Below are 54627 nucleotides of genomic sequence, written 5' to 3' on the forward strand. Positions count from 1 at the left end.
TCCCCTACTCCCCTACTTCCGCGAGCGAAGCGAGCACCTTATGCCTTACGACCAGAAGAAGATCGTCGAAGCCCTGCGCGCCTTCGAGCGCGGCGAGATTGTCGTCGTCATGGACGATGACGGGCGCGAGAACGAGGGCGACCTGATCGTCGCCGCCGTCCATTGCACGCCGGAAAAGATGGCGTTCATCGTCCGCAATACCTCTGGTATCGTCTGCACGCCGATGCCGCGCGAGGAGGCCAAGCGCCTCAACCTGTCGCCGATGGTCGCCGACAATGACTCGGCCCACACCACCGCCTTCACCGTCAGCGTCGATTTCAAGCACGGCACCACGACGGGCATTTCGGCCGACGACCGCACATTGACCGTGCGCAACCTTGCCAACGGCAATGTCGGCGCCTCCGATTTCGTCCGCCCCGGCCACATCTTTCCGCTGATTGCGCGCGAAGGCGGTGTGCTGATGCGTTCGGGCCATACCGAAGCCGCGGTCGATTTGTGCAAGCTTGCCGGCCTGCCGCCGGTCGGTGTCATTTCCGAGCTGGTCAATGATGACGGCACCGTGATGCGCGGCCCGCAGGTGCAGGCCTTCGCCGAAAAGAACGGTTTGAAGCAGATTTCGGTCGCCGACCTCATCGCCTATCGCCAGCGTAAGGAAACGCTGGTCGAGCGTGTCGCCTGTTCGGAGATCGATACACCCGGCGGCAAGGCGCAGGTCTTCACCTACACGCTGCCCTGGGACTCGATGCACCATGTGGCGATCGTCTTCGGCGACATCCGCGACGGCGAGGAGGTGCCCGTGCGACTGCATTCCGAGGATGTTGTGACTGACGTCTTCGGCACCGGCCACAGGCTGGACGGCATCATGAAATCGATGGGCGAGCGCCGGCGCGGCGTCATCGTCTATCTGCGCGAAGGTTCCGTCGGCGTCGCCCATCAGGAGCGCAACCGGCCGGCCGCCGGCGACCGCGAGGACCATGAAGAGGCGCGCCGCCGCGAAAGCGAATGGCGCGAGATCGGCCTCGGCGCGCAAATCTTGAAGGATCTGGGCATTTCCTCGATCAACCTGATCGCCTCGCGCGAGCGCCACTATGTCGGCCTCGAAGGTTTCGGCATCCACATCGCCAAGACCGAGATTCTCTAGGACTGGTTTAGCGGATCGCCGGCATGCGTCCGGTCCCGCTTGGCACCGGACGCATGGAGACTATTCGGCAGCAACCGCGGCTGTTTCGCGCGCGGAGATGTCACTATCGCCCGTGGCAAGGCTGCGCTGGCCGGCGAGCACGGTGACCAGCGCGACAGTGCCCGCCGCCACCGACACCAGGAAGCCGCTCTGGGCACCGAAGGCGTCCACCACCCATCCGGCGGCAAAGGAGCCGAGCGCCATGCCGATGCCAATGCCGGTCATGACCCAAGTCACGCCCTCGGTCAGCATCGCCTCCGGCACGCGCCGCTCGATCAGGCCGAATGCCGTGATGAAGGTCGGCGAGATCGCCACACCGCTAACGAAGACAGCCAGCGCCAGAAGCGGCACCGTGTCTGCGACAAGCAACGGCAGCGTGGTGAGCGCGATGATGGCGATCGCGATGGCAAGCTGAATTTGCAGCGGTGTTTTCAGGTTCAGAGCGCCGAGGGCGATGCCGACGACGAACGATCCGAGGGCATAGACGCCGATGACGAGGCTGGCGGCGCCCGGCTGGCCGAGCTCCTTGGTGATTGCCACGGTGCTCACCTCCGTGGTTGCGAAGGTCGCGCCGATGAAGATCAGGGCCAAGGTGATGATTTGGACCGGCCGCAGGCGGATTGCCGATCCGCGCGAACCCTGGTCGACCGGTCGCACGCGCGGCTCGGTCGAGCGCTGCAGGATGAGGGCTGTCGAGCCGAAGGCGAGGAACAATGTGCTCGCCAGCATTCCCGCTTCCGGGAAAAGCGCGACGCTCAGGCCAACCGACAGCGAAGCCCCGGCGATGTAGACCAGCTCGTCCGCCGCCGATTCGAAGGCGAACGCCGTGTTCATCTCGGGGCGATCCCGGAAGAGCTCTGTCCAGCGCGCGCGCACCATCGCTGGGATGCTGGGCATAGCGGCGGCCAGCAGCGCTGACACGAACAGTGTCCATATCGGCAAGTCCTGATTGGCCGCCGCAATCAGCACCACGAAGGCGAGCACGGAAATGACAGTGGTGGGCGCCACAATCCGCGCCTGGCCGAGGCGGTCCACCAGTCGCGATATCTGCGGCGCGACAAAAGCATTGGCCAGCGCATATGTCGCAGAGACGGCGCCGGCCAGCCAGTACTCGCCGTGCGTCTGCGACAGCATCGCGACGATTCCGATCGGAGCCATGGCCATCGGCATCCGGGCGACGAAGCCGGCTGCAGCGAAGCCCTTGGCTCCCCTTGCCTTGAATATTTCGCGATAAGGATTGGGCATGGGAACACTCCTGGATTTTTGAGGCCGAGCCACTTATATACGTGGCGTATGCAAATCAGATAATGACATACGACGCGTATGTCAAATAATATACGAGACGTATGTGAAGGAATAAGCGAATGGGGCACAAACCACGCAAGGAGATGATCGCCGAAACCCGCGCCAAACTGGTCGCGGCGGCGCGCCATGCCTTTGGCACTGTCGGCTATGCCGAGGCCTCGATGGACGACTTCACCGCATCGGCCGGGCTGACGCGCGGCGCGCTTTATCATCACTTCGGCGACAAGAAGGGCCTTCTCCAGGCGGTCATCGCCGAGATCGACGCGGAGATGTTGGCCCGGTTGAAGATCGTCTCAGTCAGGGCGGACACTCTCTGGCAGGGCTTTGTCGACGAATGCACCGCCTATATCGAGATGGCGCTGGAGCCGGAGATCCAGCGTATTGTCCTTCGCGACGGACCGGCGGTGCTCGGCGATCCTTCGCAATGGCCGAGCCAGAACGAATGCATCCGCTCGATGAGCGAGAACCTTCAAAAGCTGAAGGACGAGGGAACCATCGTTGCCGTTGATCCCGAAGCCGCAGCAAGGCTGGTCAGCGGCGCCTCGCTACATGCCGCGCAGTGGATCGCAAATTCGGAAAATCCAGAAGCGACGTCGCAAAAGGCGGTGAAGGCGTTCAACGTGCTTTTGGAGGGACTGCTCAGGCAAGGCCGCAGCACTGGCCGTCCACAAGCACCGGCTGAGGTGGACAAATCGCCGGCCTGAGCCTGTATCAAGACCACCAAAGGCAAGGCGCGACCTCGAATGGGACGGCCGAAGTGCGCCTCTAGATTCGGGCAGCTCGCGCCGGACCCAACCAGCACCCAACGCCTAAACCCTGTTGAACGTCTGCCTTTGGCGGTTGCAAAACATGGTCAAAGCCGCCGGGCGCGCCTATATCGGGGGCATGGTCACAAGGCTTTATACCCACCCGATCTTTCTCGAGCATATAACGCCGCCCGGTCATCCGGAGCGGCCGGACCGCCTGCGCGCCATCGAGCGCGTGCTCGACGACGAGGTCTTTGCGGCCCTCGATCGTGCCGAGGCGCCGGAAGGCGACGAGGCCACCATCCTCTACGCACACCCGCAGGAATTCGTCGAACGGGTCCGCGCTATGATACCGGACATCGGTATCGCTCGTGTTGACGCCGACACCACCGCCAGTCCGAAAAGCTGGCAGGCGGCCGTGACGGCGATCGGCGCTGCCAACGCCGCCGTCGACGATGTCTTTCGGGGCGACGTGGCCAATGTCTTTGTCGCCGCCCGGCCGCCCGGCCACCACGCCGAAAAGGCCACGTCCATGGGCTTTTGCCTGTTCAATACCGCGGCGATCGCGGCGCGTTACGCGCAAAGGCAACACCAGGCCGAGCGTGTTGCCATCGTCGACTGGGACGTCCACCACGGCAATGGCACGCAGGATATTTTCTGGGACGATCCGTCGGTGCTCTATTGCTCGACGCACCAGATGCCACTTTACCCGGGGACCGGGGCGGTGAGCGAAACCGGCGCCGGCAACATCGTCAACGCGCCGCTGGCGCCGCAGACCGGCAGCGAGGTTTTCCGCGACGCTTTCCTGTCGCGGATCTTGCCGGCGCTCGACAATTTCGCGCCCGACCTCATCATCATTTCCGCCGGCTTCGACGCGCACCACCGCGATCCGCTGGCCGAGATCAATCTGACCGAGGACGATTTCGACTGGGCAACCGGCCAGTTGATGCAGCGCGCCGGTCGCCACAGCGACAACCGGCTCGTCAGCCTGCTCGAGGGCGGCTACGATCTGCAGGGATTGGCATTTTCGGTCGCCGCCCATGTCGGGCGACTGATGAAAGGATAGACGATGGCTGGTGAGAGCAACGAAGACGTCAAGGCGATGAGCTTCGAGCAGGCGCTCGACGCGCTGGAGAAAATCGTCGATGATCTGGAGCGCGGCGACGTGCCGCTCGACCAGTCGATCCGCATCTATGAGCGCGGCGAGGCGCTAAAACTCCATTGCGACCGGCTGCTCAAGGCGGCCGAGGACAAGGTCGAGAAGATCAGGCTTTCGCGCGACGGCAAGCCGGTGGGGACCGAGCCGCTGGATGCGGAGTAAGCCACGGTCTTGAAAGACAATTTCGCCGTTCGGCTTTTCGACATGATCATGATTGAGAATAATACTCATCCCGCTTGAAACGGCTCCAGGACGAGAGGAGATTGCGAACGATGTGCAGAAACATCAAGACACTGTTCAATTTCGATCCGCCGGCAACCGATGACGAGGTCCGCGATGCCGCACTTCAGTTTGTGCGCAAGCTGAGCGGAACGACACGGCCGTCGAAACAGAACCAGCATGCGTTCGACCACGCCGTCGAGGCCATAGCCGCGTCTGCGCGCGAATTGCTGGACAGCCTCGAGACGACACAGCATCCGCGCAATCGCGACGAGGTGGCGGCCAAGGCGAAAGCCAGGTCTGCACTCCGCTTCGCCTGAGGAAGACCGCATGAGCTTTTTTCCCGGAAACGACCCTCTGCCCGGTGACGCCTTCGCCAGCGACCAGATCGAACTGATGGTTATTCCGAACGCCAAGGACATTGGCGGCTTTCAGGTTCGCCGTGCCTTGCCGACCGCCAGGCGTCGGCTGGTCGGTCCCTTCATCTTCTTCGATCGCATGGGACCGGCGATTTTGCGGGCCGGCCAGGCGCTCGATGTCCGCCCGCATCCCCATATCGGCCTGTCGACGGTCACTTACCTGTTCGACGGCAAGATCAGGCATCGCGATTCGCTCGGCACCGAAATGGTCATCCAGCCCGGCGACATAAATTTGATGACCGCCGGTCGCGGCATCGTCCATTCCGAGCGTACGCCGCAGGAACTGCGCGGTGCGCCGATGTCGGTTTCCGGCCTGCAGACATGGCTGGCGCTGCCGGACGATAAGGAGGAGGTCGACCCGATCTTCGAGAATACCGCGGCCATGCGTCTGCCCGAGATCGACGCTGAAGGCGTCAGCGGACGCGTTGTCATTGGCGCGTTTTCCGGGTTGCGGTCACCGGTCGTGACCGCTTCGGACACGCTCTATGCAGACCTCAGCCTGGCGCCCGGCGCCAGCGTGAAAATCCCAGCCGATGCCGAGGAGCGCGCCATCTATACGTTGGAAGGCGAGGTATCGATCTCCGGTGACCGCTTTCCAGCAGAGCGGCTGCTGGTGTTCCGGCCCGGCGACGAGATCGTCGTGTCGTCGGAGGGGGGAGCGCATTTCATGCTGTTCGGCGGCGCCTCGCTCGGCTCCAAGCGCTACATCTGGTGGAATTTCGTATCTTCGTCGAAGGAACGCATCGAACAGGCGAAAGAAGAATGGAAGACAGGCCGTTTCGATATCGTTCCGGGGGATGAAGAAGAGTTCATTCCGCTGCCGGACAATTAATGCATGTCGCGCAAACGTGTGCAGCGGTTTTGCGATAACGACATGCATAAAACAACAACCTAAAGCGCGTCGCGTGAGGTCGGTCGAACGCGACGCGCTTTAGAGCGCCGCGCGTCCTTTTTGACGCGTAAACGAAACCCTAACAGTTTGAAGCTATGCCGCGTCACTCGCACGCATTTACATTCGCCGGCCAGCAGCCTATTTCGCAGATGAATAAAAAGCAGGCCCCAGCACCAGTGAACGCAAAGCTCCATACGCCACTTCTCGACAAGGTCCGCATCCCGGCCGACCTCAGGGCGCTTGACGAACGTGCTCTGCCGCAATTGGCATCGGAGCTTCGCACCGAGTTGATCGACGCCGTGTCCCACACCGGCGGACATCTCGGTGCTGGCCTTGGCGTGGTCGAACTGACGGTGGCGTTGCACTATGTCTTCAACACGCCAGACGACCGGTTGATCTGGGACGTCGGCCACCAGGCCTATCCGCACAAGATCCTGACCGGCCGCCGCGACCGTATCCGCACGCTGCGGCAAGAGGGCGGCCTGTCCGGTTTCACCCAGCGCGCCGAGAGCGAATACGATCCGTTCGGCGCCGCCCACTCCTCGACCTCGATTTCCGCCGGCCTCGGCATGGCAATGGCACGCGATCTCTCCGGGGGCCGCAACAATGTCATTGCCGTTATCGGCGACGGCGCCATGTCGGCCGGCATGGCCTATGAGGCGATGAACAATGCCGGCGCGCTCGATGCCCGGCTGATCGTCATCCTCAACGACAACGACATGTCGATCGCTCCGCCGACCGGGGCGATGAGCGCCTATCTGGCCCGCCTGGCGTCGGGCAAGGCCTATCTGGGCTTGCGCGATTTCGGAAAGAAGCTGACCTCCTATCTCGGCGAGCGCGCCGATCGCGCCATCAAGCGGGCGGTCGAGCATGCGCGCGGTTACGTCACCGGCGGCACGCTGTTCGAGGAAATGGGTTTTTATCACATCGGCCCGATCGACGGTCACAATCTCGAGCACCTGATCCCGGTGCTGAAGAACGTCCGCGACAATGCCGACGGTCCGGTGCTGATCCACGTCGTGACCCAGAAGGGCAAGGGCTATGGACCGGCCGAGGCGGCCGCCGACAAATATCATGGCGTCAACAAATTCGACGTCATCACCGGCGCGCAGGCCAAGGCGCCGGCCAACGCGCCGAGCTACACGAAAGTCTTTGCCGACAGCCTGATCCAGGAAGGCCGCGAAGATGATCGCATCGTCGCCATCACCGCCGCCATGCCGAACGGCACCGGCCTCGACCTCTTCGGCGAGGCGTTCCCGGCGAGGACTTTTGATGTCGGTATCGCCGAGCAACATGCGGTGACTTTTGCCGCAGGCCTTGCCACCGAAGGCTTCAAGCCTTTCGCGGCGATCTATTCGACCTTCCTGCAGCGTGCCTATGACCAGGTCGTCCACGACGTGGCGATCCAGAAACTGCCGGTGCGCTTCCCGATCGATCGCGCCGGCTTCGTCGGGGCCGACGGGGCGACCCATTGCGGCGCCTTCGACACGACTTTTTTGGCGACGCTGCCCGGTTTCGTCGTCATGGCCGCGGCAGATGAGGCGGAACTGCGACACATGGTGCGCACGGCGGCAAGCTACGATGACGGCCCCATCGCCTTCCGCTACCCGCGCGGCAACGGCGTCGGCGTCGACCTGCCGGAGCGTGGCTCGGTTCTCGAAATCGGCAAGGGCCGTATCGTCAGGGAGGGCACCAAGGTTGCGCTGCTTTCCTTCGGCACGCGGCTGCAGGATTGCCTGGCTGCGGCCGAGGAACTCGGCGCGGCAGGGCTTTCCACCACGGTCGCCGATGCTCGTTTCGCCAAGCCGCTCGACGAGGACCTGATCCGGCGCCTGGCCCGTTCGCACGAAGTGTTGGTGACAGTGGAAGAGGGCGCGGTCGGCGGCTTCGCCAGCCACGTGCTGCAATTCCTGGCCCATGAAGGGCTGCTGGAAAACGGCCTGAAGGTACGCCCGCTTGTGTTGCCTGACAGCTTCGTCGATCACGCCAAGCCCGAAAAGATGTATGCCGACGCCGGGCTAGATGCCGCCGGCATCGTGCGCACCGTCTTTGTGGCGCTGGGACGCACCGCCAGCGCGCAAAGCGCCTGAATCAAAATCTCAACGGCTTGCATCAGTTTGCCGACCGGCGGTCGTAACTGACTGTTTGCGTTGTCATTTGGCATTCGCCTACGCAAGCGTTTGTGCGAGTTCAGGATCCGCCAGCGTGCCTTCGGGGAACGGCGTTCATGATGGCCTCCGCCAGTTCTTCGAGGACGGAAGTATCGCCTTTCGATGCGGCAAATAGCCTGAACTGCGCTTCTGGCAACTCCGGCAGGCCGTAGCTTTCGGGTACCCTGACCAAGCCGTTTCTCAGCTGACTGACTGTCATCGGCGCTACAGCGAAGCCTGAGATGGCAGCCGCCCTCAGGCTGGCGTTGCTGGCGCAGATCATCACCGTGCGCTGGCTGATCCCGGCCTTGGCAAGCCGTTCAAGGGCAACTTCCCTGTAGGGGCAAGGTTCCGGCAACACAGCCAATGGCAGCGGGTCGGGAAGATCCACGCCGGTATGATCCGCCCACGCCCAGACAAGAGGCTCGCGCCACAGGAGGCGCCCCATCTCCTCACCCTCACACTGTGATCCGAGCACCAGTTCGATATTGCCCTCCTTCATCTTCGCGAGCAGCGCACCCGGAATCCCGACCTGCACCTCGACCTGCAATCCGCGGCGATCGGCGCCGAATGCCTGCAAGGCGCGAAGAATTGGGACCTGTGCGAAGTCTTCCGAGAGGCCGACGCGAACTCTGCCGTGAAAGGGTGCCTGCGTCAGATCGGCCAAAGCATCCCGGTTAAGGGCGAGCATCGCCCTTGCATAGGCGAGCAGGCGCTCGCCATCGTGTGTCATCTCCAGCGAGCGCGTCGTCCTTCTGAGTAATGGCTTTCCGACCTGCTCTTCGAGACGGCGCAGGTGCCCACTGACGGCCGACTGCGTAAGGTTCAGTCGCGCTGCTGCCCGACTGAAGCCGCCTTCGTCGAACACGGCGACGAACGTCCTGAGCAGGACCAATTCCAACATATATTCTGATCCATGATGAATATTGTCGATAATCTCAATTTTTATATCGAATTAAAATATGACGCAATGCGGTTCGTCACAATGAGCAAGGATGATCCATGACCAAGCTGCTGCATATCGTTTCCTCGCCTCGCAAAGAGCGTTCCGCCTCGCGTGAGGTCGCCGAGGCCTTTGTCCAAAGCTGTCGTGCTCGGCGACCCGACCTGGCGGTTTCAACGCTCGACCTATGGGATGTCGACCTCCCCGAATTCGGTGAAGACGCGATGTTGGCCAAATATGCGGGGCTAAGCGGCACGCCGCTTACCCTCTCTCAACAGCAGGCATGGGACACTTTGCAGGAATTGGCGCAACAACTGCACTGGGCGGATATTGTCCTGCTGTCGACGCCGCTGTGGAATTTCAGCATTCCCTACAAGCTCAAGCACTTCATCGACCTGGTATCGCAGAAGGACATTCTTTTCTCGTTCGACCCTGAACACGGGTTCGCAGGACTGCTCCGGGATAAGACCGCCGTGGTCGTCCATGCGCGAGGTCTCGACTATGCGGCGCAATCCATCACGCCGGCACAGCGCTTCGACTTTCAGAAACCCTATGTAGAAGCGTGGTTGCGCTTCATCGGTATCGAAGATGTCCGCAGTCTAATCATCCAGAAAACCCTCTTTGGACCCGATATTGACCATGCGGCTCGCCAGGATGCACGGGAGGCCGCGTTACAGCTGGCGGAAGACCTGCTGTCGCAGACAACAGAGGCGATTGCATGATTACGAAGCGCTTGCTGCGGACAAGAAGGGCGGCTCTGGAGACTCGCCGGGAAGGTCGCCTTATGGTGCGACGGAGCACCCTCGGTTCAAGCCCGAGGGCATTTTTTCGCGCGACATGCACTAAAACCACATATCGCGCACGCAGCGACCATCGCGCGGCAGGTCCTCGAATGTGTGGAGACCATCGAAATGGTCGATTGGCAAGTCGGCGACGGTGTCAGGCGGCGCAAGCCTCACATTGACGGCGATCCGAGTGCGACCGGCGGCACTGGCGCGCAAACCACGCCAGGCCAGCACACAGGCGCATGTCGGACAGAACAGGATCTCGAGCGACGGGGCATCCTTTCCGGAGCGCGTATAAGCACTTGTCGGTCCCGCAAGACGGATGCGTTCGTCGACATAATCGTAAGCCCACAGCGCGCCATAGCGGCGGCAAAGCGTGCAGTTGCAGGCTGTGATCGAGCCGGGATCGCCTTCCAAAATCCAGTGGGCCGCGCCACAATGGCAGGTTCCGGTCAGCATTCGTCCTCCTCACCTTCTGGCAGCAACACGAGCATTGTTCCCAACATTGTGCCGGACCCAGTGCGATATTCAACAGTTTGTGGCGCGGCCTGATGCGCTCGCCGCTTTGGCAAGATGTTCGTTGTCTTCCCCAATATCCTTGCCTTCGTGACAGGCTTTCGCCATGAAGGCCGATGAACTCCCGTTTGCCAGCCAGCACACGCCAGCGGCTCGACGAACTCCTCGTCGCGCGCGGCCTGTTTCCCAGCCGCTCTCGCGCCCGCGACGCGGTCGAGCGCGGCACCGTGATGGTTGACGGCGTCATCGCCCGCAAGCCCGGCCAGACCGTCCGGGCTGATTGCCTCATAGAAGTCGATGATCCGGCGCAGGGCTATGTGTCCCGTGCTGCGCTGAAGCTGATCGCCGGGCTCGACTATTTCGACCTCGATCCAGCCGGCAGCGAAGCGCTCGACGTCGGCGCCTCGACCGGAGGCTTCACTCAAGTGCTGCTCGGACGCGGCGCGGCGCATGTCACGGCGATCGATGTTGGGCATGGCCAGATACATCCGGATATCGCCGGCGATCCGCGTGTAACTGTTATCGAGGGATTGAACGCCCGTGATCTTTCGACCGCCGATCTTGCCGATCGAATTCCAGATTTTATCGTCTCCGACGTCAGCTTCATCTCGTTGAAACTGGCGCTGCCGCCGGCGCTCGCCATTGCCAGGAGCGGCGCCAAAGCAATATTTCTGGTCAAGCCGCAATTCGAGGCGGGCCGCGAGGCGATCGGCAAGGGCGGCTTGCTGAAAGACCCATACGATGCCGCGCGGGTCGCCGGCCTGCTGCAGGATTGGCTGGACGGCGTCCCCGGCTGGCGCTCGCTCGGACTGCATCTGTCGCCGATCGAAGGCGGCGACGGCAACCGCGAGTTCCTGCTCGCCGGGATCAAGGACGCCGGTATCGAGAACAGGGGGATCGGAGGCCGATGACCGCGCGCTTCACGATCACACGGCTGGGCTCCCAGGGCGACGGCATCGCCGAAACCGAAACCGGCGAGCTTTTCATTCCGTTCACGCTGCCCGGTGAAACCGTCACCGCCGCGCGCGAAAAGGACCGCGCCATGCTGATGTCGGTGCTGGAGACTTCGCCGCTTCGCATCGACCCTGCCTGTCGGCATTTCACCGAATGCGGCGGCTGCGCCATCCAGCATCTCGAGGCCGAAGCCTATCTTCGGTGGAAGCGCGACAAGGTGGCGCATGCGCTCAACAGCAAGGGCATCAGTTGCGACATTGACGCGCTGGTGCCGTGCGCGCCGCAGACGCGCCGGCGCGTCGTGTTCACCGCCCGGCGGAGCGAGGCCGGCATGCTGCTCGGCTTCGTTCGGGCGCTGTCGTCCGAAATCATTTCCATTGAGGAATGCTCGATCTCGCTGCCCGAGATCGTCGCAAAGCTCGACCGTCTGAGAGCACTCGCCGAACTGGTTTGCGCAACGACGAAATCGTTCCGCATGACGGTCACGGCGACCGGTTCCGGCCTCGATGTCGCGGTTCACGAGTCCGGCAAGCTCGGCGAGAACCAGCGCCGCGTCGCCTCCAATTTCGTCATCGCCCAGGGGCTGGCCAGGCTTTCGATCGATGGCGAGATCATCATCGAGCCCAAAAAGCCGGTTGTCACGTTCGGCAGCGTCGCCGTCGCGGTGCCGCCGGGCGCCTTCCTGCAGGCGACCGAGGCTGCCGAGCAGGCGATGGCCGACATCGTCGGCCGGCACCTCGCGCGCACCAAAAAGGTCGCCGACCTCTTCGCCGGCTGCGGCAGCTTCGCGCTGCGCCTCGCCGCCAGGTCGGAGGTCCATGCGGTGGAGGGGGATGCGGCAGCGCTTTCGGCGCTCGACCGGGCATTCCGTTTCGCCAGTGGTCTGAAGCGGGTGACCAGCGAACGCCGCGACCTGTTCCGGCGGCCGCTCACGTTCAAGGAACTGAATGCCTTCGACGGCGTCGTCTTCGATCCGCCCCGCGCCGGCGCCGAAGACCAGTCGAAGCAGATTGCCCGTTCCGACGTGCCGCTGGTCGTCGCGGTTTCCTGCAATCCGGTTACGCTGGCGCGCGACTTGCGCATCCTCGTCGATGGCGGCTACGCCCTGAAAAGCGTGACGCCGATCGACCAGTTCCTGTGGTCGCCGCATGTTGAGGCCGTCGCGCTTCTGGAGAAGCCGAAGCGAAGGCGGTAGCGAGTCCGCACTTGTTGAGCTTGAATTTCGCGTAAAATGAGCATACTTTGAACGTGTTCTGTTCAAAATGTGCTAGGAACCTGTTATGATTACCGCAGCTCTCGATATCAGAGCATCGCGCTTTGGCGACGAGCGGACGCCATTTCTTTCGGCAAGACGGGTGGCTGAACTGCTGGGTGTCAATCTGACCGAACTGGCGGGCCTGATCGGCGTCGCGCGCAATACGCTTGCCGCCAAGACCGGCGCGCGCAAGGTCGACGCCGCATTGAGTCCGATTGTCCGTATCCTTGCGATGGCAGGCGAGATGGCCGGCGATGAACAGCGTGCGGCGATCTGGTTCAAGCATCAGCCGATCCCCGGCTGGGCGGGAAAGACCGCCTACGATCTCGTTCGAGAGGGCAAGACGGACAAGGTGCTTGCCTATCTGGAGGCAGTCCGCTCCGGCATCTATGCCTGAAAACAGACTGAGCCTATGGCGCGCCTTCGTGCCGCGTTGGGCGCATCTGCCGCTTTCCGGCGAAGGAGCAGCCCGCTTTGGCGGTCGCTGGAATCCAGTGGGCGCCACGACGATCTATGCGGCGGGCGAGTTGTCCACTGCCTGGGCGGAGTACAATCAGGGCTTTGTCCAGCATCCGGCGCTGATTGCGCAACTCGCACTTTCAGGCGCGCGCCTGGCCGACCTTACGGACGCTGATGTGCTGACCAGGCTCGGCGTAACGGCGGACATTCACCGATGTGAATGGCGCGACATCATGGATCAGGGCCTTGTGCCTGAGACGCATACGCTGAGAGATCGCCTGATTGCCGATGGGCAGCATGGCGTGATCTACCCGTCCTTCATGTCGCCCGGCGGCACATGCGTGGCGCTGTGGCGATGGAACGAGAGCAACACACCCCGTCTGAAGGTCATCGATCCCGACCATCGCTTGCCGAAAACGGTGGCTTCATGGCTTTAATGCATGTCGCGCAAACGTGTGAAGCGGTTTTGCGATAACGACATGCATAAAACAACACCCTAAAGCGCGTCGCATGAGGCCGGTCAAACGCGACGCGCTTTAGGGGCAGTTCGAGCCGGCCGCGCCGCCGCGCTTCGGCCAGCACACCCGCGTCCATTTCTTCCAACGTCTTCGGCCTGTCTCTATGGGGCAGGGATCCAAACACGTCTTCTGGCCGTGTCTCGGCGAAGACTGGCGCAGGCTTCAGTAGCACGCCCTCCGGAGTATCTTCGACCAGAAGACGTGTGCCGGCGTCCCATTCCCTCCGCTTGCGGATCGCGCTGGGCAGGGTGACCTGCCCCTTGGTCGAGACAGTGGTTACGAGTCTTTCCGGGTTGGCCATCGCGGCGCATCCTCTGAATGTAAGACAAAAACCGCAGCTTCTATCAAACCCGCGTTCCGCCAACCGTCATCTGGTTCATCCTGAGGTGCGGCTGGCCAACGCCGACCGGCACGCCCTGGCCGGCCTTGCCGCACATGCCGATGCCGGTGTCGAGCTTCATGTCGTTGCCGATCATCGCAACCCGATGCATGGCATCCGGCCCATTGCCGATCAGCATGGCGCCCTTGATCGGCTGCGTCACCTTGCCGTTCTCGATCATGTAGGCCTCGGTGCAGCCGAACACGAATTTTCCCGAGGTGATGTCGACCTGGCCGCCGCCGAAGGAGACGGCATAGATGCCGTTCTTGACCGAGGCGATGATTTCGTCCGGCTCCATGTCTCCTGAAGTCATATAGGTGTTGGTCATGCGCGGCATCGGCTGGTGCGCGTAGCCTTCGCGCCGTCCGTTGCCGGTGGCGTTCATGCCCATCAGCCGGGCGTTCTGGCGATCCTGCATATAGCCGACAAGCTTGCCGTCGTCGATCAGCACATTGCGGGCCGACGGCGTGCCTTCATCGTCGACGGTCAGCGAGCCGCGCCGCTCGGCCATGGTGCCGTCGTCGACGACGGTGACACCTTTTGCTGCCACCTGCTGGCCCATCAGCCCGGCGAAGGCCGATGTCTTCTTGCGGTTGAAGTCGCCTTCCAGCCCGTGGCCGACGGCCTCGTGCAGCATGACGCCCGGCCAGCCGCTGGACAGCACGATGTCAAAGGTGCCGGCCGGCGCCGGAATGGCCTCGAGGTTGACCAGCGCTTGCCGCAGCGCCTCCTTGGCGGCGTGTTTCCAGCTGTCCTCGACCAGGAATTCGCCAAACCCTTTGCGTCCGCCCATGCCGAAGGAGCCGCTCTCCTGGCGGTCGCCGTTGCCTACCACCACCGACACGTTGATCCTGACCAGCGGGCGGATGTCGCGCACCATCTGGCCGTCGGCACGCACGATCTCGACATGCTGCCAGGAGGCGGCGAGCGACGCCGTCACCTGCCGCACGCGCGAATCCTCGGCTCGCAGCCACGCATCGATTTCCTGAAGGAGCTTGGCCTTGGCCTCGAAGGAGGGCGAGGGGATCGGGTTGTCGTCGCCATAGAGATGGCGGTTGGTGCGGGCGGGAGCCGCAGCAAGCGTGCCGGAATAGCCGCTCTTGACGGTTGACACAGCGTCGGCCGCGCGCAGCAGCGATGCTTCCGAAAGATCGCTGGAATGCGCGTAGCCGCTCGCTTCGCCGGCGACCGCGCGCAGGCCAAAGCCTTGGTCCGTGTTGAAATTGGCGGTCTTCAGCCGGCCATTGTCGAACATCAGCGCTTCGCTCTCGCTGTATTCGAGGAACAACTCGCCGTCGTCGGCGCCGTTGATGGTCTCGGCGACGATCTGCTTGATGCGATCGTCGGAAATGTCGAATTGGCCGATCAGGCTGTTCATGGCGCGGTCCGTCCGTGGAAAGAGATTGTCCTCACGATGTAGGCGCGAAGGTGCGCCCAGACAATCGGCAATGACCATTGTCTGTACATGACCCCGAAAATCGGAATCGATTTTCGGAAAGGATCATGCGCAAAATCGAAGCGCTGCAGCGTCCTTTGCGCGCCCTTGAATGCGCGGCGCTGTAGCCAAAGGCGGTCACAATCTCATTTTCGTCAGCAGGGTTTTGGGCCTCGCGCCCGTCTCAAGGCAGCGCGGCGAAACCGTCGGCGAAACCCTTGAGCTCGACCGGAATGCCGATGCCTTCCTCCGGCGTCTGGAAGACGATGAAGGTGGCCGACGTTCCGGTTTTCAGCGTGTCGAGCAGCGGCTTTTCGAGAATGACCTCGGCATAGCAGCCGTCCTGGAAGCAGCGCACGAAATAGGCCCGGCCGATGTCCTTGCCGTCGACATTGAGGCCGAGCCCGTTGGGCAGCAGCACGCCGAGCGGCGCCAGCACGCGCAGGATTTCGGCCTTGTTGTCGGCGGTGCGCAGCACGACGACGGAAAGCCCCATCTCGGGACGGTCTTCGGCGACGACGTTCTGCATCATCACGCATTGTTCCGAGGTGGCGCCAGCCGGCGTGTCGCAGATGATCGACCATGCGCCATGCGTCGTCCGCACCTTGCCGCTTGGCTGCGCGGCATTGGCCTGGCTGACGCCAAACGAGCCAACATAGGACAGGCCGATCCCGGACAGACCAACGCCAGATAGGCCAACGCTACACACGGCAGCGAGAAGGATGGCCTTTGCCAAGCTTCTAGAAAGCCCAAGTCCCCAAAGCCAAGAGTTCATGACGGCTCCATTGCGAATCACGGCACTTTAAGCCGCGCCAAGGGCAAGTAAAGGATGAGACCACTGCCGGCCTGCCTCGACCAAGGCAATTGTGCGCTTTTCCGTGCCAAATTCGCCCGAATTGCGACGGCCCGGCGCATTTTGCCGGGACACTCCGCCGCTCGGGCATTCGCGGGTCCGACACCGCCGCGGCCGCCGCCACAAGGCGCAGCCGCGCTTGCGCGCAAAAATGCCGCACGGTTTCCCCCGCTCCTTTCTTGCAGAGGCAAATAGAGTATGGTTTGAACCAGCCTCGGGACTATCCGGGATTCCCGTCCCGGCGTTGTTCGATATTCTTGCGGTCCGATCGCGAGGAACTGGGAGATAATGACGGCAATGAGAAAATTCCTAGCAGGCGCCAAACTCCTGGCAAGCGCTGCCGCCACACTGTTCACCGGCGCGTCCGCCCATGCGGCCCAGCCTGCGCCGTGGGAGATGAGCTTCCAGCCCGCCGCCACCGACATGATGCGGCAGATCGCCTGGTTCGAGGGCTATACGCTGTGGTTCATCGTGCCGATCACCCTCTTCGTGCTCTTTCTCATCGCCTATTGCATCCTGAAGTTTCGCGCGAGCGTCAACCCGACCCCGTCGCGCACCAGCCACAACACGCTGATCGAGGTGATCTGGACGGTTGGGCCGGTCGTCGTCCTGCTCCTGCTCGCCATCCCTTCGTTCCAGCTCCTGACCGCGCAATACACACCGCCGGAGGAAGCCAAGCTGACCGTCAAGGCGACGGGAAACCAGTGGAACTGGGATTACGAATACCAGACCGAAAACACGCTTTCCTTCAACTCGGCGATCCTGGCGGATTCTGACCGCGCCGCGGCCGGCAAGGAGGACCGCGGCGCTTATCCGCGCCTGCTCGCCGTCGACAACGAGATGGTGGTGCCGGTCAACACCATGACCCGGGTACTGGTGACGGCGGCAGACGTGATCCACGCCTTTGCCATGCCGTCCTTCGGCATCAAGACCGACGCGGTTCCGGGTCGCATCAACGAGGTCTGGTTCAAGGCGGAAAAGGAAGGCCTCTATTACGGCCAGTGCTCGGAGCTCTGCGGCAAGGACCACGCCTTCATGCCGATCGCGATCCGCGTCGTCTCCGACGCCCAGTACAAGACCTGGCTGGCAGCAGCCGGCACCGACCTTCCCGGCGCCAACAAGGCGCTGATGGCCGAGGTCGACGGCAAAGACAAGGTAGCGGCCGCCGGCAACTGATGCCGCGACCAGAAAAGATCAGGGAACGGAGCCGAACATGGCAGACGCTGCAGCTCACGACCACGACCACAAGCCGTATCATGGCTGGGTGCGGTGGGTGTATTCGACCAACCACAAGGATATCGGCACACTCTACCTGATCTTCGCGATCATGGCGGGCTGCGTCGGCGCTGCCCTTTCGGTCGTCATGCGTATGGAACTGCAGGAGCCTGGGATCCAGATTTTCACCGGCCTGGCGCAGATGGTCTACGGCTTGAACGCCGACGCTGCGCTCGACGGCGGCAAGAACATGTACAATGCCTTCACCACCGCCCATGCGCTGATCATGATCTTCTTCATGGTCATGCCGGCGTTGATCGGCGGCTTCGCCAACTGGATGGTGCCGATCATGATCGGCGCGCCGGACATGGCATTCCCGCGCATGAATAACGTCTCGTTCTGGTTGCTGCCACCGGCTTTCATCCTTCTGATCATCTCGGCCTTCGTGCCGAGCGCGCCTGGCGCCTACGGCGTCGGCGGCGGCTGGACGATCTATCCGCCGCTATCGACCTCGGGCCAGCCCGGACCGGCGATGGATCTTGCGATCCTGTCGCTGCACATCGCCGGCGCCTCATCGATCCTCGGCGCCATCAATTTCATCACCACCATCTTCAACATGCGCGCGCCTGGCATGACGCTGCACAAGATGCCGCTGTTCGCCTGGTCGGTGCTGATCACCGCTTTCCTGCTGCTGCTGTCGCTTCCGGTTCTGGCCGGCGGCATCACCATGCTTTTGACCGATCGCAATTTTGGCACCACCTTCTTCGCGCCCGACGGCGGCGGCGACCCGATCCTGTTCCAGCACCTGTTCTGGTTTTTCGGGCACCCGGAAGTCTACATCCTGATCCTGCCGGGCTTCGGCATCGTCAGCCACATCGTCTCGACCTTCTCCAGGAAGCCTATCTTCGGCTATCTCGGCATGGCCTATGCCATGGTGGCGATCGGGGCGGTCGGCTTCATCGTCTGGGCGCACCACATGTACACGACCGGCCTGTCGCTCGACACGCAGCGCTATTTCGTCTTCGCCACGATGGTTATCGCGGTGCCGACGGGCGTGAAGATATTCTCGTGGATCGCCACCATGTGGGGCGGGTCGATTTCGCTCAAGACCCCGATGCTGTGGGCGATTGGCTTCATCTTCCTGTTCACCGTCGGCGGCGTTACCGGCGTCCAGCTTGCCAATGCCGGTCTCGACCGCCCGCTGCACGACACCTATTACGTGGTCGCGCATTTCCATTATGTGCTGTCGCTGGGCGCGGTCTTTGCCATCTTCGCCGGCTGGTACTACTGGTTCCCGAAGATGACCGGCTACATGTATTCGCCTGTCATCGCCAATACCCACTTCTGGGTTACCTTCGTCGGCGTCAACCTCGTCTTCTTCCCGCAGCATTTCCTCGGACTTTCAGGCATGCCGCGCCGCTACATCGACTATCCGGATGCGTTTGCCGGCTGGAACATGGTGTCGTCCTACGGCTCGTATATTTCGGGCGTCGGCGTGGTCATCTTCCTCTATGGCGTGTTCGAGGCCTTCCAGAAGAAGCGGGTGGCCGGCGCCAATCCATGGGGCGAGGGTGCGACGACGCTTGAATGGCAGCTGCCTTCGCCGCCGCCCTTCCACCAGTGGGAACAGCTGCCGAAGATCAAATAGGCTTCTGCCTGGGCGAATACTGAATCGCCGGTTCGCCCGGCGGTTTTGGCCAACGGAATGATGGACTTTAAGTACGCATGGCCCTTGTCGACGACACCTTGACTGACGAACCGGGCTTTCGCATGTCGGAAGCGACGGCGGGCGATTTCTTCGCACTGTTGAAGCCGCGCGTCATGTCGCTGGTGGTGTTCACCGCCTTTGTCGGCCTGGTCGCGGCACCTGTGGCCATCAATCCGCTTCTGGCGGTGATCGCGATCCTGGCCATTGCCATCGGGGCTGGCGCGTCCGGCGCGCTCAACATGTGGTATGACGCCGATATCGATGCGGTGATGACCAGGACCGCCGGCCGTCCGGTGCCGGCCGGCCGCATCCGGCCAGGCGAGGCGCTGAGTTTCGGCCTGGTGCTGTCGGTGCTGTCGGTGATGACGCTCGGCGTGCTGGTCAATTGGTTGTCGGCGACGCTCCTGGCCTTCACCATCTTCTTCTATGCCGTCGTCTACACGATGTGGCTGAAGCGCTGGACGCCGCAGAACATCGTCATCGGCGGTGCTGCCGGCGCCATTCCGCCGGTGATCGGCTGGGCCGCGGTGACCGGAACCGTCAGCCTGGAAAGCGTCGTCCTGTTCCTGATCATCTTCCTGTGGACGCCGCCGCATTTCTGGGCGCTCGCCCTCTTCAAGTCCGAGGACTATGCCAGGGCCGGCATCCCGATGATGCCGAATGTCGCCGGCCAGGCTTCGACCCGACGCCAGATCTTTGCCTACGCGCTGATCCTTGCCCCGGTTGGCGTGCTGCCATGGATGCTCGGTTTCACCACGCCCGCCTACGGCGTCTTTGCGGTGCTGCTTGGTGCCGGCTTCGTCTGGTATGCGTGGCAGGTGCTGCGGACGGCGGACGACGACCATGTGATGAAGCCGGCCAAGGCATTGTTCGGCTATTCGCTGCTCTACCTCTTTGCCATTTTCGCCGTCTACCTTGCCGACTGCGTTGTCGGGCGCGTGCTGACCATGGGCGGAGCATGACCATGGCCGACAAGAAGCTTGAACTCGTCACGCTGACGGAGCGCCAGCAGAAGGCCCGGCGCAACCGCTCGGTGGCCATCGGCCTGGCGCTGGCGGTGCTTGTCGTCATCTTCTACATCGCGACCGTCGTGAAATTCGGTAACAACCTCACCGGAACCATGTGAGGCTCAAGATGAACCGCCAAACAGTGACCAATCCTCAAAAGAAGAACACCAACCGCGTCGTCGCCGGCGTCTGCATCGCCTTTTTCGGCGGCATGATCGGCATGGCCTATGCCGCGGTGCCGCTCTACGCGATGTTCTGCCAGGCGACCGGTTACGGCGGCACTGTGAAACGCGCAACGCAGCAATATGCCGACCGGGTGCTCGACCGCGATATCACCATCCGTTTCGACGCCAACACAGCCGGCGTGCCCTGGCAGTTCGAGCCGGTCGCCCGCTCCGTCACCATCAAGATAGGCGAGACGGCGCAGGCGCATTATAGCGCCACGAACAAATTCGTCCGCGCCACCACGGCCCGCGCGACCTTTAATGTGCAGCCGGAATTTGCGGGATCTTACTTCAACAAGGTCGAGTGTTTCTGCTTTACCGATACGACGCTGAAGCCTGGCGAGACGCTGGACATGCCGGTCGTGTTCTATGTAGATCCCGACATCGTCAATGCGCCGGAATTGAAGGACCTGAAGACGATTACCCTGTCCTACACGATGTTCCCGGTCGAGAAGAACGAGAAGAAGAAGCCGGTCGTGTTGTCAGTGCCGGCCGAAGGCACAAGCAACAAAGTTTCACATACCGAACGAAGCCTCGGGGGTTGATATGGCAGACGCGCACGCAAAACCACAACATGATTACCATCTCGTCGACCCGAGCCCGTGGCCTTTCCTCGGCTCGGTCGGTGCGTTGATCACCGCGATCGGCGGCGTCTGTTACATGCAGTATCTCAAGGGCGGCGATTTCCCGATCTTCGGCTTCAACATCGCCAATCCGTGGCTGTTCTTCATCGGCCTCTTGATCGTCATCTACACCATGTACGCCTGGTGGTCGGATACCATCAGGGAAGCGCATGAAGGCCACCACACGCGTGTCGTGTCGCTGCATCTGCGCTACGGCATGATCATGTTCATCGCTTCCGAGGTGATGTTCTTCGTCGCCTGGTTCTGGGCTTTCTTCGACGCCAGCCTGTTTCCCGGCGAGGCACAGCAATATGCCCGCGCCACCTTCACGGGCGGTGTCTGGCCGCCGAAGGGCGTTGAGGTCCTCGACCCCTTCCACCTGCCGCTCTACAACACCGTCATCCTGCTTCTGTCGGGCACTACGGTGACCTGGGCGCACCACGCGCTGCTTCATGGCGACCGTAAGGGGCTGATCAACGGCCTGGTGCTGACCGTCGGTCTCGGCATCCTGTTCACCATGGTGCAGGCTTACGAATACATGCACGCGCCGTTCGGCTTCAGGGATTCGATCTACGGCGCCACTTTCTTCATGGCGACCGGCTTCCACGGCTTCCACGTCATCATCGGCACCATCTTCCTGCTGGTCTGCCTGGTCCGCGCGATGAAGGGCGACTTCACGCCCAAGCACCATTTCGGCTTCGAGGCCGCCGCCTGGTACTGGCACTTCGTCGACGTGGTCTGGCTGTTCCTGTTCGCGTCGATCTATGTCTGGGCCTCGAGCGGCGCGGTCATCGAAGGCCACTGAAATCTTCCTGAGGAAATCGATGAGGCGGCTGCGGCGACGTGGCCGCCTTACCTTTTGGGGTGAAGGGCATTAAAGCGCGTCGCGGCTGAATGGATTCATGCGACGCGCTTTAAGTTCTTGTTTTTATGCATGTCGTTATCGCAAAACCGCTGCGCACTTTTGCGCGACATGCATTAAGGTATCGGAATGAGTGACGACAAGGCGATCTGGCCAGCAATCGATCCGATTTCGGCTGGCCTGCGCGGCCGCTGCCCGCGCTGCGGCGAGGGCCGGCTGTTTTCCGGCTTCCTCACCGTTGGCGAACGCTGCGCCAATTGCGGCCTCGACTATTCCTACGCCGATGCCGGCGACGGTCCGGCGGTGTTCGTCATCCTGATCATCGGCTTCATCGTCGTCGGGCTGGCGCTGTGGATGGAGGTGACGCTCAGCCCGCCGCTCTGGCTTCATTTTCTGCTGTGGATACCGCTGACGCTGGTGCTTTGCCTGGGCGCGCTCAGGCTGATCAAGGGTGTGCTCCTGACGCTGCAATACCGCAACAAGGCGGCAGAGGGCAGGCTGGACCTCGGCGAATGAGCACGACATCCGCTTCGATTGCGGGCCGTTCGCGGCCGAAGGCGGCATTGCTGCTTGGGCTTGGCCTCGTGCTGTTCTTCATCCTGCTGGCGCTCGGCACCTGGCAGGTCCAGCGCCTGTACTGGAAAGAGGGTCTTCTCCAGACCATCGACCAGCGCACGCACTCAGCGCCCGTGCCGTTGGCCGAGGTCGAAAAGCGGTTTGCCGCCAGCGGCGATGTGGATTACACGCCGGTGACGGCATCAGGCACGTTCCTGCATCAAGGCGAGCGACATTTCTTCGCGACCTGGGAAGGCCAGTCCGGTTTCGATGTCTTCACGCCCTTGCATCTGGAGGACGGCCGCTTCGTTCTGATCAATCGCGGCTTCGTGCCGTACGATCTCAAGGACGCTGCCAAGCGCCCGCAAAGCCATGGTGCGGGCCAGGTAACGGTGACGGGGCTCGCCCGCAATCCGCTGCCGGCAAAGCCCTCGATGATGCTTCCCGACAATGATCCGCAGAAAAACATCTTCTACTGGAAGGATCGCGACGCCATGGCGGCCAGCGCCGGTCTGCCGGCCGGCGCGGGGCTGGTGCCATTTTTTATCGACGCGGACGCCACGCCGAACCCGGGCGGGCTGCCGGTCGGCGGCGTGACAATCATCGACCTGCCGAACAGCCATTTGCAATATGCCGTAACCTGGTACGGCCTTGCCGCTGCCCTTGCCGGCGTCCTCATCTTCAGGCTTCGCCGCCCGGCGAAAGAAGAATGATCAGCACTGGTGCCCTTGACAGGGCAGGGGTGCGCACCTCATTTCGCGCCTTGAGTTCAAGACTTGAGTTCACGCTACGACCAACCGGCCGGGAATCATGCTTCACACGACCACAAAGCCACCGCTGACGATAAGGCTCTGCCAGCCGCGCGGCTTCTGCGCCGGCGTCGACCGCGCCATCCAGATCGTCGTGCTGGCGCTGAAGAAATATGGCGCGCCGGTCTATGTTCGCCACGAGATCGTCCATAATCGCTACGTCGTCGAGGGGCTGCAAAGCCTCGGTGCGGTGTTCATCGAGGAGCTCTCCGAGATACCGGCTGAGCATCGTCAGAGCCCGGTCGTCTTTTCGGCGCATGGCGTGCCGAAGTCGGTGCCGGCGGACGCCCAGGCGCGCAACCTCTTCTATCTCGACGCCACCTGCCCGCTGGTGTCGAAGGTCCACAAGCAGGCAATGCGCCATCAGCGGCTCGGCCGTCATGTGCTTCTGATCGGCCATGCCGGCCACCCGGAAGTGATCGGCACGATGGGGCAGTTGCCGGACGGCGCCGTCACCTTGATCGAGACCGAAGCCGACGCCGCGAATTTGGTGCCCGCCGACCCGCAGGCGCTCGGGTTCGTCACCCAGACGACGCTGTCGGTCGAGGACACCGCCGGCATCATTCGGGTGCTTAAGGATCGTTTTCCCGATTTGCATGCGGCGGCAGCGGAATCGATCTGCTACGCCACCACCAATCGCCAGGAAGCGGTCAAGGAGACCGCCGCGGGTGCCGATCTCTTCCTGATCGTCGGCGCTCCCAACTCCTCAAATTCGCGGCGTCTCGTCGAAGTGGCCGAACGCGCCGGCGCCTCGATGTCGCTTCTGGTGCAGCGCGCCTCCGAAATTCCATGGACCGAGATCGCCGGCATCTCGACGCTCGGTCTTTCGGCAGGTGCCTCGGCACCGGAAATCATCGTCGACGAGATCATCGATGCGTTCCGGCAGCGCTTCGACGTAACCATCGAGCTGGCGGTGACGGCGACGGAAACCGAGGATTTTCCGGTGATGCGGGTGCTGCGCGACGTCGAGCTGACGGCCGCCGACATGGCTTTCGTCAACGGGGCCGCGTAAGGTTCATGGCGGTTTACACCGACGTCAACGAAGGCGAGCTCGGCGCGTTCCTCAAGGCCTATCCAGTCGGCGATCTCCTGTCCTACAAGGGCATAGCCGAAGGCACCGAGAACTCGAACTTCCTGCTGCACACGACCAGCGGCTCCTACATCCTGACGCTCTACGAAAAGCGCGTCGACAAGGCCGACCTGCCGTTCTTCCTCGGCCTCATGAGCCATCTCGCCAGGAAGGGCATTTCCTGCCCGCTTCCGGTGACCGCGCATGATGGCGACGTCATCGGAACGCTTGCCGGCCGGCCGGCGGTCATCATCACCTTCCTCGAAGGCGTTTCGCTGCGGCGGCCGACATCAGCGCACTGCGGCGAGGTCGGCAAGGCGCTGGCGGCGCTGCATCTGGCCGGCGCCGACTTTCCGATGACCCGTCCGAATGCCCTTGCCATCGATGGCTGGCGCAAGCTGTGGAGCGCCTCTCGCCCTCGCGCCGACGAGGTCGAGCCGGGACTGGCGGCCGAGGTCGATGCCGACTTCGCCGATTTCGAGAGGAACTGGCCGAACGGCCTGCCGGAAGGCATCATCCATGCCGATCTTTTCCCCGACAACGTCTTCTTCCTCGGCGAGAAACTGTCGGGGCTGATCGACTTCTATTTCGCCTGCAACGATCTCTACGCCTATGATGTCGCTACCTGCCTCAATGCCTGGTGCTTCGAGAAGGATTTTTCCTTCAACCTGACCAAGGGCACGGCGCTGCTTGCCGGCTACCAAAGCGTGCGGCCCTTGAGCGGCGAAGAGAAAGCTGCGCTGCCGATGCTGGCGCGCGGCTCGGCACTGCGCTTCATGCTGACCCGGCTTTACGACTGGCTGATCATTGCCAACGGCGGGCTGGTCGTGAAACGCGATCCGACCGAATATATCAGGCGTATGCGTTTCCACCGGGCGATCAAATCTCCTTCCGAATACGGACTGACATGACCAAGCGCGTCGAAATCTTTACCGATGGTGCCTGTTCGGGCAATCCGGGGCCTGGCGGCTGGGGGGCTGTCCTGCGCTTCAAGGGCGTCACGAAGGAACTGTCGGGCGGCGAGGCTGCTACCACCAACAACCGCATGGAACTTTTGGCCGCCATCTCGGCGCTCAATGCGCTGAAAGAACCCTGTGCGGTCGATCTTTATACCGACAGCAACTATGTCAAGGACGGCATTTTCAGCTGGATCGACGGCTGGAAGCGCAACGGCTGGAAGACCGCTGCCAGGCAACCGGTGAAGAATGCCGAACTGTGGCAGGCGCTCGACGAGGCCCGCAACCGTCATCAGGTGATCTGGCATTGGGTCAAGGGCCATGCCGGCCATCCGGAGAACGAGCGTGCCGACGAATTGGCGCGGCTCGGCATGGCGCCGTTCAAGAACAAGACGGCCAGGCCCGCGCCCGTTTCGGCTGGGGAAAACACCCAAGCCAAACAGCCGGCAGCCAGGAAACTGCGCCGCTCGACCCAAAGCTACTGACCAGTCTGGGCTACTGACCAGTCTGGACTACTGACCAGTCTGGTCCGCCATATTCAGCGGATCAGCAGCGCTGTGCCGAAAAGTCCGAGAGCGAACACAGTATGCGATACGAGGTTGAGGGCGCGGATCTGCATCGGGTTGGGGCGCTTTGACGCGGCCCAACCGGCGCCCATGCCGGGCGCCAGCAGGAACCAGCCGGCGCCTACGGTGACGATGCCGAGGATGAAGGCCGGCAGGAAGGTCGGCGCGGCCAGCCACGCCGCTCCAGCCAAAACGGCCAGAATGATGCCGTAGACGATGCCGACAAAATAGTGGAAGGCCCAGCCCAGTGCCGATTCATGCGCATAGGGTGCTGCCTCGCCGATATCGTCATGGAAGACCTTGCCGTCCCTCAGGTGCCAGACCCAGCGACCAACCAGTCCCCAGTTCGGCCGTGGCTGAGCAAACACCGTGTTCAGGAAAATCGCCCAGAGGTCCATGAGCGCCGTGGCGCCGATGCCGATCGCCACAGCGCGCCAGAAGTGGTCAAACATCATTGAGATCCCCTAAAAGCAGGCAATTCCCGAACAGCGTTCTTTGCACGCCCAATTGGACGCGCAGCTGCCGAAACAAGCGCGATCGTCGGGCCAAAGGAGCGTGAAAACCTCGGCCTATGCTGTCGCCAAAACGGAAAGTTGTTCGAGAATGTGAGCAGCACCGGATTCATCAACGCCAGGCTTTGTCTCGACATTGAGCGCGGCGACCTTGCCGTCGTCGACGATCATCGAAAACCGCTTCGAGCGCAGCCCCATGCCACCGCCGGAAAGGTCGGCGTCGAGACCGATCGACTTGACGAAATCGCCATTGCCGTCGGCAAGATAGAGGATCTTGCCTTCACCGCCGCTGAAGCGGGCCCAGGCGCCCATCACGTGGACATCGTTGACGGCGACGACGGCGATGGTGTCGACGCCGCGCGCCAGGATGGCGTCGGAATTGTCCAGAAAGCCGGGCAGATGGTTGTTGGAGCAGGTCGGCGTGAAGGCGCCGGGAACAGCGAACAGCACCACCTTCTTTCCCGAGAAAATGTCGGCCGTCGTGATCGCTTTTGCGCCGTCGGCAGTCATCGTCTTGAAGGTCGCTTGGGGCAGCTTGTCGCCAACGGCAATCATCATCGTGGTCCTCGTTTTGACAAATGGAAGGGAGTGTCCTTGCGATAGCGAATTCAGCCGTTTCCCGCAACTGTCGGGGTGGCCGGAGCAAGGGATGTTCGATCTGAACATCCTTTGCTGGGGATCAAGGGAACGGCAGCAGGCCTTCGACGGCGCCGGCCGCAGTTGTCAGCGTGTAGTAAAGTCCGCCATCCGTCGGCGTCGTCGTCGGTCTGTCGAGGATCGGCACGGTAAACACCAGCTTGCCGTCCTTTTCGCTGCGGGCCGGCACGCCGAACATGTAGTCCCGCTCGCCGGCGACGAAGAAATCCGCTGCTTTGGGATTGCCCGGAAAGCTCGCCTCGACAATCAGTGTCTCGCGGTCGCCCGGCAGGATATTGACGCCGAAATCGGGTCTTGCGGGAGCAGGCAGCGTTGCAAGCGCCGCCTTCACCAAAGCGGCGTCTTCGACATTGTCCGGATCGGAGCCCGGATCGATGGTCAGCTTTGTTTGCACCGGGATGCAGATCGTCTCACAAATTCCGAGAAAGATATCGGCAACGATGACGGCCGGCTCGTTCGGCGCCGACAGCGTGAACGTTACCGGCAGCGAAACCGGATGGTCGTAGCCGGCCCATTTGCCGGAGCCGTCGTCGTGGCGCTGGGGTGGTGGAAACGAAAACGTCGCGTTGGCAATGTTGGTGCTGGCCGAGATATCGATTTGCGGCGGCACGCCCGCGTCGCCCGGATCGCGCCAGTAGGTTTTCCAGCCAGGCTTGAGCGAAATATCGAGGACGCCATGGATGCGTCCGGCTGTGTCGGGCTTGCCGCTGGTCACAAGGCGTACTTTGCCGCCTTCGCTTTCGTACCAGATCGACGAGGAGGCTGCGGCGGGAAGACCGGTTCCACATCCGACAGCGGCGCTGAGCAGCAGGACTTTCAAGCTTTGCATGGCGGTGATTTGAGCGTCCGTTCATGGCTGCGCAATGACTTCATGGCGTCGCTGCTATCATATTTGCGTGACCTCGGGCACAGCTTTGCGTGCCTTGGATGCACATCTGCGACCAAATCGCGCGCGGCGCATCTTTTCGGCGCTCCAGAAACGCGTTACGCTCCCCTCATGGACTTGTTGCGCCACAAGAAGATGGCTGCGGGACGCGGCTTTCTCGACGACCAGTTCCTGATTGCCATGCCCGGCATGAAGGACGACCGCTTCACGCGCTCCGTCATCTATATTTGCGCGCACAGCGACGAAGGCGCGATGGGCCTGGTCATCAACCAGACACAGCAGATGCTGTTTCCGGATCTGCTCGTGCAACTCGGCATCATGAACGAACAGGAGGCGATCCGCTTGCCCGCGCAGGCCCGCGACTTCGTCGTCCGCAACGGCGGACCGGTGGACCGCAGCCGCGGCTTCGTCCTGCATTCGGGCGACTACCGGGTGGAATCGTCGCTGGCCGTCTCCGACGACATTTGCCTGACCGCGACCGTCGACATATTGCGCGCCATTTCGTCGGGCCGCGGGCCGCGGCACGCGCTGATGGCGCTCGGCTATTCGGGCTGGGGCGCCGGTCAGCTGGAAAGCGAAATCGCCGAGAACGGTTGGCTGACCTGCCCGGCAAATGCGGAGCTTCTGTTCGATACCGACATCGAACGCAAATACGACCGGATACTCGCTTCGATCGGTATCGACCTCGCGCATCTCAGCCTGGCCGCTGGTCACGCCTAATGCATGTCGCGCAAAAGCATGCCCTCGGGCTTGACCCGTGGGTGTGTAGCGGTTTTGCGATAGCGACATGCATAAAACGACAACCTAAAGCGCGTCGCGTGAGGCCGATCAACGCGACGCGCTTTAGAAGTGAAAACCCGATACCTGGCTGGTTACCGCCGCATTGCCATCGCCAGCCGTTTGCCCAGATCGTAGACGAGATTCTCGAAACCCGACGTCCAGGACAGATCAGCCTGTTTCACGCGCGTTTCGACATCGCTGTATTTGCCGATGCGGGCTTCCAGGAAGGAGCGCAGGCGCTGGTGAAACTGGCCGACGGTGAGCTGTTTTCCCTCGGCCTTGAAGATCGCAATATTGAAGCGTGCCGCCTTGGGGAAGATTGTGCTGGCCGTGGCATTGGGCTTCTCATCGGCATTCGACAGGAGCGCTGCTGCCCCGTTGGTGCCAAGGAAATGGGGGAGGTAGAGATCCCTTTCATCCATGGCCTTCTCAAGACGAGCTTCGATGCGTTGCTTGGCCGCGAGAAGGTTCTTGGCCGCAAGTGCTGCCGACAGATAGGGATCGCGCCTGAATTCAAGGATGCGCTGTTCTTCGGCCTTGTCCTCGACGAAATGGTATTCGCGCTTGCCCTCGGGGCGGGTCCGGATCAGTTCCGCTTCGTCGCCCAGGCCGAATTCTGCACCGTACCCCTTCACCGCCTCGAGCCATGTCTGGTCGAGGAATTGCATAAGACCAAGCGCCGACCCTTTAGACGGGCGATTGTTGATGTCGAAGGAGGATTCCTTCTCGGCGATCGCAAAAAGCGTGTCGGCAGGAAATTGGGTGTCCTTGGCTGCACGAAGGATTTCGCTGGCGATGTGCTGCGACACCTTGTACTCGCCGAACTCGTGCATCGACATGCCGAGGACGATCTGTTCCGCGCCTTGGGAAAGGATGGAGACGGTGCCCTTCAATGCCTGGGCCAGCGTGCGTTCTCCCTCGCGTCCAGAGGTCGATATGGTGTCTGGATCGATGATGTCGAACTCGGGCGCGGCCGAGGGAAAACTCAGAGCCGAGAACGGAACAGCAGTGGCAACCGCGGCTTCGGTCACGCCGTTGACCAGGACTCCCGAATAGACCGGCCATGGCATGGCTGCCACGGTCGCCGCCAGGCCAAGCCCCGCCATCCTTTTCGACAAAGGCCGTCCGCCCGAAAGGACGAAGGCTCCGCAAGCAAAGAATTCAAATGTTCTTTGGAGTGACGCCAGGTCCCCCTCCGTTCCTTGTCTAGCCGCCCAGATATTTTGGGGCAGGTCTATTTCCAACGTTGAGCCGTCAACGTCGAAAAAGACAAGAAGAACGGTCAGTGCTTCATTCAACTAGTCATGGATAATGGCGGCACAATGGCCACAGTGCGGCAAAATAATTCGAAATGTAAAACAAGCTGGTTTTAATCGAGGGCTGCGTAGCCGATGCGTTGCTTGTGAAGCCTCTCGATTGGCGAGCAGAAATTTCCCTGAGGTGGTCTGCCCTCGACCGCAGCCGGGCAATCCTTTCGGTTCTCGAACGGCAGATTGTGAATGAGCAGCCATTCTCGGCACAATACTCGATCGAACCAGTTCTCCGCTGGTGAGAGGTCATTTATCCTTTAGCTGTCGCCAGATTGGTGCTGGCCTCGAAGGCCAGTCCCGACCCGATGGTGTATGGCTGCAGCACGGACGCACTCTCGCTCACGATCGCCTCCACGACGCGCTTGCGTTCGTGATCACCCAATTCCTTGGCTATGGAACTCATCCCGACCAGCGCCATCGTATTCAAATGCAGGAAAGGTACGCCTTCCCCGAAATGGATGGTGCGCGAAACAATCCTCGATCGGACCTCGTGGAAGCCGGCGTCTCGCAGCAGCGCCTCAAGCGGAGCCGCTTCCCCGAAGCTGTACCGCTGATCGGCGATGGCGCCCAGATGACGCTCCGCGACGCGGCGCAGGTCGCGAAAGAACGGGATTTCGTCGTCCGGGCGCCACGTGGCGATTGCCAGCCTGCCACCCTTCGTCAGCGCGCGACGCATCTGCGCCGCCGCCGCGGGTTTGTCAGGAAAGAACTGCAGTCCTTGCTGGCAGACGACCACGTCGAACGTCTCACCACTACGCAGAGGCAACTCGCCGGCATTGCCCTGGCGCCAGTCGACGGCTGGTTCTACAGCCCGCGCCACGGCAAGCATGTCCGCGCTGACGTCGACACCGACGATAAATCCGGCTCCACCGAGCCGCTCTCTTGCAACGCGCGCCACTATTCCTGTTCCACAAGCGATATCGAGTACGCGATCGCCTGAAGACAATTCCAACTCGTCAAGAGCCATCTCGGCCCATGGACGGAAGAGAGGGCCGACGAGCCACCGCTCGTACATCTCCGGGAAACTTACCTGGTTCATTGCGTAGCTGGGCAAGGTCATGATCGTCCTCCCTCAGGGCGCATGACTATGGCGGATCTACTCCACCGGCACCAGCAGGTGCTCGCAAGGCGCGTCGGGCCACATCTGGCGCCATAGAATGACGTTCTGCGTCGACGAGAAGCGAAAACCCTTCAGCGGGCTTTGGACCTTCAGCCAGAGCGCTCCGTCGGGATGGCGACACTCTTCGCATCACGCGGCTTCGCCGCGTGCAAGGGCCGCCGCCTGCTCCAGACTCACGCCCTTGACCAGGGGGTCTGCGTGGCGATGCACCAGGCGCCATTCCGCCTCTTCGCGGCGATAGACCAAGGTAACCCGCAGCGGCCAATCCTGGGCCGGCAGACCGCCGACCTCGACGTGCGGGCGTTCAATGATCGCGAGGACCACCATGTCGGCGGAACCATAGGCTTGAAGAAGTTCGTGCTCGAAGGTCCCGTTCTTGAAAAAGCGGCCCATCGCCTCGATCCGCTCCGCAGTCAGTTCAGAAGCCCGCGTCGGCTTTCCGCCGAATGGAGACATCAGCAGGAAGTCCCCGGTATGTGGGATCACCTCGTAGTACTTCGTTATCTCCCCGCGCATCAGCGCCGAATTTGCTTCCGCAGAACGCTCGACGAGATCGGCAACCGTCTGGTCCATGGCAGGCTCCGCAAGAGCCTGTGCCGAGGCGTTCGTTAATCTTGCAGTTTGTGACAATGCCACGCCAGCGCTTGCTGCGGCGAGAAAGGAACGTCGTGATACTGGCATGCGGGTGGCTCCTGCATCTGTTTCCGATGCGAAGCGCGCCTTGCGCTGCTCCGCTTGCTCAGGAGATCGCACTTCGATGATGCTGAATCCAGTGATATGATTTCATCGACATGCTGAACAGGATTGATCTAAACCTCCTCGTTCTGTTTGAGATCGTGCCCGACGAGTGCCACGTGGGCCGAGCGGCCGAAAGGTTGAATCTGACGCATCTCAAATCAGCAAAGCTCAAGCCTCAGCGCTAAACGCCTAGCCTGGCCAATCGAACGTCTGGGCAGCTCGGACCATTGCCGCCGTCGCCGGGCTATAGGGCCGGCCCGGAATGCTAGCCAGGGACACCGTGCGTGCCACCGCGGGTTCGATCAGCGGACGCTGCAAAAGTTCAGGCGATGTCACCGAATATTCAGGCATGAAGGCGAAGCCGATCCGCGCCAGCACCATTGATTGGATCCAATCCTCGCGCTCGGAACGAAAGCGGGCATAAAGGCTGACGTTTCTTTCCCGGCACGCACCCATTACCAGGTCCCGCATTTCGCAGGACAGACGATCGACATAGGGTTCTTGAGAGAGATCGACCAACTTGATTGCATTGAGGCTCGCAAGCCGATGATCCGGCGCGAATACGACGACGTAACGCTCACTGTAGAGATCATGGACGCGGAACGCCGCTCCCAATCCCTCCAGCGGATTGAGAACGGCAACATCGAGATCGCCTTGCTCGAGCCTGTTTTTCAGTTCCTGGACGCTCGCCTCGCTAACTTCAAGCTCGACGCCATGATAGTCGCGCTGGAACTTTGCGAGGAACCGGGCGAGTTTCACATGGCCGATGGTCGACATGACGCCGAGGCGGATCGGCACCTGGTTGAGCAGCCTGAAATTGTCGGCAAGCGTTCTGGTTGCGTGGGCCTCCTGTATGATCTGCTGAAGATGCGGCAGAATGGAGCGCCCGAACTCACTCAGGAGGACGCGCTTTCCCTCGCGGTGGAACAAAGGCGCGCCAAGCTCATCCTCGAGCGTCTTGACCGCTTTGGTGAGCGCCGGTTGAGAGACATTGCAATCGGTGGCGGCCTTGGTGAAGTTCAGCATCTTCGCGGCGGCAAGCACGTAGCGGACCTGAAACATCTCCATGGCAAGCCCTCCCGAGGCGGTTCCACGAAACGACATTGTAATCCTTTCATCGATAACTGTCGGCTATCGATCGATAGAAAAAATGTCGTTCTCTTTCGCCCGCCGCTGCATTCAACTCCTGTGGTCACTGTTTACAGGAGGAGATCTGGAAATGACCGTCTACATGGTGGAACGCGACCTCAAGGGCATCAGCATGGAAGCTCTGGGAGATGCGCAGAAGGCGGCGATCAGCAAAGCCGCCGAGATGACCTCCAACGGCACCGACATCAGCTACCTGCGCTCGACCTTCGCACCGGAGGACGGGCGCTGCATGTGCCTGTTTGACGCTGCCTCCGATGTCGACGTGAAGCGTCTAAACGACGATGCGGGGCTGCCCTATCACAGAATCGTGCCGGCGCTCGATCTTACCCCATAGGGCCGGCGCGACCGGGCTCGTGATGGCTATCCGGGCCCGGTGTTCTTGCGGAGTTATGCAGCGCGTCAGTTTGAATCTTTGGAACGACGGAAGGGCCAAGTCGTTCGTGCTGCATCCGCCAGCCACACGCGTTGCCAGGAGAGTCGGAGCATGTTTGGCAATTCGGGCACCCTTCCTCTGCCTCGCCCGCTTGGGCGTCGTGTGGATACCCTTGCGCAGTCGTTCATGCGCCAGCGGCTCGGATCGCAGATGGACTTCTCGACCCCGCAGGGCGAGCCGGCGCTGTTGCCGCCCAACTCGGCGTCGTGGCGTATTTTCAAGAACCCGGTTGCGCTGTTCATCGGCGGGGTTACGGCGGTGCTGCTCGAATTGGCAGAGCCGCGGGTTCGCGACGCCATTTGGCAGCACAGCACATTCCGCTCCGACGCGCTCCGACGATTACGGCGCACTGGCCTCGCCGCCTTGGTCACGGTCTACGGTCCCCGGACCAAGGCCAAGGCCATGATTGAAGGTGTGGTCAGGATGCATGGGCGCGTTTCAGGCCGAACCAGCGAAGGTGAGCCATACGACGCCACCGACCCGGAGTTGCTGGACTGGGTGCAAGCGACGGCCGGGTTTGGTTTTATGGAGGCCTATCACATCTATGTGCATCGACTGCATTTTTTCGAACGGGATGCGATGTTCGCCGAGGCTCGCCCCGTCGCGCTTCTCTATGGTGCGGTTGACGCGCCCACGTCGCAGGCCGAGCTTTACGCGCTGTTCGACGTGATGAGGCAAAGACTCGTCGCATCGCCGATCGTCCTGGAATTCCTGCAGATCATGGAAGACATTCCCGTCTTGCCGGGGGTGGCTCAACCGCTTCAGCGGCCATTCCTGAAGGCGGCTGTCGAGATCCTGCCCCGCTGGGTCCGCAAGCGGTTGGCACTCGGCGACCACTGGACGTTGAAGCCGTGGGAGCGTGCTTTTGTGAAGACGACGGCTGCAATCTGCGAGCGCATCGTGCTCCCTTCATCTCCGGCCGTCCAATCGTGCCGTCGCCTCGGTCTTCCCGAGAACTATCTCTATCGCCGACAGAAGGCACCTAGACACGAGCAGCACGGTCGCGATCATGCGGGATCTGATGCCCGCATAGGGGAAAGCGACGGGTTAAAAGTGCGGCAATGGCCGCCCTAAGGGCGCGTATCTCGTGTTGGGGAATGTCCAGTGAAGGGCCCGAAAGCGACGATCAGCGGAGCCGGAACTTCCTATCATTTCGACCTGGCAGGCTGTCGGACATGCTCCGCTGGTAGCCGCCCAGCAAGTTCCCTCGCGATCCTGTTCAGGGCGTCGCGAGGCCGGTCCCGCGACGAGCCGCATCGACGCTCCACGCGCCGCCTCCCGCGAAAAAGAAGTACAGGAAAATGAAGCAGTAGAGGATCGACGAGTCGCCCTCGTTGACAACCGGAAAGAAGTTTTGCGGCGCATGCGCCATGAAATAGGCGACCGCCATGTTGCCGGACAGAATGAACGCGACGGGCCGGGTGAAGAGTCCGAGGGCAAGCAGCGCGCCTCCGATCAGCTCGATCAATGCCTGGATCACAATAAGCCCCGACAGTTGCATCGGCTCGGGAGCGGGCGGAAAATTGAAGAGCTTTTGAGTTCCGTGCTCCAGAAACAGCAGCGCCGACATGATCCTCACGACGCTTAACCACACCGGAGCCCAGGCAGAAATCTTGTCGAAATTCATCAGTTGGGCCTCCATCATGACCCGGTGATTCCGGGCAGCAGGCTGAATTATCAGCGGGTCAGCTCTTCGCACCGATTTCGCGAAGTCGGTATGATGCACAGCGCGAGCCGTAAACCAATACTCCCAGTTCACAGTCGCGTGACCGCCGGTCGTACTTTTGATGGAGTGCCGAGCCGCGGGAGCTGAGACCTTGCCGATGCGCTCCAGCGGGTGCCAATCGCCAGGCTCATGCCGCTCAAAAAGGGCAGCGATTTTGGGACAACGACATGAACAAGATCAAGCCCGGGTCAGCGGATACTGTTCCTTCAGCGTCCTCAGCACCTGATCGCCGGGCATCGGCGCGCCGAACATGAAGCTCTGCACATATTCGCAGCCCATCTGGCGCAGCTCGAGCGCATCGCTTTCGTCCGAAATGCCCTCGGCCACGACCGAAAGGCCGAGTTCATGCGCCATGTTGACCATCGATTTGAGCAGCACCGCGCGCTTCGGTGTGGTGTCGTCGACAAAGCTCTTGTCGATCTTGATCGTGTCGAAGGGAAAGCGCGTCAGATAGGCCAGCGATGAGTAGCCGGTGCCGAAATCGTCCAGCGACAGGCCGATGCCAAGCTTCTTCAGCTTGTTCAGCACATGGGCTGTCTGCTCGGGATTGTCCATCACCAGCGATTCGGTGAGCTCGAGCCGGAAACAGCGCGGCTTCAGATTGGCCCGCGCGATCACCGAGCGGACGTCGCTGACCAGATCGCGGCGGATGAGCTGTCGGCTGGACAGGTTGACCGAAACCGACAGCGGCGCGTCGCCGATCTGCTTTTGCCATCCCGCCAGATCTTCGGCGGCCTGTTGCATGGCGAACAAGCCAAGCTGCACGATCAGGCCGCAGCTCTCGGCGACCGGGATGAAATCGCCTGGCGGGATCATGCCGCGACGCGGATGATCCCAGCGCAAAAGCGCCTCGAAGCCGGCGACACTGCCGTCTTCCAGCCGCACGATGGGCTGGTAGGCGAGTGTGAATTCGCGCCGTTCGATGGCGCGGCGCAGGTCGGACTCGAACTGCAGCCGGTCGGTGCCGACGGTCCGGAAGGCGGGTCGGAACGGTTCGATCCTGTCGCCGCCAAAACGCTTGGCCTGGTGCATGGCAAGCTCGGCGTCCTTGACCATGTCCTCGGCCGAACTCTGCGCCGAGGTCCAGGTGACCAGACCGATCGAGGCGGTCAGCACGATCTCGCGCTTGGCAAAGGTAATCGGATTGTTGATCGCATGCTTGATGGCATCGGCAACGGCTGCGATGCGGGCCGGGTCCTGCTCGGAAAGCAGCATCAGCGCGAATTGGTCGCCGGCAAAGCGCGACAGCGAATCCTTCGGCTTGAGCAGCCGGTGCAGCCGGCGCGCAACAGTGAGCAGGATGGTATCGCCGGCCGAGATGCCGAGCCCGTCATTGACCTGCTTGAACCGGTCGATGTCGATGACGAAGACGGTGGGACGGACCTTCTCTTCGGTGCGCGCGATCGAGATGATCGCCTCCAGCCGGTTCATAAGCAATTCCCGGTTCGGCAGGCCGGTCAGATTGTCGTGCACGGCATCGTGCAACAGCCTCTCCTCGGACTTCTTCTGCTCCGTCACGTCGACCATGGTGCCGACGCAGCGGATGACCTCGCCGTCCGATCCGATAACCGGCCGGGCGCGCAGCGAAAACCAGTGATAGTGCCCGTCGGCGCCGCGCAGGCGGAAATTCTGCGACACCCGGCCGCGCCGGTGTTCGAGCACCACGTCGAGCGTCGTACGGAAGGTGTCGCGGTCGTCGGCATGGAGTACCGGCAGCCAGTTGCGGGCAGCGCCACCCAGGCTGTCGGGCGCAAGGCCAAGCTGGATGCTGACATCCGGCTTGGTGACGACGCGGTCGCGCATCACGTCCCAGTCCCACACCGTGTCGCCCGATCCGGCCACGGCCAGCGCCTGCCGTTCGAGATCGGAGAAAAGGCCCTGATGCAGCGCACCGCCGGCAAAGGCGTGCTGCATGACGGTGAAGCCGATGAGCAGGATGATGAGGATCAGCCCGCCGCCCAGTGCCGGCTGGGCGATGTCATTGTCGAGCATGCCGGTGATCGCCATCCACGACCCGCATAGCCACAACAGGACCATGACCCAACTGGGCACCAGCATGATGGCACGGTCGTAGCCGCGTATGCCGAGGAAGATGATCAGGCCGAGGCCGGTCAGCGCGGTGGCGGCGAAGGACAGCCTGGCGATGCCGGCGGCGACCGCCGGGTCGACGATTGCAACGCCGGCGATCAGCAACAGCCCCAGAATCCAGACCAGCGCGCCGTAGCTGAAATGGCCGTGCCATCTGTTGAGGTTGAGATAGGCGAACAGGAACACCACGAAGGTCGCTGCAAGCGCCACCTCCGTTCCGGCCCGCCACATCTGCTCGTTGCCGGGCGATATTTCCAGGACCTTGTTGAGAAAGCCGAAATCGATGCAGATATAGGCGAGCACCGCCCAGGCGAGCGCTGCGGTTGCCGGGAACATGGAGGTTCCCTTGACGACGAAAAGGATGGTCAGGAACAGCGCCAGGAGGCCGGCGATGCCGATGACGATGCCGCGAAACAGCGTGTAGGAATTGACCGAATCCTTGTAGGATTCCGGCTCCCAAAGATAGACCTGCGGCAGTTTGGGCGACGCCAGTTCGGCAATGAAGGTGATCACCGTTCCGGGGTTCAGCGTCACCCGGAACACATCAGCGTCGGGGCTGCTCTGGCGGTCGAGCGCGAAGCCCTCGCTGGGCGTGATCGCGGCAATGCGCGTCGAGCCGAGATCCGGCCAGAAGATACCGGAATTCACCAGCCGGAAATGCGGTGCGACGATCAGCCTGTCGAGCTGCTGGTCGGTGGTGTTGGCAAGCGCGAACACCGCCCAGTCGCCGGTCGAGCGCGCATCATTGGCCTCGACCTCGATGCGCCGCACGATGCCGTCCGGTCCCGGAGCAGTCGACACCTGAAAATTCTCGCCCTGGTTGCGGTAGATTTCGACGGCGCCCGAAAGGTCGAGCGCCACATCGTCGCGGGCAATCTTGATCGGTTCGACGGCGAAGGCCGAAGACGCCGCGCAGAGCACGACGATTGCCGTCAGCACAAAGGCGAACAACGACCCGATTCGCAGGAAATTCGTCAAAATCAGTCCTTCGTTTCCGCGCCCGGCGGATCGTCCTCGATCCGGGCGTAGAGGTAGTGGTCCTGCCAGATGCCGTTGATCCTGAGATAGGATCGGAGAAGTCCTTCGCGCCGGAATCCGGCTTTTTCAAGCACGCGGATCGACCGGGCGTTGTCGGGAATACAGGCAGCTTCGATCCGGTGCAACCTCAGCGTATCGAAGGCGAAGCGCGTCACCACCTTGACCGCGTCGGTCATCAGGCCACGGCCGCTGTAGCGCTCGCCGATCCAGTAGCCGATATGGCCGCTTTGCGCGACGCCGTGGCGGATATTGCCGAGGGTGATGCCACCGACAAGCTTGGCGTTGCTTTTGTCGAAGATGAAGAAGGCTATGGCCGTTCCCTGCGCATAGTCTTCGCGATAGCGGCTGAGGCGATGCCGCCAGGCCGTGCGGTCGAGCTCGTCGGGGTTCCAGCGCGGCTCCCACGGCTCCAGGAAGGCGCGGCTTTCCCCGCGCAGCACCGACCATTCACGATAGTCGTTGGTCAGCGGCACGCGCAGCGTGACCCGGTCACCCTTCAGTGCCGGCAGGTCACGGCGAAAGAAAGGGAGCGCGAACATGACGCTTTGATGGACTTAGCCGGCGAGCTTTCGGGCCGTGGTCTGCGTGCCCGAAAGCGACTCGAGGACCGCCTCATAGGGAGCGAGCGTGCCCACCGGTCCGACGGCAGTCAGCGTCGGCTTGGTCGAAAACAGCCGTGACGAAAGGTCCGTCAACCGCTCGACCGTCAGCGCCGACAGCCGTTCCATCAGCTCTTCCTTGGCGATCGGCCGGCCGAACAGAAGCATTTGCCGGGCGATCTGCGAGGCGCGGCTGGCAGGGCTTTCGGCAGACATGATCAGGCCTGCACGGTACTGGGCGCGTGCCCGGTCGAGTTCCTCCTGCAGGATGGTCTCGCCGACCTTCTGCAACTCGCCGATGACCACCGGCACCAATTCGGCGATATCGCTCTGCCCGGTCGCGGCATGGACGCCGAATATGCCGGTATCGGAAAAACCCCAGTGGAAGGCATAGACCGAATAGCACAGCCCGCGCTTTTCGCGGACCTCCTGGAAAAGACGCGACGACATCCCGCCGCCAAGGATCATCGACAGGACCTGCGAGGCGTAGAAGTCGCGTACATGATAGGCGCGGCCCTCGAACCCCAGCACGATCTGCGCGTCCATCAGGTCGCGGTCCTCGCGGAAATCGCCGCCGACATATTGCGCATATTGCGGCATGGTGTTGTCGGACTTGCTGCGGAAACCGCCGAGATGCTTCTCGACCTCGCGCACGAAGTTGTCGTGCTTGATGTCGCCGGCGGCAACGACCACCATGCGCTCGGCGCCATATTGCCGTTCGATGAATTTGTGCAATTGCTTCGAGGTGAAGGATTTGACGGTTTCCGGCGTGCCGAGGATGGAGCGGCCGATCGTCTGGTGGCGGAAGGCCGTCTCGGTGAAGTGGTCGAAGACGACGTCGTCGGGTGTATCGTGTGCGGCGCCGATCTCCTGCAGGATCACATGCTGCTCGCGCTCCAGCTCTTGCGGGTCGAACTCGGATTCCTGCAGGATGTCGGACAGGATATCGACGGCCAGGGGCACGTCGTCGCTCAGCACCCTGGCATAATAGGAGGTGGTCTCGACACTGGTGGCGGCATTGATCTCGCCGCCGACATCCTCGATTTCGGAGGCGATCTCGAAGGCGCTGCGCCTTCTGGTTCCCTTGAACGCCATGTGTTCAAGCAGGTGGGCCATTCCGTGCTCTTCGCTACGCTCATTGCGGGCGCCTGATTTGATCCAGGCGCCAAGAGCGACGGATTCGAGGCTTGGAAGGGTTTCGGTGGCGACTGTCAGGCCGTTCGACAGACGGCTTACCTCAACACCCATATAGCTGATACTCCCTAATTTGCCGCCCGCGTGTGGCGGCTAACATAATCTTCCACCATTTTCAGGTCGGATGGAAGTACCGTGTATTTTTCCTCTGAAGTCATCAACCCGCCTAGCCATGCGGGCAGGGCAGGCGACACGCCGCTGGACGCTTCGACGGCGGCCGGGAACTTTGCCGGATGGGCGGTGCCCAGCACCACCATCGGCACGGCATTGGTGGCTTTTGCAACCGCAACGTGCATGGCCGCAGCCGTGTGCGGGTCGAGCAGATAGTTGCTGGCTGCGAGCGTCGAGCGGATCGTGGCGGCGACTTCGTCCATGGTCGAACGGCCGGCGTCGAATTCGGAGCGGATCCTGGCGATCTCGACCGCTTCGATGGTGAAGGCGCCGGACTGCTGGAGGCCGCTCATGTAGCGCCGCACGGTAGAGGCGTCGCGGCCGGCCGCCTCGAACAGCAAGCGCTCGAAATTCGAAGAGACCTGGATGTCCATCGACGGCGACGTGGTCGAAAAGACGCCTTTCGTGCGGTACTCGCCGCTCGACAGTGTGCGCGCCAGAATGTCGTTGTCGTTGGTTGCGATGATCAGCCGCTCGATCGGCAGCCCCATCTTCTTGGCGGCGTAGCCGGCGAAGATGTCGCCGAAATTGCCGGTCGGCACCGTGAACGAAATCGGCCGGTCGGGCGCGCCGAGCGACAGCGCCGATGAGAAGTAATAGACGATCTGGGCCATGATGCGGGCCCAGTTGATCGAATTGACGCCGGACAACGATACCCGGTCGCGAAAACCGTGATCGTTGAACATGTCCTTCACCAGGCCCTGACAATCGTCGAAATTGCCTTCGACCGCCAGCGCATGGACATTTGCGGCGATGGACGTCGTCATCTGCCGCTGCTGCACCGGCGAGACCCGGCCGTGCGGGAAAAGAACGAAGATGTCGGTGCGGTTGCGCCCGGCAAAGGCATCGATGGCGGCCCCGCCGGTATCGCCGGAGGTGGCGCCGACAACGCTGGCGCGCTGGTCGCGTTCGGCAAGCACATGGTCCATCAGCCGGGCGAGAAGCTGCATGGCGACGTCCTTGAAGGCAAGCGTCGGGCCATGGAAGAGTTCCAGAACGAACATGTTCGAGCCGGTCTGCACCAGCGGGCAGACCGCCTCGTGACGGAACGTCGCATAGGCTTCGCGCACCAGGCGTTCGAACACCGGCATCGCGATCTCGCCGCCGAGAAACGGCGACAGCACGCGGATGGCGAGGTCGGGATAGGCAAGGCCGCGCATCGCGCGGATCTCAGCTGCCGAAAACTGCGGCCAGGTTTCAGGGACATAAAGTCCGCCATCGCGCGCCAAACCAGCCAGCACAGCGTCGGAAAATCCAAGCACGGGCGCTTCCCCGCGGGTACTCACATAGCGCATCGTCATGTTCCATTGCTGCCGGGCGGTATTGTCCGCGGCAAAGTGGTTAATTTCCGTACTTGCTCAGTCGCATTTTTGCCGCGCGGTTGATATACGTCACCCGCTTTGCGAGAGGGAAGTGCAGTTCATGGCGTTTCATACATTTAACGGTCGTTTTGTCGCGGGTCTGGCGCTCGCCGGCTTTATGCTTACCGCCGCCGGCTGCCAATCAGGCGGCAGCAGCATGCTGGGCTTCGGAAAGAAGGACACGACACCGCCACCACCGCCGGACCCCAAGGTTCTCGCCAGCCAATTGCTGGCCTATTGTCCGAAAGTGACGCTGCGCGACGGCACCGCCTTCTTCAACACCTATGCCAAGGGCAGTCAAAAACCCAAGAAAAAAGCCGCCACCCTGGATGCAGAAGCTGCCGCGCTTGACGCGAGCAGCGGCCAGCAAGATGGTTCCGCCAAGATCGTCTATCAGGCCTCGATCACCGATGTGACCCGCGACTGCCTGCGCGCCAACGGCTCGCTGACGATGAAGATCGCCGTCGCCGGCAAGGTCGTTCCGGGACCGATGTTCAGCCCTGGCACCATCACCATGCCGATCCGTATCGCTGTGATGCATGGCAAGGAGGTCCTTTACTCGCAGCTTCACCAACATCAGGTCCAGGTTACCAATCCCTCGAGTGCCACCCAGTTCGTCTTCACCGATTCGAACGTTGTCGTTCCCGAGCCCACCGCGCGGGACTATCAGGTGTTCGCCGGCTATGACGAAGGCCCGCCGAAGAAGACCGACAAGAAGGTTGCCGCGGCCGAATAGCCGCGGTTTTGGATCTGCGCGTCCATTTGGACGCCTGCTTCACGCATCCGCCGACCACTCCGACAGGGCGGAGATCACGCTTTTCAGTTCCGCCCAGCGGCGGATGACCGTTTCGGCGCCGGCCTCGGTCAGCGCGTCGGCATGCCCGGGATAGCTGTGCGCCGCTCCGGTGAAGCCGATCACACGCATGCCGGCTGTCCTGGCGCCGGTCACGCCATGCACGGAATCCTCGATGACGAAGGTGTTCGCCGGATCGGCCTGGAGCGTTGCCGCGGCAAAGAGAAACACGTCGGGCGCCGGCTTGGATTTTCCGCTAGGTGTTTCCAGCGAGGAAAAAATCCGGCCGCTGAAAAACGGCAGCAGATGCACCTTCTCCAGCATGAATTCGATCCGCTCGGTGCGCGAATTCGAGCAGATGCAGCGCGGCGCCGTCACCGCGGCGACCGCCTCGTGCACCCCGTCGACGGCGCGCACGTCGCTGCGCAGGCGGCGGTCGACCAGGTCTTCGGCGCGATCGATCAGCGAGGCCTGGAATGGGACGCGGGATTTTTCCTCGACCCGCATCATGATGTCCTTGAAGGTCAGCCCGGCATAGGTTTCGGAAATCTCCTCGGCCGATATCTCGTAGCCGGCCGACGTCAACAGCTCGGCTTCGATGCGCGCGGCGATGATCTCGGAATCGACGAGCACGCCGTCGCAATCGAAGATGACAAGGTCTGGCTGGGGCATAGCGATCCGGAAAGCGGGAGGGAGGAGGCTGGGACGGTTCAGGCGGCGCGGCATACACCAACAGGCCGATCTTCGCAAATTACCCGGGGTCTGCACCCCAGGCCTTCACCGAATATTTACGCTGATCGGTAACCATAACAGCGAGTAAACAGTAACGCGTGCTTTGGGTGTAACAATGTCTGCCGTGCGTCTTCTCGACGAGCTTTCCCATGCTCCCCAGCAATCCGAATGGCTCGATACGATCCTGAAGGGCGATTGCGTCGCCGCGCTCGACCGGCTGCCCGAAAAATCCATCGACGTGATCTTTGCCGATCCGCCCTACAATCTGCAGCTCGACGGCGATCTGCACCGGCCCGACCAGTCCAAGGTCGATGCCGTCGACGACGACTGGGACCAGTTCGCAAGTTTTGAGGTCTACGACGCCTTCACCCGGGCCTGGCTGCTGGCGGCGCGCCGCGTGTTGAAGCCCAACGGCACCATCTGGGTTATTGGCTCCTACCACAACATTTTCAGGGTCGGCGCCAAGATGCAGGATCTGGGGTACTGGATCCTCAACGATGTCGTCTGGCGCAAGACCAATCCTATGCCGAATTTCCGCGGCCGCCGCTTCCAGAACGCCCATGAGACGATGATCTGGGCCTCGCGCGATCAGAAGGGGAAGGGTTACACCTTCAACTACGAAGCGCTGAAGGCGTCGAACGACGACATCCAGATGCGGTCCGACTGGCTGTTTCCGATCTGCACCGGCGCTGAGCGCCTCAAGAACGAAAATGGCGACAAGCTGCATCCGACGCAGAAGCCCGAAGCGCTGCTCGCCCGCATCATGATGGCCTCGACGAAGCCCGGCGATATCGTGCTCGATCCCTTTTTCGGCTCCGGCACCACCGGCGCGGTGGCCAAGCGCCTCGGCCGCCATTTCGTCGGCATCGAGCGCGAGCAGGCCTATATCGACGCCGCCAACGAGCGCATCGATGCAGTCCGGCCGCTGGACGGCGCTGCGCTTACCGTGCTTACCGGCAAGCGCGCCGAGCCGCGCGTCGCTTTCGTCAGCCTCATCGACACCGGGCTGATGCTGCCGGGCGCCACGCTCTACGACGCCAAGAAGCGCTGGGCGGCCAGGGTGCGCGCCGACGGCACTGTGGCGGTCGGCGGCAGCGCCGGATCGATCCACAAGATCGGCGCGGAAGTGCAGGGGCTGGATGCCTGCAACGGCTGGACCTTCTGGCACTATGAGCGCAGTGGCGGCCTGACCCCGATCGACGAGCTTCGCCGCATCGCCCGCCTCGGCATGGAGCGAGCAGGGGCCTGACGATAACCGCTACAGAGGTCTCGTTGCACATCGTTCTCATGCGGCGCACAGGCCGAGGTAATGAACCATCGGGTCGAAGTCTCGGTCATCATGCAACAGCGCGTGTCCGCCCAGGATGCAGAATGTGCCGATAATCATATCGACTGTCTTGCGGATGGTGATGCCCCGCTGCCGGAGCATGCGGTAGTTTCGGGCAGCTTCGACTGCCGTCGCCGGATTCAGCATCGGCACGATGGCGAATTGTCGGAGGTTCCGCTCGATCAGTTGGGCATGCGGTTCGTTGAGCGCGCCTTGCAGCACTTCCAGCAGGATCAAGTCTCCGACCAGAATCTCCTGTGTGTCATCGAGATGCCTGAGCTTGCCGACCGAGACGCTGTCCGTATTGCGGAGATGGGCGATCCACACGGAACTGTCGACGACGATCATCGCTGCCGATCAGGCGAACGGCCTTCCCGCATGGCGTCGAGATCGCCCTCCCAGCCGGCGCCAGCAAGGGCGGCGATAGCCATATCCTGCCTGTGCCGGCGCACCAGACTGCGCAGCGCCGCCTCAATCGTCGCTTTCTTGGTCTTGAGGCCGGAGGCGGCCATGGCCTCCGCGATCAATTCGTCGTCGAGCTCGATGTTGGTTCGCATGGTGCTTCTCGATGTGTATAGATTGGACTAAATATACACATTCTGCTCCTGACCAACAAGCCGTCACGACGAAAGAGAGGACATCTTCGACACCTAGTGGTCAGAATCTGACACTTGGTACCCGGTTGGGAGGTCGGTTCAGGGGTTCAGGGCGGTTAGCGAATCCTGAGTGGAGCGCGGAGCAACGCGACGGAGTGCGGAGCTAACCGAAGTGGACCGTGCCCGGAACGGGTCTTCGGCTTACGCGTTGCAACGTGGAGGTGACGGCAGGCGTGCATCGCGACGCGCTGTTGGGTTTCCATCCAATTGTTGCCGCGACTGGACATGCGAAGCGCGCCGCAGTCATCGAAGAAAACGCCCATACATTCGTCATGTCCGCGGCGATGGGAGTGCTGGCACGGCGTCGATCCAAAGGAAAGTAGATGAGTGCGTTCTCTCTTTCATCGGACGGGCAACTTGCGATAACGGCGAGCGAGACGTCGTCCAAAAATGATTTCGACTATTTGGTGGGCAACTGGAACATCAGGAATCGTACGTTGAAGGAACCACTGGCCGGCAGCGACGAGTGGGAGGAATTCGACGCGACCCAGGAGTTCCGCCAAATCCTAGTGGGTTTGGGCAACTTCGACATTTTTCAAACGGAGTTGGGAGGAAAGCCGTTCGAGGGCCTCACCGTGCGATTGTTCGATCCAAAGACGCGTCTCTGGACGATCTACTGGGCCGACAGCAACGCGGGCAAACTCGACGACGGAAAGGTGGGTTCGTTCAATGGCGACGAAGGCGAATTCTTCGGCCGTGAGGTTGTGGCCGGCAAGGACGTTATCGTGAAATTCCACTGGGATAAGCGCAACCCGAAAACCCCGATTTACAGCCGTGCGTTCTCCGCTGATGCAGGCAGAACGTGGGAATGGAATTGGTACTCGAAGTTTTCACGACGGTGACTGACTGAGTTGGCCCAAACCAAATGCCGCTCCTTCGCGTGCAGCCAAGAGGAATCCCGAGCCGGACTCTTATGTCAGGTGGGTACTACTAGCACGGGTAGCCGGTTCGGGTTTTCGGCGCCGCCGGAGGATCACGGTGAGCGATTCCCCAGGAAGAGTTATTGACCTTTGCCCACCGTTTCTCGAATGCTCGATTCTCTTATCCATCGGAGACCAGATCCATGAAAGCTCTTGCCTCGCCGTTTGTCGCCGCCCTCGTCATGGGTTTGTTGGCCTCTCCGGCGATGCCCAGAACACCGGCGCAGAAAACCAGCTTGATGCGGTTATCAAGAACGGCAAGCTGCGCGTCTGTACGACCGGCGACTACAAGCCCTTCACCTTTCATGACAAGCCCGCGAACAACTACCAGGGCATCGATATCGATCTCGCAAAATCTCTGGCAAGCTCACTAGGGGTCGAGGCGGAATTCGTTGCGACTACCTGGAAAAAATTGCTTGCCGATTTTACAACCGGCAAGTGCGACATCGCGATGGGCGGTATTTCGGTGACCCTGGAACGCCAGAAGCAGGTGTTCTTCAGCGAGCCCTATCTCGTCAACGGCAAGGCGCCGATTGCGCGCTGCGAGGACGAGGCGAAATTCCAATCGATTGCCGACATCAACAAGCCGGATGTGACTGTGATTGTTAATCCCGGCGGGACCAATGAGAAATTCGTGCGTGAAAAACTCAGTGACGCTAAAATTGAGATCTTCCCGGACAACGTCACGATCTTCCGCCAAATCCTTGACGGCAAAGCCGATATCATGATCGCCGAATCGGTCGAAACCGAGTTGCAGGAGAAACTTCACCCCGGCCTTTGCGCGATCAACCCCGAGAAGCCGCTCCAATATGGCGAAATGGGTTATATGCTTCCTGAGGGTGCCGTTGTCTTCAAGGCCTATGTCGACCAATGGTTGCATCTTGCCAAGGCGACGGGTGAGTTCGATCGCATCTACGCCTCACACGTCAAGTAGCGCGCGAGACGGATCCAATGGCAGCGCCGTGGACCGCGCGTCTCAGCGACTGCGGTCAGGCCCGTCACAGTGATCACACTCTGACCCCCAGGCGATCGAGGTCCGCCTCGAGCGTCTTTGCGTCGGTGAACAGCACCGACTGCCAGCCGGCCGCCTTGGCGCCGTCGACATTCTTTTGGCTGTCGTCGATAAACAGCGTGGCCGCGGGCTCGAGGCCGAACGCGGCGACGTGATGGTCGTAAATGCCGCGATCCGGCTTGATCATGCCGATCTCGCCCGAAATGGTCACACCGCGCGGGCGGTTGAGAAAGTCGAAACGCTGCCGGGCTTCGGCAAGCGTGTCTGACGCAAAATTGGTCAGCATGGTGACGTCGTGGCCGCTCTCGATCAGCTTGTCCATGAGCTGGACGCTGTCGTCGTAAGCGTGCGGCACCATCTCGTGCCAGAGGCGGCGGAAGTTGCGGATGTTTTCGGCGTGGTCCGGGTGTTCGGCGATCAGCAACGCCTCGGCCTCTTCCCAGGTGCGGCCGCGGTCCTGCTCGATGTTCCAGTCATGCGTGCAGACATTGTCGAAAAACCACTTTCTCTCCTCGGCATCCGGAATGATACGGCTGAATGGCAGGTTCGGATCGTAGTGGATCAGCACTCTGCCGATGTCGAAAACGATGTGGCGGATTTCGGTCATTCTTGTCCTCGTTCAACGCAGTTCAAATGGGGCGACGTGGGCGATTCAATGTGCGCGCTGCTTCTTCGTCGCGCCCGGTATCGCTGCTTCGATTACCTTTTTCATGACGGTGGGCAGTGCTTCGCCGGAAATTTCGTCGGCCAGCGACCAGAAATGACCCGCTGGGGCGGCGACATCGGCCATCGCTTTGAAGATTTCGAGTTCGAGCGCAAAATGGGTGAAGACATGGCCAATCTTCCCGGCTGGCCGCCAGTTGCCGGGGAAGGGCGCCGCCGCCGCTGTGGTGCCGCCGTCGATCCGCGCGGTCCAGCCGGTCGTCGGCACTTCGGTCATGCCGCCGAGCAGGCCCTTATCCCCACGTTTGCGCAAAAGGATGGCGCCATCGCCGCGTACGGCAACGAAAGCAGCCCCGCGCCGCAATGGTTTCTCGCCCTTCGGCAGGCGGACAGGGAAGCGTTCGGCATCGCCGGAAATAATGGCGCTGCAATCCTCACGCAGCGGGCAGAGCCCGCAGCGCGGCCGCCGCGGCGTGCAGATCGTCGCGCCGAGATCCATCATCGCCTGGGCGAAATCGCCCGGTCTGGTCGCTGGAACCATGCGCTCGACATAGGTGCGTATGTCGCTCTTGGCCTCGCTCAGCGGCGTGACGATCGAAAACAGCCGGGAAACCACCCGCTCGACATTGCCGTCGACGACCGCGGCGGGCTGGTCGAAGGCGATCGCGGCGATCGCCGCCGCCGTGTAGGCGCCGATGCCGGGCAGCTCTCTCAAGCCAGCTTGCGTATCCGGAAACCTGCCGCCTTGCCGCGCGACGAGGTCGGCGCAGGCCTTGAGATTGCGCGCGCGGGAATAATAGCCGAGTCCGGCCCAGGCCTTCATGACGTCTTCTGTCGGTGAAGCGGCCAACGCCTCGATATCGGGCCATTTCTCGACAAATGCCCGGAAATAGGATTTTACGGCTTCGACCGTGGTCTGCTGCAGCATGACTTCGGAAAGCCAGACCCGGTAGGGATCGGGTCGTATGCCGCGTGCCAACTCGCGCGGCGCAATGCGCCACGGCAAGTCGCGGTGATGCCCGTCGTACCAAGCGAGCAGGCGGGACGCGATCTCGCCGCTGTCTCCGGATGCGGCTTTGCCGCTGTCGCAGGATGCGGTCTTGCGGGTCTGGTCGTGCAGTGCCATTGATCGAGGACTGGCCTAACCGATGTATGGTGAAGGTCGTGACTGGAGAACGCACATGGCAGGGAAAAGGCCCTTCGGCAATCCCGTTCCGGTGAGTGATCTCGCAACCCAGATCCTCGATCCGGTGCTGCGCAAGCGAGCCGGCATGTCGATCGGGCTCGTCCAGTCTTGGGAGGAGATTGCCGGGCCGCGGCTTGCCAGCCGTTCGCGCCCTGAAAAGATCCAGTGGCCGCGCCGAATGCATGAAGATGATCCGTTCGAGCCGGCGGTGCTGGTCATCGCCTGCGAAGGCATGGCGGCGCTCCATCTGCAGCACGAGACCGGCGAGATCATCAACCGGGTCAACGCCTTCCTCGGCTTCAACGCTATCGGTCGGATCAGAATCGTGCAAAAGCCGGTCACGGTTGACAAAGGCCGGCTTAAACCAAGCATCCGGCCGCTGACCGCGGCCGAGAAGGTGAAGCTGTCAGGCACTGTCGGAATGATCGAGGATGATGGGCTGCGCGCCTCGCTGGAGCGGCTCGGCGCCACCATTCTCGGTCAAAAGAAAACATAATCTCGCGCTTTCGTGATCGCGTAGCCAAGTTTTGGCGATTGGAATGGGGACGGCGATGCCTTAATTCGCGCCAACTCTCGCCTTTTCTAGCCTTTGCATTGCAAAATCCAACCATTGTCAGGTGATTCGTATGCCCCGTCTTTTGTCCCGCAGAAACCTCCTGTCGTCACTGGCCGCCATTCCGGCGGTGGCTCTGCTCGCCGCCTGCAGCGACTCGGGCGAGAAAGCCGTGGCGGAGGATGTGAAGCCTGCGGCCCCAGCCGATGCGATGAAGCCGGCCGATCCGGCAAAGCCGGCCGCTCCGGCCGCGGCCAAGGCGCCTGAGGCCCAGGGCACGGTGGACATGGCTGCCTTGCTGAAGCCCGGCGCACTGCCCGACATGCAGCTCGGCAAGGACGACGCGAAGGTCGCCATCGTCGAATATGCCTCGATGACCTGCCCGCACTGCGCGCATTTCCATGAAACCACCCTCCCGGCGCTGAAGACGAAATACATCGATACCGGCAAGGCCCGCCTTATCCTGCGCGAGTTCCCCTTCGATCCCAGCGCCGAGGCCGGTTTCATGCTGGCGCGCTGCTCCAAGGACAATTATTTCCCAATGGTGGACGTTCTGTTCAAGCAGCAGGCGAACTGGGCAGGTGTCGCCAATACCAAGGACGCCCTGCTGCAAATCTCCAAGATGGCCGGTTTTACACAGGAGTCGTTCGAGGCCTGCTTGACGGACCAGAAACTTCTGGACGATGTGAGGTCGGTCCAGAAGCGCGGCGCCGATGAATTCAAGGTCGACTCGACGCCGACCTTCTTTATCAACGGGAAGACCTACAAGGGGGCGCTGTCGATTGAGGAAATCTCGGCCATTATCGACCCTCTGCTTTGACGTTTCGGCAGCGCCGAAGCGGCTGCGCTTCGGCGTGCGCAACTTTTTGTTGCGCCGCGAGTCGCCAAACCGCGGAACACTTTTGCAGAACCCGCTTTTGGGGCGGCGCGAATGAAATTCTCGCGCCTTCGCCTGCTCGGTTTCAAGTCGTTCGTCGAACCCGGTGAGTTCGTCATCGAACGCGGCCTGACCGGCATCGTCGGCCCCAACGGCTGCGGCAAGTCGAACCTTGTCGAGGCGCTGCGCTGGGTGATGGGCGAAAGCTCGTACAAGAACATGCGCGCGTCCGGCATGGACGACGTCATCTTTTCCGGTTCCGGAACGCGTCCGGCCCGCAACACCGCCGAAGTCACGCTTTTCCTCGACAACAGCGACCGTAGCGCGCCCTCGGCCTTCAACGACGCGGACGAGTTGCAGGTTTCGCGTCGCATCGAGCGCGAGGCGGGTTCGCTCTACCGCATCAACGGCAAGGAAGCCCGCGCCAAGGACGTGCAGCTGCTTTTCGCCGACCAGTCGACCGGCGCCCGTTCGCCCTCGATGGTCGGGCAGGGCCGCATCGGCGAGCTGATCCAGGCCAAGCCGCAGGCGCGTCGCGCGCTGCTGGAAGAGGCGGCCGGCATTTCGGGTCTGCACACACGTCGCCACGAGGCGGAACTGCGTCTGAAAGCGGCCGAACAGAATCTGGAACGGCTGGACGATGTCGTCGGCGAGCTGGAAAGCCAGATCGAAAGCCTGAAGCGCCAGGCTCGCCAGGCCTCGCGCTTCAAGAACCTGTCGGCCGATATCCGCAAGGCTGAAGCGACGCTGCTGCATCTGCGCTGGACGCTGGCCAAGACGCAGGAAGGCGAGGCGCGCTCGGCGCTGGCGATCGCCACGGCACTGGTCGGCGACCGCGCCGCCGCCCAAATGGCTGCCGCCAGGGAGCAAGGGATCGGCGCCCATCGGTTGCCGGAGCTGCGCGATGCTGAAGCCGCCGCCGCCGCCGCCTTCCAGCGCCTGTCGATCGCCAAGACGCAGATCGAGGAAGAAGCGGGCCGTATCCGTGCCCGCCAACTGGAGCTCGACCGCCGGCTCCAGCAGCTCGACGGCGACATCGTCCGCGAGGAGCGGATGGTCCGCGACAATGCGGATATTCTTGATCGCCTCGCCGCCGAAGAAACTGCGCTCAACACCGAGAACGACGGCGCCGCCGACCGCGAGGCCAGCACCCGCGCGGCGGTCGAACAGGCTGCGTCGACGCTTGCCGCCAGTGAAGCCAAACTCGCCGGGCTGACCGCCGAACGGGCGGAGGCCGCCGCTTCCCGCAACCAGATCGAACGAACGCTGCGCGACACCGCGGAACGCCGCGACCGTTTCGCCCGCCAGCTCGCCGATGTCGACCGGGAATTGTCCGATATCGCCTCCAGGGTCGCCGGCCTGGCCGATCCCGCCGAGAAGCAGCTTCTGGTTGAACAGGCGCTGGCGCTGCTCGAGGAAACCGAAGCCGCGGCGATTGCCGCCGAACAGGCTGTCGCCGAGGCGCGCGCGGCGGAGAGCGCCGCCCGCCCGCCGGTTCAGGATGCAAAGGCCGAGCTGGCGCGAATCGAAACCGAGGCCCGCACGCTGGCCAAGATCCTGAATGCCGCGAGCGGCGACCTCTTCCCGTCCGTGCTGGAGCAGATCAGCGTCGAGCGCGGCTACGAGACGGCGCTGGGCGCGGCCCTTGGCGAAGATCTCGACGTGCCGCTCGACCGCAGCGCGCCGGTGCATTGGGGCCAAAGCGAGGTCCAGCCCGGCGACGCCGCTCTGCCCGAAGGCATCAAGAGCCTTGCCAGCGTCGTCCGCGCGCCGGCGCAACTCGCCCGCCGATTGGCGCAGATCGGCATCGTCGACGCCGGCGACGGAAAGCGGTTGCAGGCGCAGCTTGCTCCCGGGCAGCGGCTGGTCAGCCGCGAAGGGGCGCTCTGGCGTTGGGACGGATTCACCGCCAGCGCCGACGCGCCGACCGCCGCCGCGCAGCGGCTGGCGCAGAAAAACCGGCTGGCCGAGCTCGACGCCGAGGCGGTCCACGCGAACCGCATCCTGCGCCAGGCCGAACAGGCCCTTGCCCATGCCGAGCAGGCGCTTGCCCAGGCGAGCGAGGCCGAGCGCAACGCCCGTCAGGCCGGGCGTGATGCCCAGCATGGGCTGGACGCCGCCCGCAATGCGCTGGCCGAGGCCGAGAAGGCCGGCGGCGAGCTGTCGAGCCGGCGCGCCGCACTTGACGAGGCGCGCGCGCGCATCGTCGACAGCCATGAAGAGACGGCCGCGGCTTTCGTCGAGGCCGAGATGCTGCTGCAAAGCGCTCCCGATCTCGGTGATCTGCAGTTGCAGCTCGATCAGTCGGCCGCCAACGTCGCTCGCGACCGCGCCACCCTTGCCGATGCCCGCGCCGTCCATGAAGGCTTGAGGCGGGAAGCCGAAGCGCGCTCGCGCCGCCTCGACGCCATCGGCGCGGAACGCCGCAGCTGGCTGGAGCGCGCCGAAAACGCCTCGACGCAGATCGCCGCACTCGGCGAACGCAAGGCCGAGGCCGAGGCCGAACGCGAAAGGCTGGCCGACGCCCCCGACGAGATCGACGCCAAGCGGCGCGCCTTGCTGTCGCAGTTTGCCGAAGCCGAAAGCCTGCGCCAGGCCGCCGGCGACCGGTTGCAGGAAGCGGAAAATAAGCAGTCCGAACTGGACAAGGCCGCGACATCAGCGATCCAGTCGCTGGCCGAGGCGCGCGAAACCCGAGTCCGCGCCGAAGAGCGGCTGACCGCTGCCGATGAAAGACGGCTGGAGGTCGAGGCGCGCATCCAGGAAACGCTGAACACGCCGCCGCATCTGGTCATCCGCCACACCGGCCTGGAGGCCGACAGCCCGATGCCGGAGGTGACTGAGATCGAGCGTCAGCTCGACCGGCTGAAGATCGAGCGCGAGCGGCTCGGCGCCGTCAATCTGCGCGCCGAGGAAGAGCAGAAGGAACTGTCCGACCGGCTGGAGACCATCGTTTCCGAACGTGAGGACATCATCGAGGCCATCCGCAAGCTGCGGCAGGCGATCCAGAGCCTGAACCGCGAAGGCCGCGAACGGCTTCTGGCTGCCTTCGACGTGGTCAACGGCCATTTCCAGCGGCTGTTTTCGCATCTGTTCGGCGGCGGCACGGCGGAACTGCAACTGATCGAGTCCGACGATCCGCTCGAGGCCGGTCTCGAAATCCTTGCGCGGCCACCCGGCAAGAAGCCGCAGACGATGACGCTGCTTTCCGGCGGCGAGCAGGCGTTGACGGCGATGTCGCTGATCTTTGCCGTGTTCCTGACCAATCCCGCGCCGATCTGCGTGCTCGATGAGGTCGACGCACCGCTCGACGATCACAATGTCGAGCGTTTCTGCAATCTGATGGACGAAATGGCGGCCACCACCGAGACGCGCTTCGTCATCATCACGCACAACCCGATCACCATGGCCCGCATGAACCGGCTGTTCGGGGTGACCATGGCCGAGCAGGGCGTCAGCCAACTCGTGTCGGTCGACCTGCAGGCGGCCGAGGCCCTGCGCGAGGCGAGCTGACGCGTCGACGGCACAGCTTGTCGGTAGCGCCTATTGGGGCTTTCGGCTAAAACACGAATTGGACTGGGTCGGTTCCGTTCATTCTGATGAGCGTTTTGATGTTGCGCATGATCCTCTCCGAAATCGATCTCGATTTCGCGATCATGTGCCAGCGTATGCGTGGAGAACCTTGTTGCCTGTACTTGTCACGGGAGCCGCAGGATTCATCGGCAGCCATGTTTGCCATCATCTCCTGAGTAGGGGGGAAGCGGTCGTCGGCGTCGACAACATGAACGACTATTACGACCTGGCGCTCAAAAAGGGGCGCCTCGCCCGCTTGCAGCCTTACAAGGATTTTTCATTTCACCAGATCGACATCGCCGAACAGGGCGCTCTTGCCGACGCTTTGGCCGGGCAAGGCATAGTCAGGATCGTCCATCTCGCCGCTCAGGCGGGTGTGCGCTATTCACTCGACAATCCGAGGCTCTATGTCCGTTCCAATGTTGTCGGCCATCTCGAAGTGCTCGAATTCTGTCGCGCGCAGCCCGCATTCGAGCATCTGGTCTATGCCTCGTCGAGCTCGGTCTATGGCGGCAACCGCAAGGTGCCGTTCAGCGAGACCGATCAGGTCGACAAGCCCGTCTCGCTCTACGCCGCCACCAAGAAGTCCGATGAATTGATGAGCCACACCTACGCCCATCTCTTCGGGGTGCCGCAGACCGGCTTGCGATTTTTCACCGTCTACGGTCCCTGGGGCCGGCCCGATATGGCCTATTGGATATTCACCAAGGCAATGCTCGAAGGCAAGCCGGTCCGGGTGTTCAATAATGGCGAGATGTGGCGCGATTTCACTTATGTCGAGGATGTGGTGAGAGCTGTCGTTGCCGTGCTCG

General features: G+C 62.3%; 56 protein-coding genes and 2 pseudogenes (1 of these 58 only partly in view). 35 read left to right on the top strand and 23 right to left on the bottom strand.

Annotated elements, in window-relative coordinates:
• Nucleotides 1-40 precede the first annotated feature (40 nt).
• Entirely contained in the window at nucleotides 41-1141 is a 1101-nt protein-coding gene (gene ribB / locus AC0L2A_RS00005) for a 3,4-dihydroxy-2-butanone-4-phosphate synthase (RefSeq protein ID WP_128245615.1), read from the top strand.
• A 60-nt stretch (nucleotides 1142-1201) separates the two neighbouring features.
• Here the strand turns inward: ribB and AC0L2A_RS00010 are convergent, their stop codons facing one another.
• Nucleotides 1202-2425 carry an MFS transporter gene (locus tag AC0L2A_RS00010; RefSeq protein ID WP_473607062.1) on the bottom strand — a complete coding sequence of 408 codons (1224 nt, stop codon included), beginning with the start codon at nucleotides 2423-2425 and terminating at the stop codon, nucleotides 1202-1204.
• Between the two features lie 119 nt (nucleotides 2426-2544).
• Here AC0L2A_RS00010 and AC0L2A_RS00015 point away from each other — a divergent pair, with 119 nt between their 5' ends.
• The 6 genes from AC0L2A_RS00015 (at nucleotide 2545) to dxs (ending at nucleotide 8010) form a co-directional block, all read left to right on the top strand.
• A complete protein-coding gene (locus AC0L2A_RS00015) occupies nucleotides 2545-3189 on the top strand; it encodes a TetR/AcrR family transcriptional regulator (RefSeq protein ID WP_473607063.1) in 645 nt (214 codons plus the stop codon).
• A 181-nt stretch (nucleotides 3190-3370) separates the two neighbouring features.
• The gene (locus AC0L2A_RS00020; RefSeq protein WP_091596188.1) at nucleotides 3371-4297 is read left to right on the top strand and encodes a histone deacetylase family protein; all 927 of its coding nucleotides are present in this window, start codon (nucleotides 3371-3373) and stop codon (nucleotides 4295-4297) included.
• Between the two features lie 3 nt (nucleotides 4298-4300).
• Nucleotides 4301-4552, top strand: coding sequence for an exodeoxyribonuclease VII small subunit (locus AC0L2A_RS00025; protein ID WP_023799340.1), 252 nt, complete (start codon nucleotides 4301-4303; stop codon nucleotides 4550-4552).
• Between the two features lie 110 nt (nucleotides 4553-4662).
• Nucleotides 4663-4929, top strand: coding sequence for a DUF2277 domain-containing protein (locus AC0L2A_RS00030; RefSeq protein WP_023799339.1), 267 nt, complete (start codon nucleotides 4663-4665; stop codon nucleotides 4927-4929).
• Nucleotides 4930-4939: 10 nt separating this feature from the next.
• Complete coding sequence (locus AC0L2A_RS00035; protein WP_091596000.1) at nucleotides 4940-5860, top strand: pirin family protein; 921 nt, start codon at nucleotides 4940-4942, stop codon at nucleotides 5858-5860.
• A 209-nt stretch (nucleotides 5861-6069) separates the two neighbouring features.
• Nucleotides 6070-8010: a 1-deoxy-D-xylulose-5-phosphate synthase gene (gene dxs / locus AC0L2A_RS00040; RefSeq protein ID WP_473607064.1), complete on the top strand. Its 1941-nt coding sequence runs from the start codon at nucleotides 6070-6072 to the stop codon at nucleotides 8008-8010.
• A gap of 100 nt (nucleotides 8011-8110) precedes the next feature.
• Here the strand turns inward: dxs and AC0L2A_RS00045 are convergent, their stop codons facing one another.
• Nucleotides 8111-8971, bottom strand: a complete 861-nt coding sequence (locus AC0L2A_RS00045; RefSeq protein WP_473607065.1) for a LysR family transcriptional regulator — start codon at nucleotides 8969-8971, stop codon at nucleotides 8111-8113.
• A 101-nt stretch (nucleotides 8972-9072) separates the two neighbouring features.
• Between AC0L2A_RS00045 and AC0L2A_RS00050 the strand changes: the two genes are divergently transcribed.
• Nucleotides 9073-9735 carry an FMN-dependent NADH-azoreductase gene (locus AC0L2A_RS00050; protein ID WP_473607066.1) on the top strand — a complete coding sequence of 221 codons (663 nt, stop codon included), beginning with the start codon at nucleotides 9073-9075 and terminating at the stop codon, nucleotides 9733-9735.
• 120 nt (nucleotides 9736-9855) lie between these two features.
• Here the strand turns inward: AC0L2A_RS00050 and AC0L2A_RS00055 are convergent, their stop codons facing one another.
• Nucleotides 9856-10257 (bottom strand): GFA family protein, encoded by a 402-nt coding sequence (locus tag AC0L2A_RS00055; protein ID WP_023799334.1) that lies wholly within the window; start codon nucleotides 10255-10257, stop codon nucleotides 9856-9858.
• A gap of 173 nt (nucleotides 10258-10430) precedes the next feature.
• Here AC0L2A_RS00055 and AC0L2A_RS00060 point away from each other — a divergent pair, with 173 nt between their 5' ends.
• The 4 genes from AC0L2A_RS00060 to AC0L2A_RS00075 all read left to right on the top strand — a co-directional run bounded on the left by AC0L2A_RS00060 (nucleotide 10431) and on the right by AC0L2A_RS00075 (nucleotide 13419).
• Nucleotides 10431-11225 (top strand): TlyA family RNA methyltransferase, encoded by a 795-nt coding sequence (locus AC0L2A_RS00060; protein WP_287172088.1) that lies wholly within the window; start codon nucleotides 10431-10433, stop codon nucleotides 11223-11225.
• A complete protein-coding gene (locus AC0L2A_RS00065; RefSeq protein WP_473607067.1) occupies nucleotides 11222-12463 on the top strand; it encodes a class I SAM-dependent RNA methyltransferase in 1242 nt (413 codons plus the stop codon). The genes AC0L2A_RS00060 and AC0L2A_RS00065 overlap by 4 nt, the downstream gene beginning before the upstream one ends.
• 85 nt (nucleotides 12464-12548) lie before the next feature.
• On the top strand, nucleotides 12549-12920 hold the full coding sequence (locus AC0L2A_RS00070) for an antitoxin Xre/MbcA/ParS toxin-binding domain-containing protein (protein WP_023799331.1): 372 nt from the start codon (nucleotides 12549-12551) through the stop codon (nucleotides 12918-12920).
• A complete protein-coding gene (locus tag AC0L2A_RS00075; RefSeq protein ID WP_473607306.1) occupies nucleotides 12886-13419 on the top strand; it encodes an RES family NAD+ phosphorylase in 534 nt (177 codons plus the stop codon). Before AC0L2A_RS00070 ends, AC0L2A_RS00075 begins: the two co-directional genes overlap by 35 nt.
• A gap of 121 nt (nucleotides 13420-13540) precedes the next feature.
• On the opposite strand, the pseudogene AC0L2A_RS00080 reads toward AC0L2A_RS00075, so the two are convergent.
• From AC0L2A_RS00080 to AC0L2A_RS00090, 3 genes and pseudogenes are all read right to left on the bottom strand, one after another.
• Nucleotides 13541-13801 (bottom strand): annotated as a pseudogene (locus tag AC0L2A_RS00080) (AbrB/MazE/SpoVT family DNA-binding domain-containing protein); the annotation flags it as partial.
• Nucleotides 13802-13844: 43 nt separating this feature from the next.
• Nucleotides 13845-15257, bottom strand: coding sequence for a metalloprotease TldD (tldD, locus tag AC0L2A_RS00085; RefSeq protein WP_473514692.1), 1413 nt, complete (start codon nucleotides 15255-15257; stop codon nucleotides 13845-13847).
• Nucleotides 15258-15498: 241 nt separating this feature from the next.
• Complete coding sequence (locus AC0L2A_RS00090) at nucleotides 15499-16089, bottom strand: invasion associated locus B family protein (protein WP_031254969.1); 591 nt, start codon at nucleotides 16087-16089, stop codon at nucleotides 15499-15501.
• A gap of 375 nt (nucleotides 16090-16464) precedes the next feature.
• On the opposite strand from AC0L2A_RS00090, the gene coxB reads away from it, so the two are divergent.
• From coxB to rnhA, 11 genes are all read left to right on the top strand, one after another.
• Nucleotides 16465-17343 (top strand): cytochrome c oxidase subunit II, encoded by an 879-nt coding sequence (coxB, locus tag AC0L2A_RS00095; protein WP_091596182.1) that lies wholly within the window; start codon nucleotides 16465-16467, stop codon nucleotides 17341-17343.
• A gap of 37 nt (nucleotides 17344-17380) precedes the next feature.
• Entirely contained in the window at nucleotides 17381-19030 is a 1650-nt protein-coding gene (gene ctaD / locus AC0L2A_RS00100; RefSeq protein WP_091595971.1) for a cytochrome c oxidase subunit I, read from the top strand.
• Nucleotides 19031-19107: 77 nt separating this feature from the next.
• Nucleotides 19108-20052, top strand: a complete 945-nt coding sequence (locus AC0L2A_RS00105) for a heme o synthase (RefSeq protein ID WP_091595969.1) — start codon at nucleotides 19108-19110, stop codon at nucleotides 20050-20052.
• A 2-nt stretch (nucleotides 20053-20054) separates the two neighbouring features.
• Nucleotides 20055-20216 carry a hypothetical protein gene (locus AC0L2A_RS00110; RefSeq protein ID WP_091596180.1) on the top strand — a complete coding sequence of 54 codons (162 nt, stop codon included), beginning with the start codon at nucleotides 20055-20057 and terminating at the stop codon, nucleotides 20214-20216.
• Between the two features lie 8 nt (nucleotides 20217-20224).
• Nucleotides 20225-20866 carry a cytochrome c oxidase assembly protein gene (locus AC0L2A_RS00115; protein ID WP_287178270.1) on the top strand — a complete coding sequence of 214 codons (642 nt, stop codon included), beginning with the start codon at nucleotides 20225-20227 and terminating at the stop codon, nucleotides 20864-20866.
• Between the two features lies 1 nt (nucleotide 20867).
• Nucleotides 20868-21749 (top strand): cytochrome c oxidase subunit 3, encoded by an 882-nt coding sequence (locus AC0L2A_RS00120; protein WP_473607068.1) that lies wholly within the window; start codon nucleotides 20868-20870, stop codon nucleotides 21747-21749.
• 186 nt (nucleotides 21750-21935) lie between these two features.
• Complete coding sequence (locus AC0L2A_RS00125; RefSeq protein ID WP_287236991.1) at nucleotides 21936-22322, top strand: DUF983 domain-containing protein; 387 nt, start codon at nucleotides 21936-21938, stop codon at nucleotides 22320-22322.
• Nucleotides 22319-23074 (top strand): SURF1 family protein, encoded by a 756-nt coding sequence (locus tag AC0L2A_RS00130; protein ID WP_473607069.1) that lies wholly within the window; start codon nucleotides 22319-22321, stop codon nucleotides 23072-23074. The genes AC0L2A_RS00125 and AC0L2A_RS00130 overlap by 4 nt, the downstream gene beginning before the upstream one ends.
• Before the next feature lie 97 nt (nucleotides 23075-23171).
• Nucleotides 23172-24182 (top strand): 4-hydroxy-3-methylbut-2-enyl diphosphate reductase, encoded by a 1011-nt coding sequence (gene ispH, locus AC0L2A_RS00135; protein WP_027152363.1) that lies wholly within the window; start codon nucleotides 23172-23174, stop codon nucleotides 24180-24182.
• A 5-nt stretch (nucleotides 24183-24187) separates the two neighbouring features.
• Nucleotides 24188-25150, top strand: coding sequence for a homoserine kinase (locus AC0L2A_RS00140; RefSeq protein WP_023799317.1), 963 nt, complete (start codon nucleotides 24188-24190; stop codon nucleotides 25148-25150).
• Nucleotides 25147-25680: a ribonuclease HI gene (gene rnhA / locus AC0L2A_RS00145; RefSeq protein ID WP_023799316.1), complete on the top strand. Its 534-nt coding sequence runs from the start codon at nucleotides 25147-25149 to the stop codon at nucleotides 25678-25680. The genes AC0L2A_RS00140 and rnhA overlap by 4 nt, the downstream gene beginning before the upstream one ends.
• Before the next feature lie 53 nt (nucleotides 25681-25733).
• Here the strand turns inward: rnhA and AC0L2A_RS00150 are convergent, their stop codons facing one another.
• The 3 genes from AC0L2A_RS00150 to AC0L2A_RS00160 all read right to left on the bottom strand — a co-directional run bounded on the left by AC0L2A_RS00150 (nucleotide 25734) and on the right by AC0L2A_RS00160 (nucleotide 27759).
• Nucleotides 25734-26213, bottom strand: coding sequence for a DUF2938 domain-containing protein (locus AC0L2A_RS00150; protein ID WP_128245673.1), 480 nt, complete (start codon nucleotides 26211-26213; stop codon nucleotides 25734-25736).
• A 117-nt stretch (nucleotides 26214-26330) separates the two neighbouring features.
• A complete protein-coding gene (locus AC0L2A_RS00155) occupies nucleotides 26331-26831 on the bottom strand; it encodes a redoxin family protein (protein ID WP_473607070.1) in 501 nt (166 codons plus the stop codon).
• Between the two features lie 121 nt (nucleotides 26832-26952).
• Nucleotides 26953-27759 (bottom strand): protein-disulfide reductase DsbD domain-containing protein, encoded by an 807-nt coding sequence (locus AC0L2A_RS00160; protein WP_287070753.1) that lies wholly within the window; start codon nucleotides 27757-27759, stop codon nucleotides 26953-26955.
• A 168-nt stretch (nucleotides 27760-27927) separates the two neighbouring features.
• Between AC0L2A_RS00160 and AC0L2A_RS00165 the strand changes: the two genes are divergently transcribed.
• Nucleotides 27928-28536, top strand: coding sequence for a YqgE/AlgH family protein (locus AC0L2A_RS00165; protein WP_023799312.1), 609 nt, complete (start codon nucleotides 27928-27930; stop codon nucleotides 28534-28536).
• 152 nt (nucleotides 28537-28688) lie between these two features.
• Here the strand turns inward: AC0L2A_RS00165 and AC0L2A_RS00170 are convergent, their stop codons facing one another.
• The 3 genes from AC0L2A_RS00170 to AC0L2A_RS00180 all read right to left on the bottom strand — a co-directional run bounded on the left by AC0L2A_RS00170 (nucleotide 28689) and on the right by AC0L2A_RS00180 (nucleotide 31599).
• The gene (locus tag AC0L2A_RS00170; protein WP_473607071.1) at nucleotides 28689-29714 is read right to left on the bottom strand and encodes a transglycosylase SLT domain-containing protein; all 1026 of its coding nucleotides are present in this window, start codon (nucleotides 29712-29714) and stop codon (nucleotides 28689-28691) included.
• A 442-nt stretch (nucleotides 29715-30156) separates the two neighbouring features.
• The gene (locus AC0L2A_RS00175; protein ID WP_473607072.1) at nucleotides 30157-30966 is read right to left on the bottom strand and encodes a class I SAM-dependent methyltransferase; all 810 of its coding nucleotides are present in this window, start codon (nucleotides 30964-30966) and stop codon (nucleotides 30157-30159) included.
• Between the two features lie 189 nt (nucleotides 30967-31155).
• Nucleotides 31156-31599, bottom strand: coding sequence for a nuclear transport factor 2 family protein (locus tag AC0L2A_RS00180; RefSeq protein ID WP_027152370.1), 444 nt, complete (start codon nucleotides 31597-31599; stop codon nucleotides 31156-31158).
• A 218-nt stretch (nucleotides 31600-31817) separates the two neighbouring features.
• Here AC0L2A_RS00180 and AC0L2A_RS00185 point away from each other — a divergent pair.
• Nucleotides 31818-31913 (top strand): annotated as a pseudogene (locus tag AC0L2A_RS00185) (LysR family transcriptional regulator); the annotation flags it as partial.
• 40 nt (nucleotides 31914-31953) lie between these two features.
• On the opposite strand, the gene AC0L2A_RS00190 reads toward AC0L2A_RS00185, so the two are convergent.
• Nucleotides 31954-32832 (bottom strand): LysR family transcriptional regulator, encoded by an 879-nt coding sequence (locus tag AC0L2A_RS00190; RefSeq protein WP_419696265.1) that lies wholly within the window; start codon nucleotides 32830-32832, stop codon nucleotides 31954-31956.
• Between the two features lie 151 nt (nucleotides 32833-32983).
• Between AC0L2A_RS00190 and AC0L2A_RS00195 the strand changes: the two genes are divergently transcribed.
• Both AC0L2A_RS00195 and AC0L2A_RS00200 read left to right on the top strand, forming a co-directional pair.
• The gene (locus tag AC0L2A_RS00195) at nucleotides 32984-33247 is read left to right on the top strand and encodes a DUF4242 domain-containing protein (protein ID WP_023799307.1); all 264 of its coding nucleotides are present in this window, start codon (nucleotides 32984-32986) and stop codon (nucleotides 33245-33247) included.
• 150 nt (nucleotides 33248-33397) lie between these two features.
• Entirely contained in the window at nucleotides 33398-34420 is a 1023-nt protein-coding gene (locus AC0L2A_RS00200) for an oxygenase MpaB family protein (RefSeq protein ID WP_473607073.1), read from the top strand.
• 145 nt (nucleotides 34421-34565) lie between these two features.
• Here AC0L2A_RS00200 and AC0L2A_RS00205 read toward each other — a convergent pair whose 3' ends face one another.
• The 5 genes from AC0L2A_RS00205 to thrC all read right to left on the bottom strand — a co-directional run bounded on the left by AC0L2A_RS00205 (nucleotide 34566) and on the right by thrC (nucleotide 41457).
• Nucleotides 34566-34973: a DoxX family protein gene (locus tag AC0L2A_RS00205; protein ID WP_031254957.1), complete on the bottom strand. Its 408-nt coding sequence runs from the start codon at nucleotides 34971-34973 to the stop codon at nucleotides 34566-34568.
• A 276-nt stretch (nucleotides 34974-35249) separates the two neighbouring features.
• On the bottom strand, nucleotides 35250-38138 hold the full coding sequence (locus AC0L2A_RS00210; protein WP_128245649.1) for an EAL domain-containing protein: 2889 nt from the start codon (nucleotides 38136-38138) through the stop codon (nucleotides 35250-35252).
• 2 nt (nucleotides 38139-38140) lie between these two features.
• A complete protein-coding gene (locus AC0L2A_RS00215; RefSeq protein WP_027152377.1) occupies nucleotides 38141-38737 on the bottom strand; it encodes a GNAT family N-acetyltransferase in 597 nt (198 codons plus the stop codon).
• A 15-nt stretch (nucleotides 38738-38752) separates the two neighbouring features.
• Entirely contained in the window at nucleotides 38753-40045 is a 1293-nt protein-coding gene (locus AC0L2A_RS00220; RefSeq protein ID WP_027152378.1) for a M16 family metallopeptidase, read from the bottom strand.
• 14 nt (nucleotides 40046-40059) lie between these two features.
• Entirely contained in the window at nucleotides 40060-41457 is a 1398-nt protein-coding gene (gene thrC, locus AC0L2A_RS00225; RefSeq protein ID WP_473607074.1) for a threonine synthase, read from the bottom strand.
• A gap of 127 nt (nucleotides 41458-41584) precedes the next feature.
• On the opposite strand from thrC, the gene AC0L2A_RS00230 reads away from it, so the two are divergent.
• Entirely contained in the window at nucleotides 41585-42259 is a 675-nt protein-coding gene (locus AC0L2A_RS00230; RefSeq protein ID WP_287217480.1) for a hypothetical protein, read from the top strand.
• A 39-nt stretch (nucleotides 42260-42298) separates the two neighbouring features.
• Here AC0L2A_RS00230 and AC0L2A_RS00235 read toward each other — a convergent pair whose 3' ends face one another.
• Nucleotides 42299-42988 (bottom strand): HAD family hydrolase, encoded by a 690-nt coding sequence (locus AC0L2A_RS00235; RefSeq protein ID WP_287225922.1) that lies wholly within the window; start codon nucleotides 42986-42988, stop codon nucleotides 42299-42301.
• 175 nt (nucleotides 42989-43163) lie between these two features.
• Between AC0L2A_RS00235 and AC0L2A_RS00240 the strand changes: the two genes are divergently transcribed.
• On the top strand, nucleotides 43164-44297 hold the full coding sequence (locus AC0L2A_RS00240) for a site-specific DNA-methyltransferase (RefSeq protein ID WP_023799298.1): 1134 nt from the start codon (nucleotides 43164-43166) through the stop codon (nucleotides 44295-44297).
• Nucleotides 44298-44333: 36 nt separating this feature from the next.
• Here AC0L2A_RS00240 and vapC read toward each other — a convergent pair whose 3' ends face one another.
• Both vapC and AC0L2A_RS00250 read right to left on the bottom strand, forming a co-directional pair.
• The gene (gene vapC / locus AC0L2A_RS00245) at nucleotides 44334-44723 is read right to left on the bottom strand and encodes a type II toxin-antitoxin system VapC family toxin (RefSeq protein ID WP_473607075.1); all 390 of its coding nucleotides are present in this window, start codon (nucleotides 44721-44723) and stop codon (nucleotides 44334-44336) included.
• The gene (locus tag AC0L2A_RS00250) at nucleotides 44720-44932 is read right to left on the bottom strand and encodes a type II toxin-antitoxin system VapB family antitoxin (RefSeq protein ID WP_023799296.1); all 213 of its coding nucleotides are present in this window, start codon (nucleotides 44930-44932) and stop codon (nucleotides 44720-44722) included. The genes vapC and AC0L2A_RS00250 overlap by 4 nt, the downstream gene beginning before the upstream one ends.
• Nucleotides 44933-45354: 422 nt before the next feature.
• Here AC0L2A_RS00250 and AC0L2A_RS00255 point away from each other — a divergent pair, with 422 nt between their 5' ends.
• Nucleotides 45355-45873: a hypothetical protein gene (locus tag AC0L2A_RS00255; protein ID WP_473607076.1), complete on the top strand. Its 519-nt coding sequence runs from the start codon at nucleotides 45355-45357 to the stop codon at nucleotides 45871-45873.
• 136 nt (nucleotides 45874-46009) lie between these two features.
• Nucleotides 46010-46885 (top strand): transporter substrate-binding domain-containing protein, encoded by an 876-nt coding sequence (locus AC0L2A_RS00260; protein ID WP_473607077.1) that lies wholly within the window; start codon nucleotides 46010-46012, stop codon nucleotides 46883-46885.
• Between the two features lie 73 nt (nucleotides 46886-46958).
• On the opposite strand, the gene AC0L2A_RS00265 is transcribed toward AC0L2A_RS00260, so the two are convergent.
• Together AC0L2A_RS00265 and mutY are read right to left on the bottom strand one after the other, a co-directional pair.
• Entirely contained in the window at nucleotides 46959-47570 is a 612-nt protein-coding gene (locus tag AC0L2A_RS00265) for an HAD family hydrolase (protein ID WP_128167653.1), read from the bottom strand.
• 45 nt (nucleotides 47571-47615) lie between these two features.
• Entirely contained in the window at nucleotides 47616-48752 is a 1137-nt protein-coding gene (mutY, locus tag AC0L2A_RS00270) for an A/G-specific adenine glycosylase (RefSeq protein WP_473508684.1), read from the bottom strand.
• Between the two features lie 55 nt (nucleotides 48753-48807).
• Here mutY and AC0L2A_RS00275 point away from each other — a divergent pair, with 55 nt between their 5' ends.
• The 4 genes from AC0L2A_RS00275 to AC0L2A_RS00290 all read left to right on the top strand — a co-directional run.
• The gene (locus AC0L2A_RS00275) at nucleotides 48808-49308 is read left to right on the top strand and encodes a DUF721 domain-containing protein (RefSeq protein ID WP_023802726.1); all 501 of its coding nucleotides are present in this window, start codon (nucleotides 48808-48810) and stop codon (nucleotides 49306-49308) included.
• 130 nt (nucleotides 49309-49438) lie between these two features.
• A complete protein-coding gene (locus AC0L2A_RS00280) occupies nucleotides 49439-50185 on the top strand; it encodes a DsbA family protein (protein ID WP_091595939.1) in 747 nt (248 codons plus the stop codon).
• Nucleotides 50186-50296: 111 nt separating this feature from the next.
• Nucleotides 50297-53755 carry a chromosome segregation protein SMC gene (smc, locus tag AC0L2A_RS00285; RefSeq protein ID WP_473607078.1) on the top strand — a complete coding sequence of 1153 codons (3459 nt, stop codon included), beginning with the start codon at nucleotides 50297-50299 and terminating at the stop codon, nucleotides 53753-53755.
• A gap of 172 nt (nucleotides 53756-53927) precedes the next feature.
• Nucleotides 53928-54627, top strand: the 5' portion of a protein-coding gene (locus AC0L2A_RS00290) for an NAD-dependent epimerase/dehydratase family protein (protein WP_473607079.1). The gene runs 284 nt beyond the window's last position; only the first 700 of its 984 coding nucleotides appear in the window; it begins with the start codon at nucleotides 53928-53930; its stop codon lies beyond the right edge, outside the window.

The sequence above is a fragment of the Mesorhizobium sp. WSM4844 genome, assembly GCF_055811775.1.

Bases quoted from the DNA above. Each gene is read 5' to 3' on its own strand.
- ribB (WP_128245615.1), top strand. From the start codon at position 41: ATGCCTTACGACCAGAAGAAGATCGTCGAAGCCCTGCGCGCCTTCGAG.
- AC0L2A_RS00010 (WP_473607062.1), bottom strand. From the start codon at position 2,425: ATGCCCAATCCTTATCGCGAAATATTCAAGGCAAGGGGAGCCAAGGGC.
- AC0L2A_RS00015 (WP_473607063.1), top strand. From the start codon at position 2,545: ATGGGGCACAAACCACGCAAGGAGATGATCGCCGAAACCCGCGCCAAA.
- AC0L2A_RS00020 (WP_091596188.1), top strand. From the start codon at position 3,371: ATGGTCACAAGGCTTTATACCCACCCGATCTTTCTCGAGCATATAACG.
- AC0L2A_RS00025 (WP_023799340.1), top strand. From the start codon at position 4,301: ATGGCTGGTGAGAGCAACGAAGACGTCAAGGCGATGAGCTTCGAGCAG.
- AC0L2A_RS00030 (WP_023799339.1), top strand. From the start codon at position 4,663: ATGTGCAGAAACATCAAGACACTGTTCAATTTCGATCCGCCGGCAACC.
- AC0L2A_RS00035 (WP_091596000.1), top strand. From the start codon at position 4,940: ATGAGCTTTTTTCCCGGAAACGACCCTCTGCCCGGTGACGCCTTCGCC.
- dxs (WP_473607064.1), top strand. From the start codon at position 6,070: ATGAATAAAAAGCAGGCCCCAGCACCAGTGAACGCAAAGCTCCATACG.
- AC0L2A_RS00050 (WP_473607066.1), top strand. From the start codon at position 9,073: ATGACCAAGCTGCTGCATATCGTTTCCTCGCCTCGCAAAGAGCGTTCC.
- AC0L2A_RS00055 (WP_023799334.1), bottom strand. From the start codon at position 10,257: ATGCTGACCGGAACCTGCCATTGTGGCGCGGCCCACTGGATTTTGGAA.
- AC0L2A_RS00060 (WP_287172088.1), top strand. From the start codon at position 10,431: ATGAACTCCCGTTTGCCAGCCAGCACACGCCAGCGGCTCGACGAACTC.
- AC0L2A_RS00065 (WP_473607067.1), top strand. From the start codon at position 11,222: ATGACCGCGCGCTTCACGATCACACGGCTGGGCTCCCAGGGCGACGGC.
- AC0L2A_RS00070 (WP_023799331.1), top strand. From the start codon at position 12,549: ATGATTACCGCAGCTCTCGATATCAGAGCATCGCGCTTTGGCGACGAG.
- tldD (WP_473514692.1), bottom strand. From the start codon at position 15,257: ATGAACAGCCTGATCGGCCAATTCGACATTTCCGACGATCGCATCAAG.
- AC0L2A_RS00090 (WP_031254969.1), bottom strand. From the start codon at position 16,089: ATGAACTCTTGGCTTTGGGGACTTGGGCTTTCTAGAAGCTTGGCAAAG.
- coxB (WP_091596182.1), top strand. From the start codon at position 16,465: ATGAGAAAATTCCTAGCAGGCGCCAAACTCCTGGCAAGCGCTGCCGCC.
- ctaD (WP_091595971.1), top strand. From the start codon at position 17,381: ATGGCAGACGCTGCAGCTCACGACCACGACCACAAGCCGTATCATGGC.
- AC0L2A_RS00105 (WP_091595969.1), top strand. From the start codon at position 19,108: ATGGCCCTTGTCGACGACACCTTGACTGACGAACCGGGCTTTCGCATG.
- AC0L2A_RS00110 (WP_091596180.1), top strand. From the start codon at position 20,055: ATGGCCGACAAGAAGCTTGAACTCGTCACGCTGACGGAGCGCCAGCAG.
- AC0L2A_RS00115 (WP_287178270.1), top strand. From the start codon at position 20,225: ATGAACCGCCAAACAGTGACCAATCCTCAAAAGAAGAACACCAACCGC.
- AC0L2A_RS00120 (WP_473607068.1), top strand. From the start codon at position 20,868: ATGGCAGACGCGCACGCAAAACCACAACATGATTACCATCTCGTCGAC.
- AC0L2A_RS00125 (WP_287236991.1), top strand. From the start codon at position 21,936: ATGAGTGACGACAAGGCGATCTGGCCAGCAATCGATCCGATTTCGGCT.
- AC0L2A_RS00130 (WP_473607069.1), top strand. From the start codon at position 22,319: ATGAGCACGACATCCGCTTCGATTGCGGGCCGTTCGCGGCCGAAGGCG.
- ispH (WP_027152363.1), top strand. From the start codon at position 23,172: ATGCTTCACACGACCACAAAGCCACCGCTGACGATAAGGCTCTGCCAG.
- AC0L2A_RS00140 (WP_023799317.1), top strand. From the start codon at position 24,188: ATGGCGGTTTACACCGACGTCAACGAAGGCGAGCTCGGCGCGTTCCTC.
- rnhA (WP_023799316.1), top strand. From the start codon at position 25,147: ATGACCAAGCGCGTCGAAATCTTTACCGATGGTGCCTGTTCGGGCAAT.
- AC0L2A_RS00150 (WP_128245673.1), bottom strand. From the start codon at position 26,213: ATGTTTGACCACTTCTGGCGCGCTGTGGCGATCGGCATCGGCGCCACG.
- AC0L2A_RS00155 (WP_473607070.1), bottom strand. From the start codon at position 26,831: ATGATGATTGCCGTTGGCGACAAGCTGCCCCAAGCGACCTTCAAGACG.
- AC0L2A_RS00160 (WP_287070753.1), bottom strand. From the start codon at position 27,759: ATGCAAAGCTTGAAAGTCCTGCTGCTCAGCGCCGCTGTCGGATGTGGA.
- AC0L2A_RS00165 (WP_023799312.1), top strand. From the start codon at position 27,928: ATGGACTTGTTGCGCCACAAGAAGATGGCTGCGGGACGCGGCTTTCTC.
- AC0L2A_RS00175 (WP_473607072.1), bottom strand. From the start codon at position 30,966: ATGACCTTGCCCAGCTACGCAATGAACCAGGTAAGTTTCCCGGAGATG.
- AC0L2A_RS00180 (WP_027152370.1), bottom strand. From the start codon at position 31,599: ATGGACCAGACGGTTGCCGATCTCGTCGAGCGTTCTGCGGAAGCAAAT.
- AC0L2A_RS00190 (WP_419696265.1), bottom strand. From the start codon at position 32,832: ATGGAGATGTTTCAGGTCCGCTACGTGCTTGCCGCCGCGAAGATGCTG.
- AC0L2A_RS00195 (WP_023799307.1), top strand. From the start codon at position 32,984: ATGACCGTCTACATGGTGGAACGCGACCTCAAGGGCATCAGCATGGAA.
- AC0L2A_RS00200 (WP_473607073.1), top strand. From the start codon at position 33,398: ATGTTTGGCAATTCGGGCACCCTTCCTCTGCCTCGCCCGCTTGGGCGT.
- AC0L2A_RS00205 (WP_031254957.1), bottom strand. From the start codon at position 34,973: ATGAATTTCGACAAGATTTCTGCCTGGGCTCCGGTGTGGTTAAGCGTC.
- AC0L2A_RS00215 (WP_027152377.1), bottom strand. From the start codon at position 38,737: ATGTTCGCGCTCCCTTTCTTTCGCCGTGACCTGCCGGCACTGAAGGGT.
- AC0L2A_RS00220 (WP_027152378.1), bottom strand. From the start codon at position 40,045: ATGGGTGTTGAGGTAAGCCGTCTGTCGAACGGCCTGACAGTCGCCACC.
- thrC (WP_473607074.1), bottom strand. From the start codon at position 41,457: ATGCGCTATGTGAGTACCCGCGGGGAAGCGCCCGTGCTTGGATTTTCC.
- AC0L2A_RS00230 (WP_287217480.1), top strand. From the start codon at position 41,585: ATGGCGTTTCATACATTTAACGGTCGTTTTGTCGCGGGTCTGGCGCTC.
- AC0L2A_RS00235 (WP_287225922.1), bottom strand. From the start codon at position 42,988: ATGCCCCAGCCAGACCTTGTCATCTTCGATTGCGACGGCGTGCTCGTC.
- AC0L2A_RS00240 (WP_023799298.1), top strand. From the start codon at position 43,164: ATGTCTGCCGTGCGTCTTCTCGACGAGCTTTCCCATGCTCCCCAGCAA.
- vapC (WP_473607075.1), bottom strand. From the start codon at position 44,723: ATGATCGTCGTCGACAGTTCCGTGTGGATCGCCCATCTCCGCAATACG.
- AC0L2A_RS00250 (WP_023799296.1), bottom strand. From the start codon at position 44,932: ATGCGAACCAACATCGAGCTCGACGACGAATTGATCGCGGAGGCCATG.
- AC0L2A_RS00255 (WP_473607076.1), top strand. From the start codon at position 45,355: ATGAGTGCGTTCTCTCTTTCATCGGACGGGCAACTTGCGATAACGGCG.
- AC0L2A_RS00265 (WP_128167653.1), bottom strand. From the start codon at position 47,570: ATGACCGAAATCCGCCACATCGTTTTCGACATCGGCAGAGTGCTGATC.
- mutY (WP_473508684.1), bottom strand. From the start codon at position 48,752: ATGGCACTGCACGACCAGACCCGCAAGACCGCATCCTGCGACAGCGGC.
- AC0L2A_RS00275 (WP_023802726.1), top strand. From the start codon at position 48,808: ATGGCAGGGAAAAGGCCCTTCGGCAATCCCGTTCCGGTGAGTGATCTC.
- AC0L2A_RS00280 (WP_091595939.1), top strand. From the start codon at position 49,439: ATGCCCCGTCTTTTGTCCCGCAGAAACCTCCTGTCGTCACTGGCCGCC.
- smc (WP_473607078.1), top strand. From the start codon at position 50,297: ATGAAATTCTCGCGCCTTCGCCTGCTCGGTTTCAAGTCGTTCGTCGAA.